Origin of the sequence: Pseudoalteromonas sp. MB47, assembly GCF_011319765.1 — a bacterium.
GTDB lineage: Bacteria > Pseudomonadota > Gammaproteobacteria > Enterobacterales > Alteromonadaceae > Pseudoalteromonas > Pseudoalteromonas simplex.
In genome coordinates this window covers 461,372-519,042 of sequence record NZ_VFBD01000031.1, presented here as the reverse complement: position 1 = coordinate 519,042, position 57,671 = coordinate 461,372, and the positions used below count along the sequence as shown (strand labels likewise).

Here is a 57,671-nt window from a genome sequence, read left to right as displayed (position 1 = left end):
TTATAGCCCTAACCGGTGTGAGTTTTGGCTTTAGTATGTCAGTTGCAGCATTTGCCGGAAGCTTACTTTCTATGCTGTTGCTTATTGCTATTGCAGGGCGTCGCCATGTTGGCCAAGTTGAAGCCATGTTACTCGCTGGTGTTGCTTTATCTTTCTTATTTAGTGCTCTGACTAGTCTGCTGCTTTATTTTAGCGATCCACAAGCCATCACCGCTATCTTGTTTTGGACGATGGGCAGTTTTTCTCGTGCCCAGTGGGGCACTCTTTGGCTGCCATTTGCCGTTATTATTGCCTGTATGACGCTGATGATTGCATTTCGTCGTCAGCTAAATGCAATGCTGCTCGGTGATGAAAGTGCTGCGACTTTGGGGATTCATGTGCAACGCTTTCGGATCATGATGCTGCTGTTAAGTTCATTGATCACAGCGGTGCTTGTTGCTATGTGTGGAGGCGTTGGTTTTGTCGGCCTGATGATCCCACATATTGTGCGCTACTTTTCGCCGCAAGGCAGCAGCCATAACTTAGTTATGACATCCTTGGTCGGTGGTATTTTTATGGTGTGGGTCGATGTGTTATGCCGAACCCTTTTGAACAACCAAGAACTACCTGTTGGTGTGATCACAGCCGCTATCGGTAGTGTGTTCTTTTTATTCTTACTTTATTTTCGTAAACAGAGCAGGTAGCGAATGTTTAATATCATGCCTATTGATCAGCAATTTTCAGCTGTAATTCAACAAAAAATAGACCTTAAAACAAAGCCGCTAGGCGCTTTAGGTCAGCTTGAAAGTTGTGCCAAACAATTAACGCTAATTTTTTCAAAGCAGCTTGATAGTGAGCAGGCGCTAGTTGCCTTTAAACCGGTTATTTCAAACCCTTCTCTAGTTGTATTTGCAGGCGATCATGGTGTGGCAAACCAAGGCGTGTCAATTGCTCCTAGCAGCGTTACATCACAAATGGTGGCAAACTTTGCAGCAGGAGGCGCAGCTATTAACGTGTTTTGTCGTCAGTTGGGCTGGCAGCTGGAAGTTGTGGATGCAGGAACTCTCAATACTTCACACGATAAAAGTGTGCATAACCAGCGTTTAGGTGACATCACTGCACCACTGAATACTGAAATGGCTATGTCTCTTAATCAGGTTAAAAAAGGGTTTGCATTAGCCAAGCAGCGAGTTCATTCACTCTATGAGCAAGGCTGCAATACCATCGCCTTTGGTGAGATGGGCATTGGCAATACCACAAGTGCTGCGGCATTAATGGCTGCCATTTTGTCTTTACCTGCCAGCCAATGTGTTGGTAAAGGCACAGGTGTGAGCGACGAGGTTATAGCTAAAAAAATTAAAGTTGTTGAGCAAGCCCTTCAATTACATCAAGCTCACTTTGATGACCCACTAATGACACTTGCGGCATTAGGTGGTTTTGAAATTGTTCAGATCACCGGTGCCATTTTAGCTGCTGCGGAACTTGGTATGGCGGTGATCGTGGATGGCTTTATTTGCACTGCAGCAGCGCTTGTTGCAACTCGCATTAATGCAAACGCTCGCGATTATATGTTATTTGCTCATGCCTCAGATGAGCAAGGGCATAAAGCAATGCTCAATGCCTTGCACGCATCGCCTTTATTGCAGCTTGATTTACGTTTAGGAGAGGGCACCGGGGCTGCGCTTGCCTTACCTTTACTGCAAGCATCTTTGGCATTTTACAATGACATGGCAAGTTTTGCCGATGCCAATGTTGAGCAAGTTGTCTGATATGAGCGCTGAACAATACACTTCTGACTCTACCCCAAGTCAGCTTCAACTATTTTTACTGGCGCTTAGTTTTTTAACGCGGATACCCGTTAAATTAAACTTTGCAGTATCGAGTCAGGCACTCAATCAGGCCAGCCGCTATTTTGCATTGGTCGGTGTAATATTAGGTGTACTTTTAGCGCTGATCTTTTTACTGCTAAGTTGGTTATTCCCTGCAGCCATTGCAGTCGCGTTAGTTATGGCGTTTAGCTTGATAATCACAGGGGCATTCCATGAAGATGGCCTTGCAGATGTCTGGGATGGCTTTGGTGGTGGTTGGCAAGTAGCAGATAAGCTGAGCATTATGAAAGATAGTCGCTTAGGTACCTATGGTGCTGCGGCGCTTGTGATGGCCTTATTAATTAAGTACCAAACACTCGTCGCACTTAGTGAAGTAACCAGTACTGTGATTATTGCACTTGTTTTAGGGCAAAGCTTAAGTCGGGTTGTAGCAACAAGTTTAATTGCAGACATGGACTATGTAAGTCAGGACGCCACATCTAAAGTAAAACCCATTGCGATGCATTTAAGCACGCAGAGTTATCAAATACTGCTAGCAACTGGCGGTGCGGTGTTAGCAATTGCATGGTTGTTTTTTGGCTTCACTCTAGGGCAATTATTAATACTCATCAGTGTGCTTTGTGTTACTCGCTTACTATTAAAGCGCTGGTTTGAAAAACAGTTATCTGGCTACACCGGCGATTGCTTAGGGGCAGCCCAGCAAGTATCTGAGCTTGTTACTTACCTTTGCTTGGTGAGTTTATTATGAGCCAACAACATACTTTAATTTTAGGCGGTGCTCGCAGCGGTAAAAGCCGTTTTGCTGAGCAGCTGGCAACAGATTCAAACAAGCCGCTTATCTATATTGCCACAGCAAATGCGGGTGATGAAGAAATGACAGCCCGAATTAATAGGCATCAAGCAGAGCGCGCTAAGCATTGGCAGCTTGTCGAAGAGCCTTTGTATTTGGCTAAAGCACTACAACAATATAGCCATGCTGAAAACTGTATTTTAGTGGACTGTTTAACCCTATGGTTGAGTAATTGCTTATGCCAGCAGGGTGAAGCATTTTGGCTTGAGCAAAAAGCGGCCTTACTCGATGTGCTATCGCAATTGCCGGGTGAGGTGATTTTTGTCAGCAATGAAGTGGGTCATGGTATTGTGCCGCTCGGTGAATTAAGCCGTCAGTTTGTTGATCATTCAGGTTGGTTACATCAAGCCTTAGCACAGCAAGTTGCACGTGTTGAGTTTGTGATTGCAGGTCTTGCACAAACCTTAAAAAGAGAACAATGATGAAAACATTAATGGTGCAAGGCACGACCTCAGATGCAGGTAAAAGTACTCTTGTAGCAGCACTTTGCCGGATCTTTGCTAATCGAGGCATTAAGGTTGCGCCTTTTAAGCCACAAAATATGGCGTTAAATAGCGCCGTAACCGAAGATGGTGGCGAAATAGGTCGCGCACAAGCTTTGCAAGCAGTAGCGGCAAAAGTCCCCGCAGAAGTCGATTTTAACCCTATCTTATTAAAACCTAATAGCGATACCGGAGCGCAGGTAATCGTCCATGGCAAAGCGCTTTCGAATATGGAAGCGGGCAGTTATCACGACTACAAAAAAGTGGCGATGGATGCAGTTCTTACTTCGCAGCAGCGTTTAAGTGAACGTTTTGAATTACTGGTTGTTGAAGGTGCAGGGAGCCCAGCAGAAATTAACCTGCGCGAAAACGACATTGCTAATATGGGTTACGCTGAGGCGGTTGATTGCCCGGTGATCATCATTGCCGATATCGATAAAGGGGGCGTGTTTGCTCATTTAGTCGGAACGTTAGCCTTGTTGTCTGAGTCGGAGCAAGCGCGCGTTAAAGGCTTTGTGATTAACCGTTTTCGTGGTGATATTGCGTTATTGCAAGGAGGCCTTGATTGGTTAGAGCAATACACCAATAAGCCAGTGCTTGGGGTGTTACCTTATTTACATGACTTAGCACTCGATGCAGAAGATGCCGTTGCTATAACTAATCAGGTAGATAAACCGCAATTACGCATAGCCGTGTTGCTACTTCCTCATATTAGTAATCACACAGACTTCGATGCACTGCGATTACAACCAGAAATTGATTTACAGTATGTACGTCATACCCAGGCTATTCCAAGTGTTGACCTGATTATTATTCCGGGCAGTAAAAATGTACTCGGTGATTTAGCGTTTTTAAAAAATGAAGGCTGGCATAAACAAATAACACGTCATCTACGCTATGGCGGTAAAGTGCTGGGAGTATGTGGTGGGCTGCAGATGCTAGGCAACTACCTTACTGATCCACATGCTGTGGAATCTAATTTAGGCAGCGCAGCAGGGCTTGGGCTTGCTGACTTTGAAACGCAATTAGGGCAACAAAAAGTACTAAGCCAAGTCTCTGGTACTCTTCATTTAAACAATAGCGATAAAGCAATATCTGGTTATGAAATTCACGCCGGGATTAGTCAAGGGCCGGCACTTGAAAAGCCATTTTTGAGTTTTAATGAACACCCAAGTGGATTCAAAGTAGATGGTTTTATTAGTGATGATAACCAAGTAGCAGGTACTTACTTACATGGCTTGTTCGATACCCCTGAAGGCGTATCTGAGCTAATAACTTGGCTTGCACCAAATAGCCAAATTAAGCCGATTGATATTAACTTAAACCGTGAACAGCAGTTAAACCGTTTAGCTAGTGTAGTAGCAGAGAATCTCGATATTGAACAAATCATCAATATTTATGAGAACTTCAATTTAGAGACATAAGGAACAACAATGAGCGAACAGAATCAAGATAAGCACCAACAACGCCAGCAAAAAGTAAAAGAAAAAGTCGACGAACGGATTGCTGCTGCACAAAAAGAGCAGGGTATTTTTCAGGTTATAACTGGCAACGGTAAAGGGAAATCGACTTCTGGGTTTGGTACTGTTGCACGTGCGGTAGGTCACGGAATGAAAGCAGCTGTATGTCAGTTTATTAAAGGCACATGGGAGTGCGGTGAACGTAACCTACTCGAAAAAGCGGGGGTTGAATTTGTTATTATGAACACCGGTTTTACTTGGGAAACACAAAACAAAGAGTCAGATACCGTTGCTGCGCAAGTGACATGGCAAGAAGCAAAAAGAATGCTGAAGGATGAGTCAATTAACCTCGTTATGCTAGATGAAATAACCTATATGATCACCTACGGCTATATTGATTTAGACGACGTGCTGGAGGCAGTTAGCTCTCGCCCTGCTATGCAATCGGTGATTATTACAGGTCGTGGTGCGCACCGAAAACTAACCGACTTAGCTGATACAGTCAGTGAAGTCAGAAACGTAAAACACGCTTTTGATGCAGGAATAAAAGCACAAAAAGGGTTCGATTATTAACATGAGAACCATTAAGTTTGCACTCGTAAGTGTTTTATTTTATTTACCAACATTGGCTCAGGCTAATGAAATAAAAGAGCCTCAACGTATTGTTGCCTTAGCCCCACATATCGTTGAAAACCTGTTTGCGATTGGTGCTGGAGAGCGCATTGTGGGTACTGTTGACTATGCAGACTTTCCTCAGCAAGCGAATGAGATCGAACGGGTAGGTGGCTATTACGGGATTAACATGGAAAAACTGTTGTCGTTAAAACCAGACCTAGTTCTGGCTTGGAAAACGGGTAACAAAGCCGAAGATCTCGCTTACATTGAAAAGTTAGGTATTCCGGTAGCGTACAGCAATCCAAATCAGGTTGATAATGTGGCAGATGAACTACGTAAACTAGGCACGCTTACGCATTTGCAAACCAAGGCAAATAAAGTAGCCAAACAGTTTGAAACTAAACTCAATGCTATTCGCAGAGCGCAAGAAGGAAAACCGAAAGTGTCGGTGTTTTATCAATTATGGCCTGAGCCAATGATGACAGTTGGCGGAAATACTTGGATCAATCAGCTATTAACTATTTGTCATGCGGATAATGTGTTTGCTAATAGTGATACAGACTACCCGCGCATTAGTATTGAAAATGTATTGGTTGCCAATCCAGAGGTCGTGATTATTCCAGATGAAAAATCAAAAAAGCCTCAGCCTAAAATTGATTGGCGACAATGGCCTGAATTGCCAGCAGTGCAACATAACCAGTTTATTAGTGTAAACGCAGACTTATTGCACCGTTTTACAATCCGTATGCTTGATGGTTTGACCGACATGTGTGGTAAAATAGACGTTTCTCGTCAGCAAATACAGGCTTCAAAATGAACGATTGGCAAACATTTCTAGATACTGAGCTTGCTAAGCCCTACATGCAAGAAACCTTACAATATGTGGCCGATAGACGCGCAGCAGGCGTTACCGTTTATCCCAAAGACGAACAGGTATTCTCAGCTTTTGATGCTACCCCTTTGAATGAAGTTAAGGTGGTTATTTTAGGGCAAGATCCTTACCACGGAGAAGGGCAAGCCCATGGTTTGTGCTTTTCGGTATTACCAGAAGTTAAAAAGCTGCCCCCGTCTTTGAAAAATATGTATAAAGAGTTGGCTACTGATATAGAAGGTTTTGAGATACCTCATCATGGCTATTTGCAAAGCTGGGCCGAACAAGGCGTGTTCTTACTCAACACAGTATTAACGGTTGAGCAAGGGCAAGCTCATTCTCATAAGCATCTTGGCTGGGAAAAGTTTACTGATGCAGTAATTGCGCTTATCAATCAGCACTGTGACGGTGTGGTGTTTGTGTTATGGGGCGCACATGCTCAGAAAAAAGGTAAACACATTGATACCTCGCGTCATCATGTGATCCAAGGCCCGCATCCATCACCGCTTTCTGCACATCGTGGCTTTTTTGGTTGTCAGCATTTTTCAAAGACAAACCAGCTGCTTACTGATCAAAATAAAGCACCAGTAAATTGGTCGTTGCCGCAAATGCAAAAGGCCCTTACGGGCCTTTAATTAAAAGTCTAATTCATCAAGCTCAACGCTGTCTGTGAAATAGTCTAACTCCTGTAGTTCTTTGCGAAGTCTATGCTTGTCTTTCAACGCTTCGATTTCGCGCCATTTTCTCTTTTTATTTTTTGTAGAGGTCTTTTTTGTTGTACTAGGACCTTCTAATATTTCTAAAATATCGTCTAGGCTATCCATGAACTTCTCCTATTGATTTTTTGAACCTCGGAAATACCTATACCACAGGCTGCTCAAAAATAGAATAAAAAAGTGACAATACTGTTACAGAACTGTGATTGATAGATGAATAGATCAAAGAAGGTGGTTTTTTAGAAACAAAAACGCCACCTAGCGGTGGCGTTTTAAAAAATACTGTAATTTAAATTACATTGCTTTAAAGCGTGCTTCTAATTCAAGCTGTGCTTGAGCAAAAGAACGAATACCCTCAGCAAGTTTTTCTGTTGCCATAGCATCTTGGTTATGTAACCAGCGGAATTGGCCTTCAGTTAGTGGTGCTGGTTTTTCTTCAACAGTAAAGTCGTTCTCTAGTAGGTACTCTTGTGCATCCGTTAATTGGCCTAACTCTTCTAAAAGAGCAGGGCTAATCGTTAACTTATCACATCCAGTCAGTGCGATGATCTCGCCTGTGTTACGGAAGCTTGCGCCCATAACAACCGTTTTGTAATCGTGGCGTTTGTAGAATTCGTAAATGCTACGTACAGATTGCACACCTGGATCGTTTAGCGGATCAGTTGGCTTTTCCATACCGTTAGCAACGTGCCAGTCTAAGATACGGCCAACGAATGGTGAAATTAAGAATACATTTGCATCGGCACATGCGCGTGCTTGTGCTTCAGAGAATAACAGCGTTAAGTTACACTTAGTACCTTCTTTTTCAAGCTGCTCAGCGGCTTTGATACCTTCCCAAGTTGATGCAACTTTGATTAGGATTTTATCTTTGCTAACACCTTCTTTTTCGTAAAGGCTCAGTAAAGTGTGGGCTTTGTCGATAGTCGCTTGAGTATCAAATGATAAACGTGCGTCTACTTCTGTAGAGATATAACCAGGTACGATTTCGCTAATTTCTTTACCAATTAATACAGCAAAGTAATCACATGCTAACTCAAGCTGTTTAGCTGCATCTTGCTCGGTTTCTTTGGCATATTGCCACGCTTTATCTAAATAAGGCTTATACGCTTCAATTTCACTGGCTTTTAAAAGTAGAGATGGGTTTGTTGTTGCATCTTCTGGTTGGTGTTTTTTGATAGCTTCAATATCACCTGTATCTGCAACAATAGATGAATGCTGTTTAAGCCTTTGTAGTGCTGAAGTCATTTGCTTTCCTCATTCCAAGCAAGTTAAAAGAAAATCCATTATAGCGGCCTTTATGCTGCAACACTATGACAGTGTTTAATAGGTCAAATGTCCTTAATACAGAAAACTAGAACATTATGTATGAAAAGAACAGCGGATAAAGGCAGGACGAAACAAAACGTGCATTTTGATTCAATTAATGTTGAAATTGACATCAAACAAATTACAAGTCAATAGCTAAGTATGATCACTGTTATTTCACCTGCAAAAAATTTAGATTACGAAACACCAGCCACGACCGATAAATTCACTCAACCTGAATTACTCGAGCACAGCGAAGAGTTAATGTCAGTTTGCCGTGATTTAACACCAGCGCAAATTGGTAGCCTAATGAAAATCAGCGATAAACTAGCTGGTTTGAATGCGGCACGTTTCGCCGAGTGGTCACAGCCATTTACGCAAGACAATGCAAAACAAGCCGTGCTAGCCTTTAATGGTGATGTATACGGTGGCTTAGATGCGCAAACTCTAAGCGATGCTGATTTTGATTACGCACAGTCGCACTTACGTATTTTGTCTGGTCTTTATGGTGTGCTTAAACCATTAGATTTAATGCAAGCTTACCGCCTTGAAATGGGTACTAAGTTAGAAAACCCACGCGGTAAAAACTTATATGAGTTTTGGGGCAGTGTTATCGCCGAAAAGCTAAATACAGTGCTTGTTGAGCAAGATAGCAAATACTTGGTAAACCTTGCTTCGAATGAGTATTTTAAAGCGGTTGATAAAAAAGCATTAAATGCACAAATCATCACTCCACATTTTAAAGACTGTAAAAACGGCCAATATAAAGTGATCAGCTTTTATGCGAAAAAAGCCCGCGGCATGATGGCACGTTACATCATTGAAAATAAAATCACCCAATTAAGTGATTTAAAAGATTTCACCGTTGCAGGTTATTACTTTAGCAGCGATGCTACGGCAAAAGAATTAGAGCCTGTTTTCTTACGGGAAGAGCAGAACTAAACTTTTAGTAAAATGAATTAAAACAGCCGTGCTAAGCACGGCTTTTTTGTGCTTGTATGAAACTGGCGCTTATTTTGCAAAACAGCAGTTATGTTTCTTAATGTATCAGGTAGTCGCATGTTAAAAATACCAACTGTCGGTGAAGCCGAAAAGCTTATAGAAGAAAAGCTCGGTGGCTGGGTTGATATCATCATAAGCCATATCCCTAACTTTATTGTTGCAGTAATCATTACTATCGTGTTTTCACTGCTGGCACGTATCGTTGGTTCAATGCTTAGAAAGCTATTACGCCGTTCGTTAGAGTCTTCACAAATAGCAGATTTAATGTCATCGATAGTAAAAGTCATCGTATTATGTGTAGGCTTATTTGTAGCCCTTGATTTCTTGGGCCTCAGAGGCACGGTCACCTCATTACTAGCTGGTGCGGGTATCGTAGGCCTCGCTATTGGTTTTGCCTTTCAGGACATGACAGAGAACCTTATAGCGGGTATTGCCATGGGTATTCGCAAACCATTCAAAACGGGTGATGTGATTCGCACCGAAAGCGTGTTTGGTACCGTTAAGGCGATTAACCTTAGAAACACCCTCATTGAGAACTTTTATGGGCAACTTATCTTAGTGCCTAACAAGATTCTATTTAGAAATATACTCAGTAACTACAGCACCTTAGGTGTGCGTCGTATCGAGGTACCAGTAGGTATTTCGTATGCCGATGACCCCGAGCAAGCCGCTGAGGTGATTGTTAAAAAAATCAATGAGTTTGATTTTGTGATTAAACAAGAAGAAACCGCCGTTTATGCCGAAAGCTTTGGCGATAGCAGCGTTAACTTACTAGTTTGGTTTTGGATTAAATACCCCGGCGAAGCAGATTTCATGACCGTTCGTCACAAGGCTGTTGTGGCAGTTAGAAACGCCCTAAGCGAAGCTGATATGACCATCCCATTCCCAATCCGCACGTTAGATTTTGGCATCAAAGGCGGCGAGAAATTAAATGCCATGATAAGCGAAAAACAGCAAGATAAAGACGCTGAGGCACCGCAAACCGATAAGTAAAATTTACTGACTCATCGGCGTGATTTACACAGGGAAGTGTGTTTGAGGTGGAGTTCATTCGCAAAGAAAGTGATTAGTAATTAAAGTAAAGTTATTTGTTATTTCTCATATAATACTCAAACTCCTCTCTACTTATATTAGCTATTGAAAAGTTTGGTATAACTTGCTTTGTTGCAGGTATAGCTCTCGTTTCCGGAGGGAAATGCCAAATATTAAAGTCATTGTTCGGCATTGTATCGTATGCAAGAGAATCCCAACCTAGAATACTTGCCATTTTACTTATAGCTATTTTCTTAGCTAGCTGCATTTGTGCCGAAGGATTAAAAAACAATTGATAACTACTGTTAACTGCGCCAGTTAATATGTCTACTGTTTGTAAGCCCCAGTGATATTTAGAATCTTCCATTGCAACATGATGTACTTTTGAAGATGTTGGCAGCTTCGCTAACATATGATTTGTTACTATCTGCATTACTTCATTTTGTTTTGAATAAGAGCTAGATTTTTGATCTGCAAAAACAGTTATTTTTGCATTTTTCGAACGGCTACTCTCACGGATGAGGAAATCATAAGTCGTGTAAAAAGCTGTCTCCTCATTGCTATGCCACTTTCTATATGGTTGCTTATATACTGCTATAGCATGAAATGAAACAGGACTGGTTAATATGAATCTCAGTATATCTATACATAAATTTATCTGACCAGCACTTTTCCTAACTTTTTCCCATTTTATTTCACCTTGTAGACCACTTTTATCGTAAATGTCAGAAATTTTTTGATTGAACTCAGCGAAGTAGTGCTTGGGAATGGCAATTATACCTATCGTGTAGCAGGGACATCCTTTTGAGGTTCCACTTTCATCGGCAAATGCAAATATTTCATCCATGACTCAAATTCCTTTTGACTCTCAATAATTTGGTTGTTTATAAATTGTACAAATGAATAATAAAAACATTTTTAACAAATTAACTAAGGAATTACTACCGGAAAGTTATCTTCGTAGCTGATGTTCGCGCGAAATGAATTTTACGCCTACGGTGAGCCGTATCTGACTTAGCGCTTAAAATTTACGGCTTAAAGCTTTTAATTAATGCGGTGGTTTTTGCTCCGCTTCAAGTTTTAGTCCACGATTATTCCCCTAAGCGAGGGGATTATAATTAAAGTAGACACCTGTTGCGCAGCACGCTACACTTTAGCAATGATCAAGACATTCAAACATAAAGGCTTGAAAAAGTTCTTCGAGACTGGAAGCAAAGCAGGGATTCAAGCCAAACACGAGCGCCGTTTGAGAATGCAACTAGCCGCGATAGATACCGCTTCGATTATTGAAGATATCGATTTACCTGGGTTTAAGTTGCATCCATTAAAAGGCAATCGTGATGGTGTTTGGTCAATAACTGTAAATGGTAATTGGCGAGTAACATTTGAATTTAAAGATGGTAACGCCTACATATTAAACTACGAGGATTATCACTAATGACTATGCATAATCCACCGCATCCGGGTGAATTTATTTCCGATGTATATATGGAGCCTTTCGGTTACAGCTGTAGATTTGTCGCGAAACAATTGGATGTCTCACCTTCAACTCTTAACAGAGTCCTTAAGGGGCAGAGCTCAATTACTCCTGAAATGGCATTAAGATTATCTAAGGCTTTGGGTAGAAGCCCTGAAAGTTGGCTATCGATGCAGGATAATTATGATCTTTGGCAAGCTAAGCAAAATGTTAACCTAACCAAGGTACACCCTATTAGTTTTGCAGTAGCGTAATGAGAATAATCACAAGCTTGCTGCTACTTTGGCTGTTCTCCTGAAATTTCTTGTGTGTTATTTATAAGAAATAAGCCATCGCGCAAAATAAATTTCACGCCTACGGTAAGCTATTTATGGCTTAGAGCTTGAAATTTACGGTTTAAAGCTGGGTTCCCGTGTTGGGTTTCGCTGCGCTCAAACCAACCTACCTTAAAGTTTTGTCCTACAAAAAAAAGCGCAAGCAGTTTAACTGGTTGCGCTTTTTTATTTATTCGGTATACCAACGATTAGTGAAGAATACGTGCTCTGATAGTCCCTTCAACTGCACTTAGCTCTTTAAGAGCGACTTCAGATTGGTCTGTATCTACATCAATTACTACGTAACCAATTGATTCATCAGTTTGTAAGTATTGAGCTGCGATATTAATGCCGTGCTGTGCAAACGCTTGGTTAATTTGCGTTAGAACACCTGGGCGGTTGTGGTGTACGTGTAATAAGCGGCTGCGGTTTGCAAGTTCAGGCAGTGATACTTCAGGGAAGTTAACCGCCGTAATGGTTGAACCATTATCTGAGTACTTAGCAAGTTTGCCCGCTACTTCAATACCGATATTTTCTTGTGCTTCTTGAGTTGAACCACCAATATGCGGAGTCAAAATCACGTTATCGAACTCGCGTAGCGGTGATACGAACTCTTCATCATTTGATTTTGGTTCTACAGGGAACACGTCGATTGCTGCGCCGCTCAGCTTTTTATCACGAAGTGATTCTGCTAGAGCATCAATATCAACAACAGTGCCGCGAGAAGCATTGATCAAGATGGCGCCTTGCTTCATTACTTCAAGCTCTGCCATACCAATTAGGTTCTTCGTTTGTGGTGTTTCTGGTACGTGTAAGCTAATAACGTCAGCACGTTGTAGTAACTGAGTTAGGTTATGAACTTGCGTTGCATTACCCAGTGTTAGCTTGTCTTCGATATCGTAAAACTCAACGTTCATGCCGATATTTTCAGCCATGATACCTAGCTGTGTACCAATGTGGCCGTAACCAATAATACCTAAGGTTTTACCACGAGCTTCAAATGAGCCGTTGGCTGATTTTAACCAACCTCCGCGGTGCGCTAGGGCATTACGTTCTGGAATACCACGAAGTAATAATAAGATTTCACCAAGCACTAATTCTGCAACAGAGCGGGTGTTTGAGAATGGTGCGTTAAATACCGCAATACCACGCTCACGAGCACCTTGCAGGTCTACTTGGTTAGTACCGATACAGAAGCAGCCGATTGCGACTAGCTTTTCAGCTGCTTCTAATACCGCTTCATTAATATGAGTGCGAGAACGAAGGCCTACAAAGTGCACATCTTTAATGCGCTCAATGAGCTCGTCTTCAGGTAAGGATGTTTTTACGTAATCAATATTACTGTAGCCATTACGCTTAAGCGTTTCTACAGCACTTTGGTGCACGCCTTCCAGCAAGAGAATTTTAATTTTGTCTTTTGCTAACGATACCTTACTCATATCCTCATTCCTATTTACTTTATTTGCGGCCCGTTTTTGGTGCCGATAATGACTTTATCTGCGCCGCGATGGGCAAATAAGCCGTTTGTTACTACACCAACAATCTGGTTGATTGTTAGTTCTAATTCTTTGGCGTTGCTGATATCTAAATTGTGCACGTCTAATATGACGTTACCGTTATCTGTTACAACACCCTCACGGTAAACAGGGTCACCGCCTAGTTTTACTAGTTCACGAGCTACATAGCTGCGTGCCATTGGGATCACTTCAACCGGCAGTGGAAATGCGCCTAATGTTGTAACTTCTTTAGATTCATCAACAATACAAACAAATTGTTTTGCTACCGCTGAAACGATTTTCTCGCGTGTCAGCGCTGCACCACCGCCTTTGATCATCTCATTGTGTGGGTTGATTTCGTCTGCGCCATCAACATACACATCAAGGCTTGATACATCGTTTAGTTCGAATACTTCAATACCCAGTGCTTTTAACTTTTCAGTTGAAGCCTCAGAGCTTGAAACCGCACCAGTAATGGTGTTTTTTACTGTATCAAGTGCATCAATAAAGTGATTCACTGTAGAGCCTGTACCTACACCAACAATGGTATTTTCATTTACAAACTCTAGAGCTGCCCAGGCAGCGGCTTTTTTTAATTCATCTTGCGTCATAATTATGTGCTCAGTTAGCTGTCAGAGAGGGCCTATAGTATACAAACAGTTTGCTTACCATTGGTAGATTTTCTCTGGGGTTATAATGTGTTTTAACGGTACATCCCACGACTCAATTGGCAATGCTGAAACATGCTGACATTGATGGGCAAGGCCTATCAAAATCGGTTTTTGCCAGTTTTCTTGGTAATACCGAGCCAACGTTTTGTCATAAAACCCACCGCCCATTCCTAAACGGTTACCTTGATCATCAAATGCCACTAATGGCATAAGTAAAATATCAAGCTTGTCTAAAGGACATATTTGACTGCAATTTAACTTGGGCTCCAAGATACCATAGCGGTTTGCAGTCATGGGTGAATTTTCTTCATACCTCTGAAAGTATAAAGTTGTGCCATTGAAGGGGTGGATGATAGGCAGATATAAATGCTGCTCTTGCATCCATAATTCTTTAATTAACAATGAAGTATCTAATTCGCCATCATTGCTAAAATAAATGCCAATATGGGCATTTTTAGGTGTTTTTAGTGATTTTAAGTGTTGAGTAAAATTCACTTTTAGCGCAATGGCTGCATTTTTTTGTTGTTCAACAGTCAGTGAATTGCGCTTTTTTCGAATAGATTGTCTGATTTCTGCTCGTGTGTTGCTCATGTCAATATTAGTGTTAACTTTAGTGTTAACTTTCTAAAAAGGAGAAAAGTTCAGGAAAAAGCTCCACTACACCCAAAATGATCAATAACACTATGACCATGGCAATAAGCGAATAGAGTAGGGTGTTTGAGCGTTTTTTAACGGGCTCTGTTAATTCGTCTTCAAGTAGCAAGTCATCTTCTTGCCAGCTATCGTCGCTATCAGCAACGCTGTTATTTTCAAGCTCAGGTAAGCGTTGCTCTAAGTCATCAAGTTTTTCTTCTAGGCGAATAAGGCTACTGGTGATGTAATCGAGGGCATCAAAAATACGTTCTTCACGCTCTTTGGTCTGTGCATCTGTATTGCTTGATTGGTTGCTGGTGGCTGCTTGGTTTATCGGTTGGAGCTTGGCTTTAATGCCAACACTTGCGAGTAATTTTGCTTGTTTTAGTGCTTTATCTTGCTCGCTTGGTGCAAATAATGGCTTATGCTCAAACAGGGTTGCAACTTTGTCTGTTGTTGTTTTTAGTTTTGCAGCTAATTGTTCTGTTGCTTGTGCTTGGTCGACACCGGCTTCAAGCCCTGCAAACATTACGCGAAATTTTTCTGCCATTTGCTGATTATCCAAATCCTTAAATCAATGACTTGAGTATATACCCAAAAAGATTAGTGGAAAAACAAAAGCCCGTATAAAACGGGCTTTTTCTATTATGGATTTGCAAATACGCTGTTTAGTATTTTGCTGCTTTGCCTTCGGCTGGTAGTGATTTAAGGATGAAATCACGTAAGTCGTTATTTGATGACTCTAAATCAGCATGACGTAAATACATCATGTGACCACTACGGTAGCCTTTAAAGCTTAAGCGCTCTTTCATTTTGCCGCTTGGATCTAACTGCCACATTGTGTATTTAGCATCAAAGTAGTTTGTTGCACCGTCGTAGTAGCCAGATTGAATCATCACGTTTAAGTATGGGTTTTGTGCCATTGCTAAACGTAAGTTTTCACCTGTGTTGTTACCTGAGCGGTCCCAAGGGTGCACATTACCAAATAGGTTATATTTGATATCGGTTTTGTAGTTAAGCTCTTCACGTAGGTAATAGTTAATTGCAGGCGTGAATGAGTGTAACCATGAAGTAAGCTCAGCCCAGTAATCAGGTGACTCACCTGCATCACGTTTGTCGATACCTAAATAGCGAGAATCTAAACGGCCTACAGTTTGGCCGCGCTCGCGCAATAGCTCTTTCCAGAAGAAGTTATTTGGGATATCAAGGTTATTTTGCTCAACAAACTTTTCAGATAAACCTGCGTATTTTGCCGCTTGCTTGATAATGGCACGCTTTTCATCAGCAGGTAAGAAACCACCTTTAGCAATTGCAGGTAAGAACTTATTCACGGTGAATTGTTCAACTTCAGGGAGTAACTCGTCTAAGTCTTTTGCTTGTAAGTCTGCGCTAAGTGCTTTGTGGTACCAAGCGGTTGCAGCAAAGTAAGGTAGGCGGTTAGCAGCTTCTACAGGGCCTTCGCGCTTAATACCAATCTCAGTTGGTGATACTAAAATAACACCGTTGATGTACATCCATTGGCGATTTTGTAATTCGTGAGCAAGGCCAGATACACGAGTCGTACCATAGCTCTCACCAATTAAAAATTTAGGAGAGCGCCAGCGCTCGTTGCGAGAAACAAAGGTATTTAGCCACTCTGCTAAGTATTTGATGTCAGCGTTAACACCAAAGAACATTTTTTGTTGATCTGATTTACTTGGTAGCTCACCTTTTTCGTTTTCAAGAACACGTGAATAACCGGTGTTAACAGGGTTGATATAAACAATATCAGCCACGTCTAAAATTGAGTAAGGATTATCTTTTACGCCATAAGGTTGAACAGGGTAGCCTTCGTCATCAATTTTTAATACACGCGGTCCAGTATAGGCAAGGTGCATCCATACTGACGCAGAACCTGGGCCACCATTGAACGAAAAGACTAATGGGCGTTTTGTTCTATCGTCTACTTTGTCGCGGGTATAATAAGTATATTGTAGCGTTGCAACCGCATCGCCTTGCTCATTCCAAACTGGTTGTGTGCCTGTGGTTGCGGTATATGAAAAGCGCTCACCATTAATGCGGGCTTTGTGTTCTGTCACCACTTTACTGTCAACGTCAATACGACGTCCATTATCAGCAAAGCTTGGAGTACTGAAGGCCAGTGTTAATGCTGTCACTGACAAGCCAATAAAACTAACAAGTTTCATGTTGATTCCTTATTATTCGAATTGCAGCTATTAAAAAGTAAAGCCAACTCGATGACAAACTAATGAGACTAGTCACCAATATTAGCTGTTAAATAAAAGAAGAAATGCAGGGTGAGTTACAAAAAAGTGCACTTTTTAGTAAAGATAGCTTGGTTAAATATTTAGCTAGATTAAAAAATGGCGTATATTGAGCAAGTTTATAAATGGTATACCCAAACCACCTCAAGATGCAGAATTCAGCGTTTCACAGGTGCTTAATATCAAGGCGTTACTTTGCAACAATGGCAGTCCCTTTTAAAAAGTAACAACGATGAGAGTAAGTGCCTGTGAAACGCCCAACGGGTTGGTTTAAAAGCGATTTATACTGCGTTATTGATTTTAACAATAGAACCACTATTACTTGCAATCAATGCCTTGCCTAAATCGCTTTTAATTCCAACTGAAACTCGCACCTTGAGGTGGTTTGGGTATATACACGAGCTTAAGAAAGAGAAGTTGCAATGCAAAGAGTGTTAGTTGTAGAAGACAGTAAAGTAGTACAGCAAGTGTTACGGCATTTAGCAGCTCACTACCTTGATGTAGCTGTTGACTTTGCGTGGTCCTTAAAAGAGGGCGTAAACTATATCGCTAAGCATGACTACACATTAGCTTTGGTTGATTTAACATTACCTGATGCGATGAACGGCGAAGTGGCCAGATATACCCTCTCAAAAGATATTCCTACCGTGGTGCTAACATCTAAAATTGATGAATACATTCGTCAGCAAATGTTAGAACTAGGTGTGGTTGATTACGTAGTTAAAGACAACCGTGATTCATATCACTACGCGATTAAACTTGTTGCGCAATTGCTTAGAAATCATGGTTGTAAAGCGTTAGTGGCTGATGATTCGGTGTTAAGTCGTACTTTGATGAAGCAAATGCTTGAAAAGCAGCTTTTCAAAGTAAGTGATGCGCAAGATGGTGAGCAAGCACTACAAATGCTTAAAGACGACCCAGAAATTAAGTTATTGCTAACGGATTATGCGATGCCAACAATGGACGGCTTTGAGCTTGTTAAAGCGGTACGTAACTTTCGTGGCCGCGATGACCTAGCAATAATTGGCCTATCAGGTGCGGGTAAGCATGGTTTATCTGCGCGGTTCATAAAATATGGAGCTAATGACTTTTTAACTAAGCCATTTATGAACGAAGAGTTTCATTGCCGTGTGATGCAAACTATGGAGCAGTTGTCATTAATAGCCGATATAAAAGAAAGTGCATACCGCGATCATCTAACTGGTTTGTATAATCGACGTTATTTTTATCAATATGCTGAAAGAGTATTAAAAAATGTAGAGCAAGATAACGTGCTTGCCCTGCTTGATATCGACTTTTTTAAGAATATCAATGATCAGTTTGGTCACGAGGCGGGTGATCAGGCATTAAAGCAAGTAGCTTCATTTTTGAAAAGAAAGTTTGATGATTTTACAGTTGCTCGTATTGGTGGTGAAGAGTTCGCTGTAGTATTAAACAATATGGATCTCGAGAAGGCTCAGCCTAAGCTAAATACGTTTCGTGAACAGTTAGCTGAGCACGCCTTTTCAATTAATGGTGAACCTTACTCACTAACGATGAGTATTGGTATAACAAAATTCCATAAAGTATCCCTCACAGCTGCAATGCGCACCGCAGATAAAGCCCTTTATCAAGCCAAGCAGCAATCGCGAAATTGCTTAGTTCAACTATAGTTGTGTTAATTGCACCAGCGCAGGTTAATTGTTAAAAAAATGCACCATTAGGGTGCATTTTTTTTGTTCAAAAACGCAGTTTTGTTTTTAACTTATTGAAAGGATTAAATAAAAAATAGTGGCATAAAGGTTGGATTGTATAAGTCAACAGGATAACAATAAGCGTCCGAAGGGGGCCACTATGAAAATGATTAGTGCAATAATAAAGCCATTCAAACTTGATGATGTGCGTGAAGCATTGGCTGATTTAGGCATTGAGGGGATGACAGTTGTCGACGTTAAAGGCTTTGGCCGTCAACGTGGTCATACTGAGCTATATCGTGGAGCTGAATACCAAGTCGATTTTATTCCAAAGATCAAACTTGAAATTGCAACTCGTAGCGAAAATTGTCAACGCGTTGTTGAAACCATCACAAAAATTGCTTCAACAGGCAAAATTGGTGACGGCAAAATTTTTGTTTACGACTTAGACCAAATCGTTCGTATCCGTACGGGCGAACTTGATGAAGAAGCAATTTAAGGGGGAATTATGGAAAACACTATCGTAGAGTTGAAGTTCTCACTCGACACTTTTTACTTTTTGATGTCGGGTGTTTTAGTAATGTGGATGGCGGCTGGTTTCGCTATGCTTGAAGCAGGTTTAGTTCGTGCAAAAAATACAACAGAAATTCTAACTAAAAATGTTGCACTATTTTCTATTGCTTGCACTATGTTTTTATTAGTGGGTTACAACATCATGTATGTTGATAACGCAGAAGGTGGTTTCATCCCTTCATTTGGCGCATTAATCGGCACGCAAGCTGCTGATGCTGATCACTCTTTAGAGTCTGATTTCTTCTTCCAAGTTGTGTTTGTAGCAACAGCTATGTCAATCGTATCTGGTGCGGTTGCAGAGCGTATGAAGTTATGGGCATTCTTAATTTTTACTGTTATTTTAACCGGTTTCATCTACCCAATCGAAGGTTACTGGACTTGGGGCGCGGGCTTTTTATCAGAAATGGGCTTTGTTGACTTCGCTGGTTCTGCAATCGTTCACGGTGCAGGTGCTGCGGCAGCGCTAGCAGGTGTGCTTTTCTTAGGTGCTCGTAAAGGTAAGTACGGTAAAAATGGTGAAATCTACCCAATTCCTGGTTCTAATTTACCGTTAGCAACATTGGGTACATTAATTCTTTGGATGGGTTGGTTCGGTTTCAACGGTGGTTCGCAACTACTTGTTTCTGATGCTGAAAACGCAACAGCAGTTGGCAAAATCTTTTTAAACACTAACGCAGCAGCAGCGTGTGGCGCAATCGCAGCACTATTTGTATGTAAAGTGTTATGGGGTAAAGCTGACTTAACAATGGTTCTAAATGGTGCATTAGCAGGTCTGGTAACGATTACTGCTGAGCCAGCATCACCAACACCATTACTTGCTTGTTTACTTGGTCTATTAGGTGGCTCACTGGTTGTATTTAGCATCGTTGCACTTGATAAAGCGAAAATCGATGACCCTGTAGGTGCTATCTCTGTACACGGTGTGTGTGGTGCATTAGGTATTATGCTAGTGCCACTTTCAAACTCTGATGCAACCTTTGTTAATCAATTAATTGGCTTAGTATGTATCTTAGGATTTGTATTCATCGCGTCATCAATCGTATGGGCAATCCTGAAAAATACCATGGGTATCCGTGTTACCGAAGAAGAAGAACTAAACGGTATGGATCAACATGACTGTGGTATTGATGCTTACCCTGAGTTTGTTTCAGTTCGCAGTAACTAATCTTAGTGCGTGCAATAGCACGCACATAAAAATATCATTGTGTGTTCAAATCGAAGCTCTACTTAGGTAGGGCTTTTTTGCGTTTAAATAAGTCTTTTCTGATAGGCGAAATAGTCGTTTTTTGACTATGCTTTTAATTCTGAATCAATAAGGAAAAACGATGGATAACAAACTCTTGCTTATAATTATTTCGCTGTTTTTACCGCCTGTAGCGGTATTTTTGAAAGCGGGTGCTGGTAAAGACTTAGTAATTAACATTATTTTATGCTTTATCTTTTTTATACCTGCAGTGATCCACTCTCTTTGGTTGTGTACACGCTAGTCGAGTTTAAGTGACTGTTAATTTTACAGGTGTTAATATTGCGCTGTTTAGGGCTTAATCCTGTAAAATTAACTGACCAATAGCGAACTCAATGGCTGATAAAAAAACTCCTGCAAAAAAGTCGTCTAGCAAACCTAAAGCGGCATCAAAAAAAACTACTGCTAAGCGCTCACGCACACCTCAAGTGCCTGCTAAAACAAGTTTATTGAGAAAACTTTGGTCAATTTTTTGGAAGCTTTCACTCGCAGTAATAGTTGCCATGGTGCTGTATCTAATTTATTTAGATGCAAAAATCACTCGCCAATTTGAAGGCAATAAATGGCAGTTACCTGCACAAGTATATGCCCGCGCAATGAGCTTTTATCCCGGGCAGTATTTGTCTCAGCAAGAGGTTATTTGGGAGTTAAACCGTTTAAATTACTCATCTGTGAATAAACTAAGCCGTACAGGTCAGTATGTTAAATCAGCAAACAGTATTAAAGTGTACCGTCGCGAGTTTGAGTTTTATGATGGCCTTGAAGATGCACACGTTATTGAGCTGCGTTTTTCAGGGCAGAAATTAGCAACTATCAAAGATAAGTTTGGCCGCCGTTTAAACAATGCTCGATTAGAGCCGGTTCAAATAGCTCGCATTGGTAATGATTCAAAACAAGACCGCGAGTTTGTACCGCTTGATAAATTTCCGCCGATGCTAAAAGATACCTTGCTGGTGGTTGAAGATCGCAATTTCTATCAACACCATGGTGTATCTGTGTGGTCAATTATGCGCGCTTTATACAGCAATATTAAAGCCGGACGTACAGTGCAAGGGGGCAGTACTTTAACCCAGCAATTAGCAAAGAATATATACCTTACCCGTGAGCGTTCACTGGTGCGTAAGTTTAATGAAGCGCTTATTGCCTTGATATTAGATTACCGCTACAGCAAAGATGAAATTTTAGAAGCCTATCTGAATGAAGTGTATTTGGGTCAGTCTTACAATCAAGGCGTGCATGGTATGGGCCTTGCCGCTGAGTTTTATTTTTCAAAGCCTGTGGATGAGCTTGAATACGACCAAATCGCGCTATTAGTCGCTATGGTAAAAGGGCCATCGTACTATAATCCGCGCCGTTATAGTGAGCGCGCAATGGAGCGCCGTGATTTAGTGCTGCGCTTAATGGTTGAAAACAAGCTAATTGATACCCGTGAGTACCGCGCAGCATTAAAGCGCCCTATTGATATTGCACCAATGAAAGACAGCTTGCAAAAGTCGTATCCGGGTTACTTAGAATTAGTTAACCGAGAATTAAAGCGCCTGCTACCTGATCAGCAGGTGTTAGATGCTGGGGTGCGTGTATTCACTTATTTTGACTTACAAAAGCAAACGGCCATGGAAGAGTCTGTTGAGGCAAGTCTACCTTATCTAGAAAGACGCCCTAAAACAGAAGAGCTTGAGGCAGCGATGATTTCTGTTAATGTCGAAAAAGGTGGAGTGTCGGCGCTAGTTGCAGGCCGTGACGTACGTTATTTTGGTTTTAACCGTGTGCTTGATACCAAACGTAATATTGGCTCATTAGTTAAGCCAGCAGTTTATTTATCGGCATTTGAAAGTGGTCAGTTTAATGTTGCCACGTTGGTGGATGACTCACCGCTGCAAGTGACTAATGAGCAGGGTAAAGTGTGGCAACCTGAGAACTTCGACAAGCAGTTCCGCGGCCCTATGCCTCTTTATAAAGCATTTAGTAACAGTATAAACATTCCCGCCGTTAACACGGGTCTTGATGTCGGTGTAGATAAAGTCGCTGATACCTTGAAGCGTTTAGGTGTAGAAGGGCGTATTGATCAATATCCGTCGTTACTTTTAGGTGCACTTGAGCTTTCTAGTTTTGAAGTGGCGCAGCTTTATACAACGCTTGCTGCTGATGGTCAGTACCGTGAATTAACGTCTATCTCAGCCCTTACAGACTCAGTAGGTAAAGTGCTTTACAAGCATGATGTCAGCTCACAAAAACGCTTTGATGACGCATCAATCTACATGACGAAATATGCAATGAAGCGCGTGACTAAAGATGGCACGGCTAAACGCCTAAATGCACATTTCCCATCAATTCAGCTTGCTGGTAAAACAGGCACTAGTAATGATTTACGCGATAGCTGGTTTGCTGGTTTTGATCAAAACACCGTGACCGTTGCATGGATTGGTCGCGACGATAACAAGAGCACGGGTCTGACAGGCAGTGTTGGCGCACTAGAGACCTACATTCGCTACCTTAAACCACTCAACCCTGAAGCCATAGCGGATACTCGTCCTGCATCAATCCGTTGGGCCTTTATTAATGAAGAAACTGGTCTGCAAGCGCCTCCGGGTTGCGGCAAAGTGGTGCAGCTACCCATACGTGCAAGCGAGTTTGAGCCTAGACCTAATTGTCAGCGCTAAACTTGGCCATTGAATCATTTAGCTCAACACAGAGTTGAGCTAAATTTTGTACGCTATTCATTGCCATAAGTGCGCTTTTCTCTGTGTCTCTGGCAAGTTCACTGACATCTTCAGCGTGGTGTAAAGCGTTTTGAATTGCAGTGCCTTGCTGATTGACTTGAACTGCTATTTGCTTTCCTTGCATGCCAATATCAGACATTGATGCTGCGACAGCTAATAAATTATTTTTAGTGTGCTCTGCACTTTGTGAACCTTGTTCCATCTTCTCTACGCTTGCTTGCATTTTATCTTGTGTTAGCTTTGTTGCGGATTGAAGTGAATTAATAATTTGGTGGATCTCATGAGTTTGTTGTTGAGTGCGTTTTGCAAGGGTTCTTACTTCATCTGCAACAACCGCAAAGCCTCGGCCTTGTTCACCAGCTCTAGCTGCTTCTATCGCAGCATTCAAAGCTAGTAGGTTGGTTTGCTCGGCAATTTCATTTATACCATTACTCACGCTACTAATCGCTTGGCTGTCTTTAGCAAGTAACTCTAAGGCAGCAAGACCCTCGTTGAACTCTTGTTGTAAATGACTCATGTGCGTGGCTAAATGTGCGCTTTCATCAGCACCTTTTTGTACTTTTTTGGCTGCAGATGAAGCTAAATCAACGGCTTGAGAGGCAGACACCTCGACATGTTCGGCAGCTTGGCTCATTTCTGATAAAGCTTGGCTAATAGTTGACACACTTTGTTGCTGAACTTGTACATCTTGACTGGTTTTTTCAGAGTGACTCGTCACTGTATCTGTGGTTGTTATGACACTGTTCGTAGTGTGCTTGACTTCATTTACCATCAAAGAAAATGATGCCAATACATGATTAAACTCTTTTCCTATTGAGGTTAACTCATCTTTACCTGTTAACTTTAAACGCGCAGAGATATTACCTTGCGCGGCACTGTTAGCGGTTTCTGAAAAAAGCTTTAGGGTATCAACTACTAAGCGATAAAATCCAAGCATCAAGTAACTGGCTATTATTAAAGATAATAGAGCAGCAGCGATAACAAGGTACAAAATGAATTGTTCATTGTTTAGCTTATAACTAATGATACTCGTAAGGGCAGGCTCAGTGTCAGCAATGTACTCATCTATACTTTGGTTTAAATTCGCTTTAAGGCTCAAAAATTGTGCTTTGCTTAATTCTATCGTATCAGGCTCCAACAGCCTTTGGTTAACTTGTTGCGAAAACTGAGATATGTTTTCTAGTAATGTTTCAGCACTAGGAGATAGTTGCTCTTTTATTTTATTGTCTTGTTGGAAGGCAATGGATAACGCATCTTTAAATTGCCCAGATAACTGGGGCATCGCTTTAATTTGGTTTGATAAAGCAATAAAGCTTTCTGGCGTAAACTTACCTTGATTTAATACTTTTTCAGCACTTTGGTAGGTGCTATTAAGATGGTAAATCAAGTTAGGCAAATGGGTGACTAAAGTACGATTTAAGTAATTAATAGTGAGGTTTTGACTAACAGCTAATTGCGACTCAATTGATACTGTTTCAAGTATGTTTTCTTCACTCGATGCATTGTGAGCATAACCTAAAGTTTGGGCGGAATTCAGCATGGCTTGTTGCTTGTTATCGACAAGATACGATAACAGCAAGCGGTAACTACTGATGCCTTTGTATTGTTGTTTTGAAACTTGGATATTTTCATTTAACAGACTTATTAGAAAAAATAAGCTCAGACACAGAGGAAAAACTAATAAACTAAACAATAAAGTAATTTTATGTTTGTACTTAAGTTGTGCCATTAAATTAACAGCAGGTGTTATGAGTCTATTCACAGTTTTCTCGCTAAACAATACTAGTATAAAAAGAATAGACCGAAAAATAAGATATTTTCATTCAAATAAAAAAAGCCCTCACACTTTCATGTGAGGGCTTTTTCAAAATAATAGCTTTTTACAGCTTCGCGAATGCGCGCTCTGCGGCTGCAATGGTGTCGTTGATCTCTTTTTCAGAGTGTTCAGCGCACACAAAGCCTGCTTCAAACGCCGAAGGAGCGAGATAAACACCTTCTTCTAGCATTAAGTGGAAGAACTTTTTGAAGCGTTCTAAATCACACTCAGTCGCTTGTTGGTAGCTAGTTACTTTTTCTTTATCAGTAAAGAAGAAACCGTACATACCACCTGCGTAGTTTGTTGTAAGTGCAATACCTGCTTTTTTCGCAGCGGCTTCAAAGCCTTCACAAATTGCTTTGCTCTTTGCTTCAAGCTCGTCGTGCAGGCCGTCAGCACTTAAAAGTTCTAAAGATTTTAAACCGGCAGCCATGGCAATTGGGTTACCTGATAATGTGCCCGCTTGATAAACTGGACCAACAGGTGCGATGTAATCCATGATTTCTTTCTTACCGCCAAATGCACCCACAGGCATACCGCCACCGATCACTTTACCTAAACAGGTTAGGTCTGGTTTGATGTTGTAGTAAGCTTGTGCGCCACCTAAAGCAACACGGAAACCTGTCATTACTTCATCAAAAATAAGCACAGATTTGTATTCATCACACACCTCACGCAGACCTTCTAAGAAGCCTGGTACAGGTGGAATACAGTTCATGTTGCCAGCAACTGGCTCAACGATGATACAAGCAATTTCGTCAGCATATTTTGCGAAAATTGCTTTTACTTCATCAAGGTTATTAAACGACACAGTTAATGTGTGCTTAGCAAAGTCTTCAGGAATACCTGGTGAGTTTGGTACACCCATAGTCAGTGCGCCTGAGCCTGCTTTTACTAGTAGTGAGTCTGCATGACCGTGGTAACAGCCTTCAAACTTTAAGATTTTGTCACGGCCAGTGAAACCACGTGCTAAGCGAATTGCACTCATTGTTGCCTCAGTACCTGAGCTTACCATACGTACTTTTTCGATTGATGGTACTAGCTCTTTTACTTTTTCGGCCATTAAGATTTCAGTTTCGGTTGGCGCACCATAGCTTAAGCCATTTTCTACGGCTTCTAATACCGCTTGCTTAATAGCTGGGTGGTTATGGCCCATGATCATGGGTCCCCATGAACCAACGTAATCGATATAACGGTTACCATCAGCATCAAAGGTAAAAGGGCCTTCAGCTTTAGTGATGAATAAAGGAGTACCGCCAACGCCATTGAAGGCACGAACTGGTGAGTTAACACCGCCTGGGATTGATTCTTGCGCGCGATTAAAAAGATCTTGGCTAATTGTCATGAATAGTCCTATTGGGTTGTCACGTTAAATGAGTTGGTTTGCGAGGGCTCAAAGAGCCCAAAACGAAGCAAGTTAGCTATTACGTTTACGGCTAAACCAAGGCACGTCGACTTCATATTGCTCAACTTTGTCGGCAACATCTAAGGTTAGAGCAAACAACGCCATGCGAATTAACACGCCATTTTGCACTTGGCGGAAAATTGCTAGGTTGTCGTTGCTATTTAAATCGTTATCTAGCTCGTTTGCCTCTAAACGGCTGTCACGAGGGAGTGGGTGCATCAATACTGAGTTTGGCTTACAGTGTGCGTTGTAAATTGCTTGGCTGATACGGAAACCACCACGGTATTTGTTAGCTTCTTCTTGTGAAGGGAAGCGTTCTTCTTGGATACGGGTTTGATACACAATATCGGCCGCCAAGTTGCCTTCCATCTTATCGACTACTTGAATTTTATGACCTGCGTTATCTACAGCATCTAAAATGTAGTCTGGCATTTGTAAGCCATCAGGTGCCACCATAGAGAACTTAACGTCTTTATAATGACAAAGTAATTTAGATAAAGAGTGCACAGTACGGCCATATTTTAAATCACCTACTAGGGCAATGTGCATACCGTCGATGCTTTGGTTGAAGCGACCTAGTTCACGCTCAATTGTTAGTAAGTCCAGTAGGGCTTGTGTTGGGTGCTCATTTGGGCCGTCACCGCCATTAATCACTGGCACGTCACACCCAGTGGCAAACTCAGCAACAGATCCTGCGTCAGGGTGGCGCATTGCGACTGCATCTGCATACGCTGAGATAACGCGAGCGGTATCATACAAAGATTCACCTTTTGCAAGCGCCGAGCTTTGCATACCTGTTGTTTCACGAACCAAACCACCTAGTAAGTTAAATGCTGTACCAAAACTTACGCGAGTACGCGTGCTTGGTTCAAAGAACAAGTTCGCTAAAATTGCGCCCTCTAAAACATTGGTGCGCTTTTGCTTTTTAGCATAAGGCTCCATTTTCTTAGCAACTGCAAAAATACGTTCAATACAATCTCGATCAAGCTGATTGACCGACAGGATATTTTCACCTTGGAAACTTAGCATGGGGTTTGTTCCTAATCATATTTATAGAGCGCTGGCACTCGGTATGGGAGGCCGCATAAATTTGCGCAGTACTATAGCAAATTTTTAACGTTCACAGCAGCAAATTATAAGTTAGGTTTAATAATTGCCAGTGCCACTATAGCTAAAAGGATGAGTACCGGAACTTCATTAAAAATACGGTAAAAGCGATCGCTACGAGTATTGCGATCATGCTTAAAGTCAGCCAGTAATTTAAAGCAATAGCCATGATAAATATAAAGGATAATTACTAACACCAGTTTGTAGTGCAGCCACATGCTGTATCTAAACCAATCACGACCATATTCAAAAATGGTCAGTAAGCCAAATACCAATGTTAAAACGGCAAACGGCGTCACAAAAAACAGTAAGCGGCGTTCCATTACTTTCAGCATTGAGTTACAGGCTTTTTCTTCACTCATTGCGTGGTAAACAAAAAGACGTGGCAGGTAAAAAATACCGGCAAACCAAGCAATCATAAAAAATACGTGGAAGGTTTTATAAACTAATAGCGCAGTCATTTAAGCATCCATTTTAATTGTTATAACAAACTATTGCGTATGGTAAGAATATGTCTGATTTGGTCCCAACGCAAAAGGCCCATAATCTGTTGGTTATCAAGTAGGTTGTAAATATACACCGCACCGCTGCGTTTATCTTTTAGTAAGTCAAAAGCATCGGCTAATGTTGCTTGGCTACTAAGGCCGGCAAGGCTGACATATTTGATGTTACTTTCTTGGTCAGACATCAAACTTAAATCATATTCAGCAAGACGATAGCCATTCTCTTCATCATGAACAATCAGCGGGGTTTGGCTATCAAGGGCATCGAGCGATTCTTTAATTTGTTGTTTGTCGTCACTGTAAAGCAGTTTGAACTGCTCATCCATTTCATCCATCACGCCTACTTTTTGTAATGCTTCTGTGGCAGGCGATATTTGATACTCAAGCCCTTGGAAGTCAAGTTGCTGCATAAAAATAGAGCGGTTACCAAAAAACTGTAATGCTGTGACATAAGCCGTTGAGATCACCAACATGGCTGGCACAATAATCTCGGGGCTTGAGGTTAACTCCATAACCGTAGTGAGTGCAGCAAGTGGTGCGTGTAATGTAGCGGCCAATAACCCAGCCATGCCAAGCATGCTGTAGGTACCCGTGATATCTACTCCTGGGCTAATAAACTGCGCAAAGAAGGCCATTAAGGTGCCCATTAATACCCCAAGCCCAATAACAGGGCCGATGATCCCACCCGGAATACCCAAACCAATGGCAAATAAGGTGGCGAGTAATTTGGCAATCAAGATGGTTGTTAAAAACTGCACATCATCTGGTGATTCAATAGCAATAGTGATGGCGCTCATACCTGAACCCATTGCATGAGGAACCATATAAGCAATTAACCCTGCAATTAACCCTGCCAGTAATAGGCGAGGAAACATGCTAAGCGGTTTAAAAGTGCGGATTATAAGCATCAAGTTTTGGTTAAATGCATAGGCAACAGCCCCTAGTGCCATACCAAATATGATTAAAAATGGGTAATGCCAGCCACTCAATGGGTTCATGGTGATAAGCGCAAGCTCTGAAGCATCACCAAATACAAACTGAGTGGCTAAAGCACCAGTAACCGCAGCGAGCATAATGGGCACAAAAATATGCACTTTATATTCCCTAAGCACCACCTCCATAACAAAGATAACGGCTGCAAGTGGGGTGTTAAATGAGGCTGCAATTCCGGCTGCAACGCCACAACCGGTGAGGGTACGCATTGCATTGTGTGGAAGGTGTAGTTTATCGGCCAGTAAACTGGCACCTGTTGCACCCATATGTACCGACGGGCCTTCTCGGCCCACCGAAAAACCACTGATCAAGGCTAAAGCACCACCAACAAATTGGTTAACCGTGTTATAGAGTGGCATATGACCGTAGTATTTTTTTATTCGATGAATGACAAATGGAATACCAAGTCGATAATGTTTAAATCCAGTTGAAGCTGCAAAAAGGGCAATTAATAAGGCTGCGCCGACTGGTAATAAAACACGTTCAAGAGTAGGAAGCGTAGAAAAGTCATCAGGCTTTTCTAAGAATAAGCTCTGGAAAAACATGATCGTAAGGCGAAAGAATATGATCAGCACTGCCGCAATTAACCCTGCACTCACACCAAGTAAGCACAATTGCACAGATGTTTTAGGCTTTGCTAGTCGACGTCTTAGTCTCTCAAGCCACACGCATATTTCCTCACAGCACTTTTGAGCCGCAGTTTACCAAATCAAACTCACTAAGTCGTTGGCATTTTATATTTTTATCTTCTTTTTGGGAAAATCGAGCTGATTATAATATTTAATGACTGAGCCAAGGTTATGGTTGCATACTTATCACTGTCATAGGAGAGTTATGCTTTTGCTTGTACATGCGCTCATCAGCTTTATTTAATAAGTCGTCAAGTGATTTTGCATCATCAGGATATAAAGCATAACCAACACTTGCGCCTACATTTAAATAACCCACCTCAGATGCAATTGGCGTTGATATTGAGTTAATAAAACGTGTTAGAGCTCGCTCAATCTGATTTTGATTTTCTATATCAGTAATGACGATGACAAATTCATCACCCCCAATGCGTGCAACACAATCTGTTTTTCGGGCTGTTTCAAGTAACCGTTTAGCAATTTCAACAAGCACGAAATCACCAACTAAATGACCATGGGTGTCATTGATGGGCTTAAATTTGTCAAGGTCAAAGTATAAACAACCAACCTTACCACCTGTGCGTTCAACACGGTCAAACTCATGATTAATAAACTTACTTAAAGCGCTTCTGTTTGCAAGACCGGTAAGATGATCTGTTTGTGCCAACATTCGTATCTGTTGTTCAGCCAAAACCCGCTTGGTAATATCAAAATTGACGCCGATCATCCGTTTTCCGTAGATTCTTCCGTCGGCATTGATATAGCGAGTTCTGCCAGAAGATAAAACGATACGAAACTCAGCATGAAATTCTTCATTGTTTAGTATCGAAAGCTTGAGCTTATTTGTAACGTCCTCATAATCATCTGGGTGTAAGGTGCTCGCCCATGTTGAGTAATTGCCTTTAAAAGATGTTTTTGGAATTTCGAACAAGGTATGCATCCAGTCATCCCAGATTAATTCATTGGTTTCAAAGTTCCACTCCCAAATTCCAATGTGTGCTGCATCTGCAGCCATTGACATCCGTTGATGTAAGTTCTCAAGATCTGTTTTTGCTTGTTTTAATTCAGTAACATCTTCAGATACATCCAGTAAGTAGCGAGCTTTTCCTTGAGCGTCTCTAATTGCGAGCTTTCTGGTTCGAAGATAATGCGTTCGACCATTTATGGTCATAGGCTTCTCAGTTACAAAAAGTGTTTCGTTACTTTTTAGTACATCCCTATCTGTTTGAATAAAATTCACGGCGTCCTCATCGCTAAAAATATCAAAGTCATTTAAGCCAATGAGTTGCTCTTTAGTTTTACCTAAAAGTTGCTCACCTGCTTTATTGACATGGCTAAATGTTAGATGCTCGGCCTCTTTTACGAACAGCATAATAGGTAAGTTATCGAAAATTGTTTGTGTAAACGCTTCTTGGTTTTGAATGTCGCTTAGGTCTTTAATAGTTGCAACGTAAGAGCCTGCTTCTTTTTTGCCAATGGAGCTAATTGTGAGAGTGATAGGAAAGTAGCATTTATCTTTACGTAACCCCTTTAATAGGCGGCTCTTATTTGTACTCACGTTTTCTTTTTTTTGCTGTGGGTCGCAGAATATCTCATCTAACTGCGATGATTGTTTTGGGATTAAAGTGTGGATATGTTTACCGATTAGGTGGGTTGGTTCATAGCCAAAAACAGGAAGAACTGCTGGGTTAGCGAATTCAATTACTCCTACATTATTAAAGCTAATAACGACATCTTGAACTGTATTCAGCACGGCTTCAAGTTTGGCTGATAGTAAACTTCGTGCTCTAAGTTCGACAATTCCTAATACGAACAGACTTAGGGCTAATAAGACGGATATAATTAATTTTGCAAGCGCAGCGTTATCATGGCCAGATGTATAAATGGTATAATCAGTCTCAAATACAGTCATTGAAATCATACCAATGTAGTGCATGCTTGAAATAGCACTCCCCATAATGACTGCAACGAGAATGTTTATACGTGTTTGGTTTACCTCACGCTCATTTCTAAAATCATTAATCCATAGTGCAATGCCAGAAAGAACAATTGCGACTAAAATCGATAATGAAAATAACCAAGGTTCATAGGCCATGTGGGCTGGCATCATCATTGCCATCATGCCAATAAAGTGCATACAACCAATACCAGCCCCCATAAGTACACTTCGAAAAACTAGCCCTTTGCCACGCCCAATAGTGGGGGAAAGAACAATATAACTTGCAAAAACGCTTGGCAAAATAGAGATCAAAGTGACCGTGATGTTGTATTCAACAGCGATAGGAAGTTTATAGGCGAGCATACCTACAAAATGCATACCCCAGATACCAATACCTAAAAAGCACGATGCTAACAAAGTCCATACAAGGCTTTCATTTCTTAATTGAGAGCTTTTAATTTTTGCTGATAGTAAAAATGAAATGTAAGAAGCAAAGACCGCAGTAAGTACCGATAAGCAAACGAGTAAACTATCGTACTGCGCAGGGATTGTTTGCGAGCTAGTTAAGCTTGGACTAATGAAATGCAGCTTTAAATGATCTATCACTGTGATGGTCCCTCATCGCATAACTTTTACATGGGTAAAAAGTACTACAATTAAATGTTAGTTCAATGCGAATATGTTAGCCAATCCTATACTAAAATATTTTCAATGGGAGGCGATACTTGATTAAAATACTCGGGTATTAGATAATTGCGACCATTATAGGTTTTGAGGGTTTTGGTATGTCAGATGAGTTGCCAATCAAGTTCAGCGATGCAGCAGCTGTTCGCGTTAAACAGTTAATCGAGGAAGAAGAAAATCCTGATCTAAAGCTACGTGTATACGTTACAGGTGGTGGTTGCTCAGGTTTCCAATATGGTTTTACTTTTGATGAAAAAGCTAACCCTGGCGATTTAGAAATTGTTAAAAATGGTGTAACGCTAGTTGTTGACCCTATGAGTATTCAATACCTAGTTGATGGTACCGTTGATTACACAGAAGGCCTTGAAGGGGCTCGCTTTTTTGTGAATAACCCGAACGCAACTACAACCTGTGGTTGCGGAGCCAGCTTCAGCGTTTAATTATTTATGAAAGCCACTTGATGTGGCTTTTTTATTGCTTTAACTTCTCATAATATCCTGCCTCTGCTAAATTTTACGCATTATTAGAAGGAATTTTGCGTTGCCAAATATAACTACAACAATAGAAAAGAAACCCTATATTTTAGCTATCGCCATTGTTTTGGTGATTATATTGTGGATGCTATCCGGCGATAGCAAAGCAGATCAAAACGCGCAGCAAAGTAAAGAACAAGCCCAAGAGCGCTTGCCTAAAGTGCAGGTGATGTCATTAGTTGCTAAGAAAATAAATAAAAACCTGACCTTTTACGGTAAATCAGAGCCTGACAAAATCGCAAATATTAGCGCTAGGCAAGCAGGACAAGTACTCGAAATCTTGGTTGAAGAAGGTCAGTTTGTAAAACAAGAACAGGTTATTTTACGCCTCGATAAGTCTGATTTAGCCGCCCAAATTACATCAGCAGAAGCCTTAGTGGCACAGTATCAAACTGAATACGAAGGCGCCCTTAAGCTAAATCAGCAAGGTTTACAGAACAAAGTATTAACCATGCAAGCGCAAGCTATGTTGCAACAGGCTAAAGCAACCTTAGTTAGCCTTGAATTAAAACTAGAGCGCACTGAAGTACGCGCTGCTTTTGATGGCGTTATTAACAAACGTTTAGTCGAAATTGGTGATTATGTTGGCATAGGCGACCCTATTTTACAGCTCGCTGATTTAGACCCGTTAATTGTTAGAGCCGATGCGACTCAAAAAGAAGTGCAAGGCTTAGAAGTCGGGCAAGCTACTTTTGCTCATGTTTTAAATGACAAAACCTATCCTGGTCGTATTCGTTATATTGCATCTGTTGCTGATGACAGCACGAATACATTTCGTATTGAAGCAGCGTTTGAAAACCCAGGAATGAAATATAAAGCAGGTTTTTCGACTCAGCTTAATATTGAGTTGCCAACTGAGCCTGCAATGTTATTAAGCCCAGCTTTTATGGCCCTTGATGAGCAAGGTAATATCGGCGTAAAAGTCGTGAATGACGATAATATTGTTGAGTTTAAATCGGTGAATCTGGCTAAAAGTACCGAGCAGGGGGTTTGGCTTTGGGGTTTAGGCGAACAAGCAAATGTCATTACCCTTGGTCAAGGTTTTGTGCGTGCCGGTGATAAAGTTGAGCCCGTGTTTACTGAAGCTACGAGCAACTAAGTATGAAAAACTTAATCGAAGCGTCGTTGACTCACACGCGTACAGTTTTATCTATTTTCATCTTGTTGCTGATCTCGGGGTGGGTGACATATCAAACCATCCCTAAAGAAGCGAATCCTGATGTCACCATTCCTTTTATTTATGTGTCGATTATTCATGACGGTATTTCCCCTGAAGATGCTGAGCGGCTATTAGTTAGGCCAATGGAGATTGAGCTCCGCTCGATTGAAGGCGTAAAAGAAATGTCAGCGGTGGCAAGTGAAGGGCATGCCTCTGTGACCCTTGAATTTATCGCGGGTATGGATCCCAAAGAAGCCTTAGCTGATGTGCGAGATAAAGTCAGCTTAGCTAAGGCGAAACTGCCTTCTGAATCAGAAGAACCAGAAGTTCATGAAATCTTGATGGAAGACGAGCAACCGACTATTACATTAACCTTATCCGGTGATGCGCCAGAGCGAGGTTTGTTAACCCTTGCTCGTAATCTTAAAGATGAACTAGAAAGCATTTCTAGCGTATTAGAAGTTGATGTAGGTGGTGATCGCGAGGACATGGTCGAAATTGAGGTCGATCCACTGGCGATGATTTCTTATGGCTTAGAACCGAGTGACATCATTCAACTGCTATCAAATAACAACCGCTTAGTTGCTGCCGGTACACTTGATACTGGTAAAGGACGCTTTGCTGTAAAAATCCCATCCGTGTTTGAGACGATTCAGGATGTCATGGAGCAACCCGTGAAAGTCGTTGGCGATAGGGTGGTACGTTTTATGGACGTAGCAAAAATTCGTCGAGCGTATAAAGACCCAACCTCAATCGCACGTATTAATGGCCGCCATGCGGTTTCGCTGGAAGTAAAAAAACGTGCTGGTGAAAATATTATTGATACGGTCGAACAAGTGAAGCAAGTGGTCAATGAGGCCAAGAAAATATGGCCTGATCATATACGCGTTGATTACACCGGCGACATGTCAAAAGACGTAAAGATGATGCTTTCTGATCTGCAAAATAATGTGCTGTCTGCCGTATTATTGGTGGTTATCGTTATTGTGGCGGTACTTGGTGCGCGCACGGCATTTTTAGTGGGTATTGCCATTCCCGGTTCATTCTTAACGGGGATTTTAGTGATCTCTGTGTTTGGTTTAACGGTGAATATCGTGGTGCTCTTTGCGCTCATCATGGCTGTCGGTATGCTGGTGGATGGCGCAATTGTTGTTAGTGAGTTTGCAGACAGAGCAATGAGTGAAGGCAAACAGCGCAAGGTTGCATATAAACTGGCTGCAGAACGAATGGCATGGCCAATTATCGCCTCTACGGCAACAACATTAGCGGCCTTTGCCCCGCTGATATTTTGGCCGGGAATGATGGGCGAGTTTATGAAATACTTGCCGATTACACTTATTGCTACCTTGTCTGCGTCATTACTTATGGCACTGGTGTTTGTACCAACTATTGGTGGACTAATAGGTAAATCAAGGCCGCTTTCTGAGCAGCAAAAACATGATTTAGAGTTAGCAGAGTCTGGCGATTTAACGCAAATTAAAGGGATGCTAGGGCGTTATATTCGAGTGCTTGATTATGCAACAGAGCGTCCTTGGTGGAGCCTTGCTGCTGCAATCGTGTTTTCTATTATGGTGTTTTTTGCCTTTGCTATTTCTAAGCTTGGCGTTGAGTTCTTTCCTGATGTTGAGCCAAATGGCGTCAATATCAAAGTACGTTCTTACAGTGACTTATCCATCTTTGAAAAAGACGTGATCATGAAAGATATTGAGTCACGCATCCTAAAAGTGGAAGGTATAAAAACTCTGTATGCCCGTACTGGTGGTAAAGATCAAGTAGGCACGTTTAGAATGAATCTAAAAGATTGGGATGAGCGTCCGCCCGCAGAAGATATTATCAGCCAAGTTAACGAAATCACGGCAAGTTATGCCGGTGTAGAAATTGAACTTCGTAAAGATGAAAACGGCCCAGGTGGTGGTAAAGCGCTAAGCATTGAGCTGAGCTCTCGGTTTGTTGATGTGCTTAACAGTGAAGCTAAACGAGTAAGGCAAGCTATCGAGAATGATGGCGCGTTTCGAAATGTTGATGACAGTGCTTCAAAACCAGGTATTGAATGGCAACTTAAATTGAACCGTTCGGATGCGGCTCGTTTTGGTGCTGATGCCAGTATGTTAGGGGCAAATGTTCAGCTTATTACCAATGGCTTGAAATTAGGGGAATACCGTCCAGATGATGTGGATGACGAGATTGATATTCGCGTACGTTTCCCCCATGACAAACGTGATTTAGGACGTCTTGAAACGTTACGTGTAAAAACCATACACGGGCAAGTGCCAATTAGTCACTTTGTTGAGCGTCAAGCAGCGCCTAAAGTCGATACTATCCGTCGTGTAGATTCTCAGCGCGTTGTTACCGTTAATGCAGACATGAAGCCGGGTGAACAACTTGCCAAGGCATTGCCGCGCTTACAAGCGCAATTAGAAGAGCAAGGATTAGACCCTCGCGTGAAAATTAAAGTGCGTGGTGAAACTGAAGATCAAGATGAATCAGAAGCCTTTCTTGAGCAGGCTTTTGTGGTTGCTCTATTTGTGATGGGTATCATTTTGGTGACGCAATTTAATAGCTTTTATCAAGCATTTTTGATTTTAAGTGCTGTGCTATTTTCAACTGTGGGTGTGTTCTTAGGTTTAATCGTATTACAGCAACCGTTTGGTATTGTGATGTCAGGTATTGGGGTTATTTCGCTTGCAGGTATTGTGGTTAATAACAATATAGTATTGATTGATACCTATAATGTTTTACGAAGCCAAGGTCTGGCTGCCAAAGATGCGATTTTGCGAACCGGTGCACAGCGTTTGCGTCCGGTATTGCTAACGACTGTTACCACCATTTTGGGATTGATGCCAATGGTACTCCAAGTGAATATTGATTTATTTAACCGTCACATTGATTTTGGTGCGCCATCTACTCAGTGGTGGGTGCAATTGGCAACAGCCGTTGCGGGTGGTTTAACATTTGCCACGGTGTTGACACTTGTGCTTACACCGTGTTTGTTAATGCTGCGAGATCGTCGTAGATAGTAATAGGTAAATTCGTTACCGATTAATTAAAAATGAGTGACCCTAGTGTTGGGTCACTTTAATCATCAGTAAAAAGAAGCCTAAAACTAACGCTGATGCGACCAAAATGTATACAAACCCATTTTTACCTTGCTTAATTGGTACTCGATTGTGTTTTAAAAATAGGTACCATGCTACACACAGTACAATTGGCAACAAAAATAATATACGAAACATTTCTTAGCCTTTTTCAGTATTTACGTACACTTTAAGCATAAATATGCAGAATTTAAAGCGATACTTTCATCTTGTTTGACTTCCAATTGATCAATTTTTTGGTACAGTTAACCAGTTAACTATAGAGCACATGCTTTAATTTTAGCTACACTAAGACATGTATACTAATAAGGTCCATACCTAAAAGGTGGACATTTGTATAATTAATAATTCAAAGTGAAAATTATTAGTATATAATGTATCCAAGAGTGAGACGGGCAAATTTCACTCTTAAGTTTATTAATTTAAATCATCTAGTAGGAGATGTATTTTATGATGGGTAAAACAGTTTCTTCTGAAGAAAACTCGAAATTAACGAAATGGCTTAAAACTAAACGCCACGAGAAAGGTCACACAATGCGTAGCCTTGCGCAGGTTTTAGGTACGCCGCATTCTTTTATCGGTAAAATTGAAAACCAAGAACGTCGACTAGATGTTATTGAGTTCATACGTTATTGCGATGCTTTAGAAGTTGACCCGTACGAAGGCCTTAATTTACTAAAAGACGCATAATTTTTTAGTGCTTTGTGGTGAAATAACACTGCTAAAGTAATACAAATAGTGCAGGGAGGCGCTATTAAAATTTCACCATTTATCTCTCCTCTAAAATTACTTTCGTATCTAACTTGTTAAATCCCTTTGATGATAGTTGTTTTCTAGTGCATAAAGCTTATGCCTAATTAAAAATAAGAAAATTAATGAAGGTAAAACCATAAGTGCTGTCAGTACAAAGAACATCGCCCAATTTCCTCCTAACCAGTCATCAATGACCACGCCGCTATAACTTGAAAGTAAAGTTCTACCTAAATTACCTAATGAAGCAAGTAGCGCATAGTGAGTGGCACTAAATGCTCGGTCGCAAAGCATAGATATAAACGCCACCATGGCAACGAGAGACCAGGCCTGTGTAAAACCATCAATAATGATTGCAAACGCGTAAAGGCTCAATTTAGGGCCTGCTATAGCAATCCAAGCGAAGGCGAGATTTGAGGCTGCCATCGCAATACCACTAATAAATAAGCCTTTAACAATGCCATATCGTTGGTTAAACAAACTACCTAGAAAGGTGAAAGCGATAGTAAGTACTGCCGTACCTACTTTTGAGAAGGTAGCAATATCGCTATTCGAGAAGCCCACTTCTTTATAAAACACGATAGACATTCGCCCTAAGAAGGCCTCGCCGACTTTAAATAAGAAAATAAAAGCTAATAAAGCCAATGCTGTTTTTACCCCGTTACGGGCGAAGAAGGTTCTAAAAGGATCAAAAACGGTTACAGCAAGCCATGCAATAACTTTAGCAAAGCGAGTTTGCGTACTACCAGCCAGCTTTTGTTGATAGGTTTGCTCAAGCTCTGCTTGAACTGCATCGCGATTTGATTCTGGTTCTTTCGCCCAAAATACGCTGCTCATTAATAGCAGCATCACGACAGATAGGAAAAAGTAAACTTGTGGCCAATCAAGTGAAGGGATGTCGGCCATATAAAACGGTAGGGCGCCTAATAGAGCATAGCCGCTCCACCAACCTGAGGTTGCCATTGCTGCCGCTGCGGTGGCTTTATGGCTCTCATTTTCTGCCAAAGTGTCGATACGAAATGCATCAATAGCAATGTCTTGAGTTGCAGATGCTATTGCAATCACTAAACACAGTGCGGCAGCAAACCAAAGGTTGGCTTTGATATCGAGCCCTGCAAGCGAAAAGGTACCAATAAAAATGACTGACTGACAGAGTAAAATCCAGCTACGGCGCTGGCCTAGCCAGTTAAATAAAAAAGGTAACTTTACACGGTCAACGAGCGGTGACCATAAAAAGTTAATGCTATATGCACCAAACACGATGCCAAACAACCCAATCATGCTGCGGCTTAGGCCTTCATCTTTTAGCCAGGCCGACATTACAGAGCCAATCAATACCCACGGAAAGCCGCTGCTAATACCAAAAATAAAAATATTAATTAAACGTTTATCTTTGAAGTATGAGAAATACTCTGAAAAAGAAAGGGTTTTTGTCATAGTGTTGCCAGTTTAAGGGGCGTGCGCCCCTATTTATTATTGATTAGCGTCAAGCACTTTTACGTTTAAGATAACTACAGGATCTTTGGGTACAAAGCTGTAACCAATTTTTTCATTGAAAGCAGTTTCGACACGCATGATTTTGTCTAGAGTTTCGTAGCCATCCATGACCATACCAAATACAGCAAAGCCCCAATCACGACCTGGATTAAGATGGTCGTTGTCGTCCATATTAAAGAAGAATTGACGCGTACCTGAGTGTGGTTTTCGGTCTTGATATGCCATTGCGATACTATACATATCGTTTTTTAACCCGTTGCCACTTTCATTGAAAATAGGGTCACCTTCGTACAGACCATCGTAGTCTTTATCGTAACCACCGCCTTGAATTACAAAATCACGTTCGTTGTCTTCATCACGTTCAACACGGTGAAATACACTACCTTGATAGCTACCATCGGCAACGTAAGTTAGAAAGTTATTTACTGTAATTGGTGCCCGTGAACGATCCATTTCGACCACAATACTGCCAAGCGTAGTAACAATTTCTACGCGCGGAAACATATTGTCTTTTTGAATAAACTTACCTTCAGTCGCTGCGAATGAACTGTGAGCAAAAAACAATAAAAAACTAAGTAATAAAATGCGTTTCATGGTTAACCTTCTAAATAGGCGATTAATTCTGGGTCAGATACAATGCGTGTTATAACCTGTTCAGTCAACTTATTAAGTTGACCTTCTATTTTTGCACGGTCATGACTGAGTGGTCCTTCAAGATTTGCGTTGCCGCGGTATATCTTACTAAAGTTACTTGTACTTTTAATCACTCTTAAACCAAACTCCACATTTGCAGCACTACTGTGCGTCATCATCTTTTCGGTGACAGTTGCTTGCAACTTATGAATATCTAATTCAAAACGTGTAGTTGCTAAGTTTGAAATGTTTGCACCATTTCGGCTCAGAGCACTGTCTAAGGCACTTTTCACAGAATCAGCTATTCCAGGGCTTGCAAGCGTTTTTACTTTGTCTGAACCAATGATTTTAAGAGTCACATTGTCACCACGTAAGTCAATTACGCTGGTGCTAACATTACTGTTAATAGTTGAAATTTTCCCGCCTTGATAAACGGGGTTCAAAATTAACTGATTTGGCTGATTGCTACACGCAGATAGGGCGGCTAGCAAGCATAAAGGAAGTATTTTTTTCATTTAGTTAGCTCCATTAATTATTCTTTGTAGCACTTAGTACGACAAACTTTTTATTAGATCCTAATAGCTTACAATTGCCGAACATGCGTTTTAACTTTTCATGATAGTCTAGATGACGATTACCAATAATTCTTAATTCACCACCGTGCTTTAATGTTTGTTTTGCCTGTTTGAACATTTGCCAAGCGATATGATCGGTGACCGCTTGCGCTTGGTGGAATGGTGGGTTACATAAAACAAGGTCAACACTGTTAGGTTGAAAATCGGTTAAACAGTCGTTTTGAACAAACTCACACTGGTCTAATTGCTCAGGTAAATTGTGAGTTATATTCAATTTGGCTGATTCAACGGCCATAAAGGACTCATCAACGAAGGTTACATGGGCTTTAGGGCAACGTTTGAGAGTCATCAACCCAACAACGCCATTACCACAGCCTAAATCAATGATGCTGCGGGCTTTACTTGTTTGTGGCAAATAGTTAAAGAAAAAGCGCGCGCCGATATCTAATGAGTCCCGAGAAAATACATTGGCATGATTTTGAATTTCAAATTCACTGCCTTCAAGTGGCCAGTTAACAGGAAAGGGGGCTACTTTATTAAGACCACTGGTTTTACTGATAATTAAGCGGGACTTTTTAACCGCTAAGCTGGTTGATGTTTCACCGATATACTGACTAAAAGCCTTTATAGTTGAGTTATGAATGTCTTTCGTTTTTCCAGCTGCAATAACATCAATGTCAGCAGGTAAAGCTGCACTGATTGCGGCAAGTTGATGCTGAAGATAGCCTAAATTGCGTGGCACTTTTAATATCACTAAATCAACCTGATTAGGTAATGCTGCTAACGAGTCCAGTTGCGTTAAAGAATCTGTTGATAACTCATTGGTTTGTAAATTATAGCGGGTAGCTTGATGACCAATATACGAGTCGTTAACTGAATAAACTGTTAACGTATTAAAGGCACAGGATAAGGCGCCAAAACTGTCATTGAGTATCAGGATTGAATTTGCATCTGGGTAGTGCTCTTGTACATAATTGACAAGGTACTCATCGCCTGAGTCCCATGCTTGAAGACTGCGATTTTTTTGATCTAACGGAAAGCGTTCTAGGGTATAGGTGTTATCACCGAGCTGTGCTTGGGTGGTCATCATGATTTTACGAAAGTATTAATGTATAGGTAAATTCTAACATGCAACAGCCAAACGCCAACCCTAATCATCTACCTGATGGGTTTTCTTACCAAGCCAATACATTGAGTGCGCAAAAAAGCCTCGAATTATTTTACTTTCTTCAGCAGCAGCTCAATTGGCAGCAACCGGCTATAAAAGTGTACGGAAAAAGCCATGTGATCCCGCGTTTGCAATGCTTTATTGCTGATCAGAACGTAAATTATGGTTACTCGGGTTCAAAATTAATCGTTGAGCCTTGGCCAGAGATACTTGATGCTATGCGTGTACGCTTATCAAGAACTTTGCAGATACCATTTAATGCGCTTTTAGTTAATTTGTATCGAGATGGTCATGATTGTATGGGCTGGCATAGTGACGATGAGAAAGAACTTGGTGAGCAACCAACAATCGCGTCTGTATCACTAGGGGCCGAACGTGTATTTAAAATAAAGCACAAATATAAAAATGAACAATATAGCATTGTGCTGCAAAGTGGTAGCTGTTTAATCATGAATGGTTTTAGCCAGCGCGATTACCAGCATAGTTTGCCGAAGCAGCAAAGACTCAAACACCCTCGAATTAATCTTACCTTTCGTTCAATTATATAAAATCATTGGTAAATTGAGCCATGCCCTTGATATAGTAGCTGGCAATTATTTTCTTATGAAAGGTCTATGACACATGTCAATGCAACAACAAATTGAGCAAAAGCTTGCTGCGGGTATCGAATGTAAACACCTGAATGTTGTAAATGAAAGCCATATGCATAGTCGTGGAACTGAGTCGCATTTTAAAGTGGTGGTTGTGAGTGAAGAATTTGCAGGTAAACGTTTACTTGCCCGTCACCGTCAAATTAATGAGCTATTAAAAGATGAATTAGCAAATCACATTCATGCATTAGCGATTCATACATTTACTCCCGAAGAGTTCAGTGAACAACATGGACAGGCACCTGAATCACCAAAGTGCTTAGGCGGCTCAAAGTTCGACTAAATTAGCAGGACAGTCACTCAAAGTTAGAAAGACAGTCACTCAAAGTTAGAAGGACAGTCACTCAAAGTTAGAAGGACAGTCACTCTAGACTGCTGGTTACTTGGGTGTTTTAAGCTCGAAAAATTTACGTGGGTCTGAAAAGTTTTACTGATCAGACCTGTATTTTAACTATTAGCCTTTAAACTAGCGCTAATTTTTATTGTGATAGATATAGGATGATCAATGGTCATTAAGCCGAAAATTCGTGGATTTATCTGCACTAACGCGCATCCAGTAGGGTGTGCTGAGCACGTACAAGAACAAATTAATTATGTGAAAGCGCAAGGACCACTGAGCAATGCACCTAAGAATGTATTAGTGATAGGTGCGTCTACAGGTTACGGCCTAGCATCACGTATCACGGCTGCATTTGGTGGCGGTGCTAAAACGTTAGGTATTTTCTTTGAAAAAGAAGGTAGCGAACGCAAAACGGGTTCTGCAGGTTGGTACAACACAGCAGCATTCCAAGCAGCCGCTGAAGAAGCTGGTTTATGGTCTAAAAATATCAATGGCGACGCGTTTTCTAACGAAATTAAGCAAAAAGCAATTGATACTATCAAAGCTGATCTAGGTAAAATTGATTTAGTTGTTTACAGCCTTGCTTCACCTCGTCGTACTGATCCAAATACAGGTGAGACTTACTCATCTACGCTTAAGCCTATTGGCTCAGATATCACTACGAAGAACCTAAACACTTCAAAGCGTGTGATTGATGAAGTAACGGTTGAAGCAGCAAGCCAAGAAGACATCGACAATACAATTAAAGTAATGGGCGGTGAAGATTGGGAAATGTGGATTGACGCATTAAAAGAAGCAGATGTACTTGCTGATAACTTCAAAACGACTGCTTACACTTATATAGGTAAAGAGTTAACGTGGCCAATTTACGGTCATGCGACAATTGGTAAAGCGAAAGAAGATCTTGACCGTGCAACTCAAGCAATCAAAGAGTCTACAAAAGACTTAAATGGTGAAGCGTATGTTTCTTCATTAAATGCGGTTGTGACACAAGCAAGCTCGGCAATTCCAATTATGCCTTTATATATCTCTGCTTTATTCAAAGTAATGAAAGCAGACGGTACTTACGAAGGTACCATTGAGCAAATTCACTCACTATTTACTGAAAACCTTTACGGTGAAACACCACGTTTTGACGAAGGTGGTCATTTATTCCAAAACTACAAAGAGTTAGAAGATGATGTTCAAGCTCGTGTACAACATGTTTGGGATACAGTAGATACAGATACAATTGACGAATTAACGGATTACGTGGGTTACCATAATGAGTTTTTACGTTTATTCGGTTTTGGTATCGAGAGTGTAGATTACGAGCAAGATGTGAATCCTGATGTTGCGATTTCACAGTTGATCGATTAATCGCTGAACAAACTTGATTTTGTAAAGTCGCTTTTTTAAGCGACTTTTTTGTTTCTGGATGAAAATAAAACTTCATCAATAGCACTTTGGTCTATATTGAATTTTATTCAAAAGGTTTTTGTAGTCTAAATAACCGTATCTGTCGTATAAATTTCATATTTGCTCTCGCATAGTCACCCTGATTGATGTTAAAATTCGGGCAATATATGTGAGGAGTTTACTGCGTTGCTTGTTTGGGGTGTTAAACAGGCTATTCTTTGATACTTAGAGTTTAACTTGAGCATATCAAATGGCGACGTGGTTGGTACGATTTTTCAGTTTCTTTCCGTTAATGTAATGCAAGTGCGTATGATCAACATAAAAAAAGGTCTGGATTTACCGATAGAGGGCGCACCTCAGCAAGTTATTCACGATGGTTCTGCCGTCAAACGTGTAGCTGTGCTAGGTGAAGAATATATTGGTATGCGTCCAACCATGCATGTTCGCGTGGATGACCAAGTCAAAAAAGGCCAGGTACTTTTTGAAGACAAAAAGAACCCTGGCGTCTTATTTACTGCACCAGCTTCTGGGGTAGTTAAAGAAATCAATCGTGGTGCTAAACGTGTGCTGCAATCTGTTGTTATTGAAGTTAATGGCAGTGAGCAAATCACCTTTGACTCTTTCAAGGCCGACGAGCTTTCGGGCTTAGACCGTGAAAAAGTGAAAGAAGTACTAGTTCAGTCAGGTCAATGGACAGCACTACGTGCTCGCCCATTCAGCAGAGTAGCTGCTTTGGATGCAAATCCTAGCTCTATCTTTGTAACGGCTATCGACACTAACCCGCTAGCTGCAGATCCTGCAGTAATCATTGCTGAAAACACTCAAGCATTTGAAGCAGGTTTAGCTGTGGTATCTCGTTTAACTGACGGCAAAGTATTTGTTTGTAAACAAGCTGGTAGTCAAGTGCCTAGTTCATCAATCCCTCAAGTAGAAGTACATGAGTTTGGTGGCAAGCATCCGGCAGGTCTTGTTGGTACACACATTCATAACTTAGACCCAGTTTCTGCAAGCAAGCAGGTTTGGCACTTAGGTTACCAAGACGTAATCGCGTTTGGTAAATTATTCCTAACAGGTGAAATCTTCACAGACCGTGTTGTTTCGCTTGCTGGTCCTCGTGTTAAAAACCCACGCTTAGTGAAAACTCAGCTAGGTGCATCTTTAGATGATTTAGTTGCTGGTGAATTAGAAGACGGTGATAACCGTGTAATTTCTGGTTCTGTATTATCAGGCGCTATCTCTCAAGGTCCACACGCGTTCTTAGGTCGTTACCATGTTCAAGTATCTGTATTACTTGAAGGTCGCGAAAAAGAGCTATTCGGTTGGATCGCACCAGGTGCTAACAAGTTCTCAGTAACACGTACCTTCTTATCTCACCTTGCTCCTAGCCGTCTATTTAACATGACGACTTCAACAGGTGGTTCGAAGCGTGCCATGGTTCCAATTGGTAGCTATGAGCGTGTTATGCCTTTAGACATCCTACCTACACTATTATTACGTGATTTAATCGCACGTGATCTTGATGGTGCTATTTCGTTAGGTGCGCTAGAGCTTGATGAAGAAGATTTAGCATTATGTACCTTCGTTTGTCCGGGTAAATACGAGTACGGTTCAATCCTACGCGATTGCTTGACTACGATCGAGAAGGAAGGCTAGAGAGATGGGTTTAAAGAAATTTCTAGAAGATATTGAGCCGCATTTTGAACCGGGTGGTAAACACGAAAAATGGTATGCGCTTTACGAAGCTGCAGCGACTATTTTCTACACGCCTGGTTATGTAAATAAAGGCAAAACACACGTTCGCGATAACATCGACCTAAAACGTATGATGATTTTAGTGTGGATGGCGACGTTCCCTGCAATGTTCTTTGGTATGTTCAACATCGGTCATCAGGCCGCAGGTGCTTTAGCGCAAGGTTTTGAACTAGCAAACACATGGCAAGTTGGTCTGTTCCAATTATTCGGTGGTGAATTAACTGCTGATTCTGGTTGGGGCGCGAAAATGTTTTACGGTGCCTGCTTCTTCCTACCAATATACGCAGTAACATTTGCTGTGGGTGGTTTCTGGGAAGTACTATTTGCTTCAGTGCGTAAGCACGAAGTAAATGAAGGTTTCTTCGTAACATCTGTATTATTCGCACTAATCCTGCCTGCGACGATTCCTTTATGGCAAGTTGCACTAGGTATTACGTTTGGTGTTGTAATCGCTAAAGAAATCTTTGGTGGTACGGGTCGTAACTTCCTTAACCCTGCTCTTGCCGGTCGTGCATTCTTATTCTTCGCATACCCAGCGCAAATTTCAGGTGACACAGTATGGACAGCAGTAGATTCATTCTCTGGTGCAACTATGCTTGGCCAAGCTGTTGTTGGTTCACTTGATTACAGCAACATGGAGCTATGGTGGAATGCGTTCTACGGTTTCATTCAAGGTTCTGTAGGTGAAACGTCAACACTAGCACTATTAATTGGTGGTTTATTCCTAATTTACGTACGTATCGCTTCATGGCGTATCGTACTAGGTGTATTCCTAGGTATGGTTGCAACGGCATTCTTACTAAATACAATTGGTTCAGAAACCAATGCTGTATTTGCAATGCCTTGGCACTGGCACTTAGTGCTTGGTGGTTTTGCATTTGGTATGTTCTTCATGGCAACAGACCCAGTATCTGCATCATTCACAGACAAAGGTAAGTTCGCTTACGGTGCGTTAATCGGCTTTATGGTTGTAATGATCCGTGTTGTTAACCCGGCATTCCCAGAAGGTATGATGCTAGCAATCTTATTTGCTAACTTATTTGCACCATTATTCGATCACTTTGTAGTGCAAGCTAATATCAAGCGGAGGTTGGCACGTAATGTCTAGTAATAACGAATCAATCGGCAAAACGCTAACCGTTGTTGTTGCACTATGTTTAGTGTGTGCAATTATCGTATCGTTTGCTTCAGTTCAGCTTCGTCCTTTACAGCAAGCTAACAAAACACAAGATATCCAACGTAATATCTTAGCGGCTGCAGGCATTGAAGTATCAGGTACTGTGTCAGATACCTTTAACTCAAAAATTGAAGCACGTGTTGTAGACATGAACACAGGTGAGTTTGTTGAAGGTGCTGATCCTAACTCATTTGACTTCGAGAAAACAAAATTCGACCAAGCTCGTAGCTTTGCGTTGAAAGCAGAAGGAATTAAAGACATCGCTGGTATTCAGCGTATGACAAAAAATTCACCTGTATATATTTCGAAGAAATCTGATGGTTCTACAGACGCAATCATTCTACCAATCCAAGGTTATGGCCTTTGGGGTGTAATGTACGGCTTCTTAGCGCTTGAAAGCGATGGTGAAACAGTTAAAAACATCAACTTCTTCAAGCACAACGAAACGCCAGGTCTAGGTGGTGAAATCCAAAATCCACAATGGACTGCTAAATGGCAAGGTAAAGAGTTACCAATCAATATCATGAAGAGCGGTGCGAAGAACGAACATCAAATCGATGGTCTTTCTGGTGCAACATTAACTTCAAACGGTGTTGATCACACAGTTGACTTCTGGACTGGCGAGCATGGCTTTGGTCCATTCCTTGCGAAAGTACGTGAAGGAGCGTTGAAATAATGGCTGATACTAAAGAAATGAAGTCGGTCCTATTTGGCCCGGTATTCGCAAATAACCCGATCGCATTACAAGTACTTGGTATTTGTTCTGCGCTAGCGGTAACATCAAGCTTAAAAAATGCACTAATCATGTCAATCGCATTGACACTAGTAACTGCGTTTTCTAGCTTGTTTATTTCGTCAATTCGTAACCACATCCCATCATCTGTACGTATCATCGTGCAAATGACGATCATCGCATCACTTGTAATCGTTGTTGACCAAGTACTGCAAGCATTCTCTTATGCAACTGCTAAAGAGCTTTCAGTATTCGTTGGTCTAATCATTACAAACTGTATCGTAATGGGTCGTGCTGAAGCATACGCAATGAAGTCACCACCGTTAATGTCTTTCTTAGATGGTATCGGTAACGGTTTAGGCTACTCAGTAGTACTACTAACTGTTGGTTTCATCCGTGAGTTATTCGGTAAAGGTTCACTATTCGGTGTTGATATTATCCCATTAGTACAAAATGGTGGCTGGTATCAACCAATGGGTCTATTGATTTTACCACCGAGTGCATTCTTCATTATTGGTTTATTCATCTGGGTACTTCGTACCTTCAAGAAAGACCAAGTAGAAGCAAAAGCGTAAGGGGCGAGCAGTGGAACATTATATTAGTTTATTTGTAAAAGCGGTTTTCATTGAAAACTTAGCTTTAGCCTTCTTCCTAGGTATGTGTACTTTCCTTGCTGTATCAAAGAAAGTAACAACGTCAATCGGCCTAGGTGTGGCAGTTATCGTGGTACTAGGTATCTCAGTACCTGTAAATAACTTGGTTTATCACGCTGTTCTTGCACCAGGTGCATTAGAGTGGCTTGGCTACCCAGAAGCAGACCTTAGCTTCTTACGTTTCTTGACTTTCATCGGTGTTATTGCAGCACTTGTACAAATTCTTGAAATGGCATTAGATAAGTTCTTCCCTGCACTTTACAACGCGTTAGGTATCTTCTTACCACTGATCACAGTTAACTGTGCGATCTTCGGTGCGGTATCTTTCATGGTTGAGCGTAACTATAACTTCGGCGAGTCTGTTGTTTATGGTATCGGTTCAGGTGTGGGCTGGGCACTAGCAATTACTTTACTTGCTGGTATCCGTGAAAAAATGAAGTACTCAGACGTTCCTGATGGCTTACGTGGTTTAGGTATTACTTTCATCACTGTTGGTCTTATGGGTCTTGGCTTTATGTCATTCTCTGGTATTTCACTTTAATAGGTAGCGAGGATAAATCATGAATGAGATTTTCTTAGGCGTTGGTGTTTTCATCGCTATCGTTGTTATTTTAGTTTTAGTTATCATTGGTGCTAAATCTAAATTAGTAGCAAGCGGCGATATCATCATCGGAATTAATGGCGACCCAGAAAAAGCTATTAAAACATCTGCAGGTAGCAAGCTATTAGGCGCGCTAGCTGATTCAGGTATCTTCGTTTCATCTGCATGTGGTGGCGGTGGCTCTTGTGGTCAGTGTCGTGTACACATCAAAGAAGGTGGCGGCGATATCTTACCAACAGAACTTGATCACATCTCTAAAGGTGAAGCTCGTGAAGGCTGCCGTTTAGCGTGTCAGGTAAATGTTAAGAACGACATGGAAATTGAACTTGAAGAGTCAATTTTCGGTGTTAAGAAGTGGGAATGTACTGTTATCTCTAACGATAACAAGGCAACGTTCATCAAGGAACTTAAGTTACAAATTCCTGATGGCGAGTCAGTACCTTTCCGTGCCGGTGGTTATATTCAAATTGAAGCACCAGCTCACCACGTTAAATACGCTGATTTCGATATTCCAGAAGAGTATCGTGGCGACTGGAACCACTTCGGTTTCTTCGATCTGGAGTCTAAAGTAGACGACGAAACAATTCGTGCATACTCTATGGCTAACTACCCAGAAGAAGAAGGCATCATCATGCTTAACGTGCGTATCGCTACGCCGCCGCCAAGAGACCTAAGCCTTCCATGTGGTAAAATGTCTTCGTACATTTGGTCATTAAAAGAAGGTGATAAAGTGACTATCTCTGGTCCATTCGGTGAGTTCTTCGCGAAAGACACTGATGCAGAAATGGTATTCGTAGGTGGTGGTGCAGGTATGGCACCAATGCGTTCACATATCTTTGACCAACTTAAGCGTTTACAATCTAAGCGTAAGATGAGCTTCTGGTATGGTGCGCGTTCTAAGCGTGAAATGTTCTACGTAGAAGATTTCGACGGCTTAGCAGCAGAAAACGATAACTTCGTATGGCACACAGCACTGTCTGATCCACAACCAGAAGATAACTGGGAAGGTTACACAGGCTTCATCCATAATGTACTTTATGAAAACTACTTGAAAGATCATGAAGCGCCTGAAGATTGTGAGTTCTACATGTGTGGTCCTCCAATGATGAACGCGGCTGTTATCAACATGCTTAAAGATCTTGGTGTAGAAGACGAAAACATCTTATTAGATGACTTCGGTGGCTAACACCATACACAAAACAATTAGTTTTGGTTAGAATACAGGCCTCGTAGCACTTAGTGTTACGAGGCTTTTTTATTTCTATACCGAACTCCGTGGTATCTACAAGGTGAATGCTATGAATAGAGTGTTTTATCGCCAAGGCTTGATGGCCTTTTTCCTATTAACTATGACTTTACTCATGGCTGGCTGCGGTCAATCAGATAAGGCTGAAGAGCTTTATTTTGAAGGTAAGACAATGGGCACCACTTATCACATTAAGGTGTTTGCAGAGTCTTCAAAGGTTGCAGGTGTTGATTTACACCCGGAAATTAAGCAAGTGCTTAAAGATGTAAATCAATCTATGTCGACTTACATTCCTGATTCAGAAATTAACCAGTTCAACCAGTTACCAGCAGGGCAGGTAATGCCAATAAGCGCTGATTTTAGAAACGTGGTAGCTGAATCAATTCGCCTTGGCGAATCAACAAAAACGTTAGATGTGACCATGGGGCCACTTATTGACTTGTGGGGCTTTGGTCCAGATAAAAAGCCGACTAAACGCCCAAGCGATGAAGCCTTGGCCGCAATGGTTGCCAAAATTGGTGTTGATAAGCTTGAACTTACAGATGCTGGTCTTATGAAGACGATTGATGGTTTAGAGCTGTCGTTTTCTGCTACAGCAAAAGGCTATGGTATTGATAAAGTAGCACAAGTGATTGAAAGCCATGGTTTCACTAATTATATGGTTGAGATTGGTGGTGAGCTTCGTGTGTCGGGTATTAAGCCAAACAACATCACTTGGAAAATAGCTATTGAGCAGCCTGATGCTGAGCCTGGCGTGCGTAAAGTACATAAAGTAATTGAGCCGGGTACTAATGGTATTGCGACATCCGGTGATTACCGAATTTTTTACGAAATGGATGGTGTTACCTATAGCCACTTAATTGACCCTGTAACAGGTATGCCGAGCCGTCATGATTTGGTATCAGTTACTGTTTTACACCCATCAGCGATGACTGCAGATGGCTTAGCGACGGCAATTACAGTGATGGGCATGGAAAAGGCGCAGAAATACGCCGAAGAGCACGATTTGCCAGTGTATTTAATTGGTAAGTCAGACAATGGTTTAGTAACTTATTCAAGCCCTGCATTTAAACCATATTTGTAGCAGGGCAAGAAGCAGTGTATAACCAAGCTGCCTCAAGATGCAGAACTCAGCGTTCCACAGGTGCTTAATATCAAGGCGTTACTTTGCAACAATGGCAGTCCCAGAACTAACAACGATGAGAGTAAGCGCCTGTGAAGCGCCCAAAGGATTGGTTTAAAAGCGATTTATACCGCGTTATTGATTTTAACAATAGAACCACTATTGCTTGCAATCAATGCCTTGCCTAAATCGCTTTTAATTCTAACTGAAACTCGCACCTTGAGGTCGTTTAGGTATATAATATATGCAGCCTAATTAGTTGGGCTCGATTTAATTGCTGACGATAGGGGCAAAGCAATGTCACTTTTTCTTCTTACATTTGGTCTACTTATTTTAATTGTGGCGGCGATGGCTGTCGGAATGATTGTGCAAAAGAAATCTATGGCCAGTAGTTGTGGTGGCCTAGGCGCTGTTGGTATCGACAAAGCCTGCGACTGCGACGACCCATGTGACAAGCGTAAAAAGCGCATGGCAAAAGAACAAGTCTGGAAAGAGAATCAAATTCTTTAACCACAAAAAAAGCGCCCAAAGGCGCTTTTTTAATACCTAAATTTTACAAGGACAGTCACTTTAAAACTATTTTGAATATTTACAAAGACAGTCACTTTTATCCATGAACTCATTCTTGCAGTAAAAAAGATATTGTCTAAACTTTAATTACATTTAATGCATTTCAAATTATCAGTTCAAGGAGTGGACGATGGCTTTAGCAAGGAAGCGGCAAATCTGTTTGTCAAACACCAAATATTATCATTGTGTATCTCGCTGTGTTAGACGTGCCTACCTTTGTGGAGAAGACACACTCACAGGTAAATCCTATGAACACCGCAGAGGGTGGGTTGAACAGCGTCTGCTTGCTCTTGCAAAGGTATTTTGCATTGATGTATGTGCTTATGCAGTGATGAGCAATCATACGCATCTTGTGCTTTATGTTGATGATAAAAAAGCAAATAGGTTATCGGATAAGGCCATCCTTTTACGCTGGTTTAAGCTCAGTAAAATGACGCCTTTAGGTCAAAAAGCCCTTCATGGTGAGCCGTTAAGTGATGGTCAACAAGTCTTCTTAAATAAAGAGGTTGCAGAATACAGAACGCGCCTTTCGAGCATTAGTTGGTTCATGCGAATGCTAAATGAATATATTGCCAGACGGGCAAATAAAGAAGATGAATGTACTGGGCATTTTTGGGAAGGGCGCTTTAAAAGCCAAGCTCTCCTTGATGAATCAGCGCTTTTAGCCTGCATGGCCTATGTTGATTTAAACCCTGTTCGTGCTAAAGCTGCGAGCACGCCGGAACAATCGGACTATACCAGTTTTAAAAAGCGATGCGAAAGCGCGAAGGAGTCAAAGCAACCTAAGTTACTAGCTCGTTTTATTGGTGGCATGAGCAAGTATAAATCAAAGGGAATACCTTTTGAGTTAAAGTCATACCTGCTACTTGTGGAGCAAACTGGGCGTTGTATCAGCGCGGATAAGCTGGGATATATAGAGCATCATTTACCTCCTATTCTTGAAAGGCTGAATTTGGAAGCTAAAAACTGGTTAACATTAACAACTCAATTTGAAAACTTATTTCATGGAGCTGCAGGTCGAGTAGGTACTATCGAAAGTTATTGCAGTAAAACTGCGCGTAAGCGACGAAGTAACATTACAAGCTGTAAGTTATTACTTGCCAGTTAATCTTAAATTTCTCTCAATTTTTATTTTTTGCAAACACTTGCAGCTAACTTGTGCTTTCAATTCTCATAAAGCTAAATCTTTTATCTTGGTTGTTATTGTTAGATTAAGCTAATAGGCTAGCTTGCCTACGCAACTATTATTTTAGGTTAACAAATTTAAGGAATTTGGAGATATAACAGGCACTTTTAACAGTGCCTGTCTTTTTAAATCGTGTTTATTCTAAATTAATTAACTTAGCTCCTAAAACAGCGTACTTATTTTTACCGTTTGCTTGTAAGAAAAAGGCGGCAGGTGCATGAAGTGAAGGTATTGATGTAAATACACTTTTGCATGCGTAAACTGGCCAATTTGTGGAGTTTTCTAGCATATTAATATCGCCAGAAAAGCAACTATAGCCTTGTATTAAAAGCTCTTTATATTTATTTTCGGTAAGCGTTAACGACTCATTTAAAACAAAACTGTTACCGGTTCTAAAGTTCAGGCTGCTTGCATCTAAACTGGTGTAACCTTTGCGGATACTGCTTATATCACCCAATTCTTTGATTATGGGTGACTGTCTTTTGTTGTTTATTGCAATATCTATCTGGTAATCACCTAGCTCACTCTTTACAGTTACATCATCTATTAGTAAGTCTACCCAATTGTCTTTAGTGTTAAATGGAATGGCGTGGTACTGGGCTATTTTAGCGCTTTGCCACTCTCCCGAAGTTATTGAATCAATGGTCTTTTTATATAAAACACGGTTAACTTTACGGGCTATTTGTCGGTTTGGGTCGTTTGGGTAAGCACCTGATTCAATTAATATAGTTCGGATACCTTTTTCCGAAAAAGTATCTCCAAAACTGCGATAAGAGTAACTGTCGTTGTACTTCCCCAAGTGCCCTGGGATCATGGTTTCAACCGTTTTGGCTAAATGAGCAATAAATTGCATAGCCTCACCACGAATTTTATTCACTTCTCTTGCTTCATTATAGGCGGGTGCTAGCACTGAAATAGTGGCTTGTTCTCCCATTTTTCCGGCACCGTAATAGGCATTCTGATCATGTAAATTAAAGCCGAAATCAGGTTTGAATTCATCAGCCGCAGTCATGAGTATTTGTCCTTCTTTTGTGCGAAGGGCTTTTGCATCACGATTTAAATCAATACCTTGTGCATTATGGCGAGTTTGAGCTGCCGCGCCGTCTGGGTTCACCATAGGGATAATGAGAAGAGTTACTTTTTGTTGCCAGCTTTCTAGCCATTGTGCGTTTTCATCTGCGGTTATAAAGCTTAAAAAATCCATTAGTGCGGCAGTAGCTGTGTTTTCGTCGCCGTGCATTTGGCTCCACATCATCACTTTGATTGGGCCGGTGCCGATTTTTAGAGAATTAAGTGCCTGTCCTTGGAAAGAGGTGCCGATTTGTTTTAGTGTGACGCTTGGATGTTTTGCTGCGCGTTTTAAGTGGGGTTCTATATCGGCGTAGTAAATCGCAGGTTTATCTAAGCCAGCTACAGCGGTGTCTTCAATCGTATTTGCAAGTGTACTGGTACTTAGTGCTAAAAAGGTTGCAGCGAGTGCATATTGACGCATAATTATCTCTTTTATTCTTTGTTTTGTTTTTTTTGCAGAATATTATATTTTAACGTCTTTGGCTAATCCTTGTTCAGTATTAAAGCTTCGATTGCTACTGACTAAGTATGCTTTAAATCGCTGTTTTTATGCTATTTTATTTTTCTTCATTGCTTTTCGCTATATAAAATACAGTATTACTTTTAACTACTTAGCTTCAATAGGTTTGTTTTTTTTACAATTTGTTATCAAGTGGCTAAACAATACTTAACCGTGTGCTGTAAAATTCTACTTGTACCGTCTGTTGACTTTGTTATACTCCACATCGAAATTTCAGTAATTACTGAAACTTTATTGATGAAGATCATGTTACCGCATTAAAAAATAGGGTAAGCCACTTACCTGAAATGTAGTAAAAGCGATAAAAGGCGTGAGTTTTGCGAGCAATTAATCAGTCACAAGGTGTCAAACAGTCTAGCTTAGCTAGGTTGCAATTGGCTGCGCGTGCGTTTTTTGCTGGTAAAGAGCTAATGTCAGTTTTAGCCTTGTTGCTGATTAATTCAGCGATGCTAATCAACGGTACATTAGAAGATGCTCACGGGCTAAGAAGTTTATTAAGTGAAGGTGCTTTATACGAAACCCCATTACTTAATGTTTTGAGTTTTTTAACTTACCCAGTGGTGTCTTGCCAATTACTTATTGGTTTATGCTGGTTGGTCTTCCATTTCTTCCCTGCGCGTCGTGCAGGTGTCATTTTACGTAAAGCGGCCTTCGCTGCGCGTGAAACGATAAAGTCTTTAGTAGTACACAGCGCTCATGGCTGTCGTGCTCCTCCTCGTGTAAGTGGTTGTCTGTAAATAAGCTTTGTTGCTTAAGTTCAGCCATTTAGTCGTTTTTCTAAGTTGTCTTTACTAAGCACCTAGTGGGTTTTTTTACGCCCAAATTTCAGCCAGCCAACCTAAAATCCCTCACTTATTAGCGTGCCGATTTGTCGTGCTCGTTAGTCAGCCGAGGGATATCTGTAGCATCTGTTGCAGAAAAGCGTCGTGTTCTTATTTCGACAAGTGTTAACTTTTAGGTTGTAGGATATTCCTTTGTCAATTCGAAACCTTTGTAATATTGCTCTAGCGTCTTTAGTGCTGGCCTTGTCTGGCTGTAAAGGCGGGGTACTCGATCCAAAAGGTCAAATTGGTGTCGACGAGAAGTATTTAATTATCGTAGCTACGGTGTTAATGCTGATTGTTGTGATTCCAGTTATTGCCATGACAATTTATTTTGCATGGAAATACCGTGATGGACGAGATCAAGAAATTTACGCTCCAAAGTGGGCGCACTCTAATAAGATTGAAGCTGTAGTTTGGACCATTCCTATCATCATCGTTGCGATTTTAGGTGTGATCACGTGGCAGTCAACGCAACAACTTGACCCATATAAACCACTTGAGGGTAAAGGTAAGCACCTTACTGTTGAGGTTGTTTCTTTGAACTGGAAATGGCTATTCATTTATCCAGAGCAAGGCATCGCCACAGTGAATGAGCTTGTTTTTCCTGCCAATGTGCCAGTGCAGTACAAGATCACCTCAGAAAGCACCATGAACTCGTTTTTCATTCCACAGCTTGGTAGCCAAATTTATTCAATGGCAGGCATGGAAACAAAGCTTCATTTAATTGCTGATGAGCCGGGTACTTTTAAAGGCTTCTCTGCTAACTACAGTGGTGCAGGTTTCACAGGTATGAAGTTCGATGCCATTGCAACAGCCACAGAAGCTGATTTCGATGCTTGGGTAAACAAAGTAAAAAATACTGGTTCTGCATTGACTAAGCAAAGCTATGTTGAACTTGCAAAACCAAGTGAATACGACCCAGTTAAATACTATGCCAGCGTAGATAAAGATATGTTCCATTCAATCGTAATGAAATATATGCAAGCGCATGGCTCTCACGGTGCAATGCAACACGCTATGCCAGAGCACTCAGCTCATAAGAAGCACAGCGAGGACGAGGAATAATCATGTCGTTGTTAGGTAAATTAACATTAGACGCAATCCCGTTTCATGAACCAATTATCATGGTTACCATGACGGTTGTTGCTGTCTTAGGTCTGTTAGTGGCAGGCTTAGTAACAAAATATAAAAAGTGGGGCGTGATTTGGCACGACTGGATCACCTCAATTGACCATAAGCGTTTAGGCGTTATGTACATCATTCTTGCGCTTATCATGCTTTTCCGTGGTTTCGCGGATGCCATTATGATGCGACTGCAATTAGCAATGGCTACTGGCGGTGCAAGTGGTTACTTACCACCAGAGCACTATGACCAAATATTTACGGCACACGGGGTGATCATGATCATCTTTATGGCGATGCCGTTTATGATTGGTTTAATGAACATCATTTTACCGCTGCAAATTGGTGCCCGTGATGTTGCATTCCCATTCTTAAATAACCTTAGCTTTTGGTTAACTGCTGGCGGTGCAATCCTAATCAATATCTCATTATTCTTTGGTGAGTTTGCGAAAACGGGTTGGGTGGCATATCCACCGTTGTCTGAATTGTCATTCAGTCCAGGTGTCGGGGTTGACTATTATATATGGGCCTTACAGATATCCGGCTTGGGTACCTTATTAACATCGGTAAACTTCTTAGCGACTGTATTTAAAATGCGTGCACCAGGCATGACATTAATGAAAATGCCTATTTTTACTTGGGCATGTACGTGGGCGAATATCTTAATTGCAGCATCGTTCCCAATTTTAACTGCTGTACTGGCTATGTTAACGCTTGATCGTTATCTCGATTTCCACTTCTTCACGAATGAATTAGGTGGTAACGCGATGATGTACATCAACTTATTCTGGGCATGGGGTCACCCTGAAGTTTACATTCTGATCTTACCTGCGTTCGGTATTTTCTCAGAAGTTATCTCAACGTTTGCTGGTAAACGCCTGTTTGGTTATAAGTCGATGGTTTATGCAAGCGGTGCAATTTCGATTTTAGGTTTTATCGTTTGGCTTCATCACTTCTTTACTATGGGCTCAAGCGCTAACGTTAATGCCTTCTTTGGTGTTATGACCATGGTTA

The 57,671-nt window shown here is 41.2% G+C and carries 55 protein-coding genes (2 of these 55 running past the window's edge); 36 read left to right on the top strand and 19 right to left on the bottom strand.

Annotation, left to right across the window (positions count from 1 at the left end; genetic code table 11):
- The 8 genes in view from IMPJCBKJ_RS20620 to ung are tightly spaced (at most 9 nt apart) and all read left to right on the top strand, a layout consistent with a single transcriptional unit that may run on beyond the window.
- On the top strand, positions 1–683 hold the 3' portion of the coding sequence (locus tag IMPJCBKJ_RS20620; protein ID WP_166341869.1) for an iron ABC transporter permease. 307 nt of this gene lie to the left of the window's left edge; 683 of the gene's 990 nt are visible here — the last part of the coding sequence; the start codon falls outside the window, past its left edge; its stop codon occupies positions 681–683.
- Between the two features lie 3 nt (positions 684–686).
- A complete protein-coding gene (gene cobT, locus IMPJCBKJ_RS20615; protein WP_166341867.1) occupies positions 687–1,748 on the top strand; it encodes a nicotinate-nucleotide--dimethylbenzimidazole phosphoribosyltransferase in 1,062 nt (353 codons plus the stop codon).
- Positions 1,702–2,556, top strand: coding sequence for an adenosylcobinamide-GDP ribazoletransferase (locus tag IMPJCBKJ_RS20610; RefSeq protein WP_240921067.1), 855 nt, complete (start codon positions 1,702–1,704; stop codon positions 2,554–2,556). The genes cobT and IMPJCBKJ_RS20610 overlap by 47 nt, the downstream gene beginning before the upstream one ends.
- Positions 2,553–3,080, top strand: coding sequence for a bifunctional adenosylcobinamide kinase/adenosylcobinamide-phosphate guanylyltransferase (cobU, locus tag IMPJCBKJ_RS20605; protein WP_054554242.1), 528 nt, complete (start codon positions 2,553–2,555; stop codon positions 3,078–3,080). Before IMPJCBKJ_RS20610 ends, cobU begins: the two co-directional genes overlap by 4 nt.
- Positions 3,080–4,564: a cobyric acid synthase gene (locus tag IMPJCBKJ_RS20600; protein ID WP_166341891.1), complete on the top strand. Its 1,485-nt coding sequence runs from the start codon at positions 3,080–3,082 to the stop codon at positions 4,562–4,564. Before cobU ends, IMPJCBKJ_RS20600 begins: the two co-directional genes overlap by 1 nt.
- A gap of 9 nt (positions 4,565–4,573) precedes the next feature.
- Positions 4,574–5,173: a cob(I)yrinic acid a,c-diamide adenosyltransferase gene (gene cobO / locus IMPJCBKJ_RS20595; RefSeq protein ID WP_138618095.1), complete on the top strand. Its 600-nt coding sequence runs from the start codon at positions 4,574–4,576 to the stop codon at positions 5,171–5,173.
- A gap of 1 nt (position 5,174) precedes the next feature.
- Complete coding sequence (locus tag IMPJCBKJ_RS20590; RefSeq protein ID WP_166341865.1) at positions 5,175–6,032, top strand: cobalamin-binding protein; 858 nt, start codon at positions 5,175–5,177, stop codon at positions 6,030–6,032.
- A complete protein-coding gene (ung, locus tag IMPJCBKJ_RS20585; protein ID WP_138618093.1) occupies positions 6,029–6,721 on the top strand; it encodes a uracil-DNA glycosylase in 693 nt (230 codons plus the stop codon). Before IMPJCBKJ_RS20590 ends, ung begins: the two co-directional genes overlap by 4 nt.
- On the opposite strand, the gene IMPJCBKJ_RS20580 is transcribed toward ung, so the two are convergent.
- Both IMPJCBKJ_RS20580 and tal read right to left on the bottom strand, forming a co-directional pair.
- Positions 6,722–6,910 (bottom strand): DUF3545 family protein, encoded by a 189-nt coding sequence (locus tag IMPJCBKJ_RS20580; RefSeq protein WP_054554247.1) that lies wholly within the window; start codon positions 6,908–6,910, stop codon positions 6,722–6,724.
- A 186-nt stretch (positions 6,911–7,096) separates the two neighbouring features.
- The gene (gene tal / locus IMPJCBKJ_RS20575; protein ID WP_166341863.1) at positions 7,097–8,047 is read right to left on the bottom strand and encodes a transaldolase; all 951 of its coding nucleotides are present in this window, start codon (positions 8,045–8,047) and stop codon (positions 7,097–7,099) included.
- A gap of 222 nt (positions 8,048–8,269) precedes the next feature.
- Between tal and yaaA the strand changes: the two genes are divergently transcribed.
- Both yaaA and IMPJCBKJ_RS20565 read left to right on the top strand, forming a co-directional pair.
- Entirely contained in the window at positions 8,270–9,049 is a 780-nt protein-coding gene (gene yaaA / locus IMPJCBKJ_RS20570) for a peroxide stress protein YaaA (RefSeq protein ID WP_054554249.1), read from the top strand.
- Positions 9,050–9,166: 117 nt separating this feature from the next.
- Positions 9,167–10,102 (top strand): mechanosensitive ion channel family protein, encoded by a 936-nt coding sequence (locus IMPJCBKJ_RS20565; protein ID WP_054554250.1) that lies wholly within the window; start codon positions 9,167–9,169, stop codon positions 10,100–10,102.
- A gap of 91 nt (positions 10,103–10,193) precedes the next feature.
- Here IMPJCBKJ_RS20565 and IMPJCBKJ_RS20560 read toward each other — a convergent pair whose 3' ends face one another.
- A complete protein-coding gene (locus IMPJCBKJ_RS20560; RefSeq protein ID WP_054554251.1) occupies positions 10,194–10,988 on the bottom strand; it encodes a DUF3800 domain-containing protein in 795 nt (264 codons plus the stop codon).
- Between the two features lie 312 nt (positions 10,989–11,300).
- Here IMPJCBKJ_RS20560 and IMPJCBKJ_RS20555 point away from each other — a divergent pair, with 312 nt between their 5' ends.
- Together IMPJCBKJ_RS20555 and IMPJCBKJ_RS20550 are read left to right on the top strand one after the other, a co-directional pair.
- Positions 11,301–11,579, top strand: a complete 279-nt coding sequence (locus IMPJCBKJ_RS20555; RefSeq protein WP_054554252.1) for a type II toxin-antitoxin system RelE/ParE family toxin — start codon at positions 11,301–11,303, stop codon at positions 11,577–11,579.
- Positions 11,579–11,872 carry a HigA family addiction module antitoxin gene (locus IMPJCBKJ_RS20550; protein WP_138618087.1) on the top strand — a complete coding sequence of 98 codons (294 nt, stop codon included), beginning with the start codon at positions 11,579–11,581 and terminating at the stop codon, positions 11,870–11,872. The genes IMPJCBKJ_RS20555 and IMPJCBKJ_RS20550 overlap by 1 nt, the downstream gene beginning before the upstream one ends.
- 269 nt (positions 11,873–12,141) lie before the next feature.
- On the opposite strand, the gene serA is transcribed toward IMPJCBKJ_RS20550, so the two are convergent.
- The 5 genes from serA to IMPJCBKJ_RS20525 all read right to left on the bottom strand — a co-directional run bounded on the left by serA (position 12,142) and on the right by IMPJCBKJ_RS20525 (position 16,918).
- The gene (serA, locus tag IMPJCBKJ_RS20545; RefSeq protein WP_054554254.1) at positions 12,142–13,371 is read right to left on the bottom strand and encodes a phosphoglycerate dehydrogenase; all 1,230 of its coding nucleotides are present in this window, start codon (positions 13,369–13,371) and stop codon (positions 12,142–12,144) included.
- Between the two features lie 14 nt (positions 13,372–13,385).
- Positions 13,386–14,039, bottom strand: a complete 654-nt coding sequence (gene rpiA / locus IMPJCBKJ_RS20540) for a ribose-5-phosphate isomerase RpiA (RefSeq protein WP_166341861.1) — start codon at positions 14,037–14,039, stop codon at positions 13,386–13,388.
- A 54-nt stretch (positions 14,040–14,093) separates the two neighbouring features.
- Complete coding sequence (locus IMPJCBKJ_RS20535) at positions 14,094–14,690, bottom strand: 5-formyltetrahydrofolate cyclo-ligase (protein ID WP_054562325.1); 597 nt, start codon at positions 14,688–14,690, stop codon at positions 14,094–14,096.
- 25 nt (positions 14,691–14,715) lie between these two features.
- Positions 14,716–15,282, bottom strand: a complete 567-nt coding sequence (locus tag IMPJCBKJ_RS20530; RefSeq protein WP_054554257.1) for a hypothetical protein — start codon at positions 15,280–15,282, stop codon at positions 14,716–14,718.
- A gap of 118 nt (positions 15,283–15,400) precedes the next feature.
- On the bottom strand, positions 15,401–16,918 hold the full coding sequence (locus tag IMPJCBKJ_RS20525; RefSeq protein WP_054554258.1) for a carboxypeptidase: 1,518 nt from the start codon (positions 16,916–16,918) through the stop codon (positions 15,401–15,403).
- Between the two features lie 500 nt (positions 16,919–17,418).
- Here IMPJCBKJ_RS20525 and IMPJCBKJ_RS20520 point away from each other — a divergent pair, with 500 nt between their 5' ends.
- The 5 genes from IMPJCBKJ_RS20520 to mrcB all read left to right on the top strand — a co-directional run bounded on the left by IMPJCBKJ_RS20520 (position 17,419) and on the right by mrcB (position 23,145).
- Entirely contained in the window at positions 17,419–18,648 is a 1,230-nt protein-coding gene (locus tag IMPJCBKJ_RS20520; RefSeq protein WP_166341859.1) for a diguanylate cyclase, read from the top strand.
- Between the two features lie 181 nt (positions 18,649–18,829).
- A complete protein-coding gene (locus IMPJCBKJ_RS20515) occupies positions 18,830–19,168 on the top strand; it encodes a P-II family nitrogen regulator (protein WP_054554260.1) in 339 nt (112 codons plus the stop codon).
- Between the two features lie 9 nt (positions 19,169–19,177).
- Entirely contained in the window at positions 19,178–20,407 is a 1,230-nt protein-coding gene (locus tag IMPJCBKJ_RS20510) for an ammonium transporter (protein ID WP_054554261.1), read from the top strand.
- 160 nt (positions 20,408–20,567) lie between these two features.
- Positions 20,568–20,729: a YqaE/Pmp3 family membrane protein gene (locus IMPJCBKJ_RS20505; RefSeq protein WP_082401591.1), complete on the top strand. Its 162-nt coding sequence runs from the start codon at positions 20,568–20,570 to the stop codon at positions 20,727–20,729.
- 91 nt (positions 20,730–20,820) lie between these two features.
- Positions 20,821–23,145: a penicillin-binding protein 1B gene (mrcB, locus tag IMPJCBKJ_RS20500; protein WP_166341849.1), complete on the top strand. Its 2,325-nt coding sequence runs from the start codon at positions 20,821–20,823 to the stop codon at positions 23,143–23,145.
- Here the strand turns inward: mrcB and IMPJCBKJ_RS20900 are convergent.
- From IMPJCBKJ_RS20900 to IMPJCBKJ_RS20470, 6 genes are all read right to left on the bottom strand, one after another.
- On the bottom strand, positions 23,129–24,967 hold the full coding sequence (locus tag IMPJCBKJ_RS20900; RefSeq protein WP_166341847.1) for a methyl-accepting chemotaxis protein: 1,839 nt from the start codon (positions 24,965–24,967) through the stop codon (positions 23,129–23,131). The genes mrcB and IMPJCBKJ_RS20900 overlap by 17 nt on opposite strands.
- 118 nt (positions 24,968–25,085) lie before the next feature.
- Positions 25,086–26,366, bottom strand: coding sequence for a glutamate-1-semialdehyde 2,1-aminomutase (hemL, locus tag IMPJCBKJ_RS20490; RefSeq protein WP_166341845.1), 1,281 nt, complete (start codon positions 26,364–26,366; stop codon positions 25,086–25,088).
- 72 nt (positions 26,367–26,438) lie between these two features.
- Positions 26,439–27,455, bottom strand: a complete 1,017-nt coding sequence (locus tag IMPJCBKJ_RS20485; protein ID WP_054554265.1) for an aspartate carbamoyltransferase — start codon at positions 27,453–27,455, stop codon at positions 26,439–26,441.
- A 104-nt stretch (positions 27,456–27,559) separates the two neighbouring features.
- On the bottom strand, positions 27,560–27,994 hold the full coding sequence (locus tag IMPJCBKJ_RS20480; RefSeq protein ID WP_054554266.1) for a CopD family protein: 435 nt from the start codon (positions 27,992–27,994) through the stop codon (positions 27,560–27,562).
- 20 nt (positions 27,995–28,014) lie between these two features.
- The gene (locus IMPJCBKJ_RS20475; protein ID WP_138601775.1) at positions 28,015–29,697 is read right to left on the bottom strand and encodes a chloride channel protein; all 1,683 of its coding nucleotides are present in this window, start codon (positions 29,695–29,697) and stop codon (positions 28,015–28,017) included.
- A gap of 130 nt (positions 29,698–29,827) precedes the next feature.
- Positions 29,828–32,203 (bottom strand): diguanylate cyclase, encoded by a 2,376-nt coding sequence (locus IMPJCBKJ_RS20470; RefSeq protein WP_138618079.1) that lies wholly within the window; start codon positions 32,201–32,203, stop codon positions 29,828–29,830.
- A gap of 179 nt (positions 32,204–32,382) precedes the next feature.
- Between IMPJCBKJ_RS20470 and erpA the strand changes: the two genes are divergently transcribed.
- The 4 genes from erpA to IMPJCBKJ_RS20450 all read left to right on the top strand — a co-directional run bounded on the left by erpA (position 32,383) and on the right by IMPJCBKJ_RS20450 (position 37,758).
- Positions 32,383–32,721 carry an iron-sulfur cluster insertion protein ErpA gene (gene erpA, locus IMPJCBKJ_RS20465; protein ID WP_036966451.1) on the top strand — a complete coding sequence of 113 codons (339 nt, stop codon included), beginning with the start codon at positions 32,383–32,385 and terminating at the stop codon, positions 32,719–32,721.
- Positions 32,722–32,821: 100 nt separating this feature from the next.
- Positions 32,822–33,913 (top strand): efflux RND transporter periplasmic adaptor subunit, encoded by a 1,092-nt coding sequence (locus tag IMPJCBKJ_RS20460; protein ID WP_054554269.1) that lies wholly within the window; start codon positions 32,822–32,824, stop codon positions 33,911–33,913.
- Between the two features lie 2 nt (positions 33,914–33,915).
- Positions 33,916–36,990 (top strand): efflux RND transporter permease subunit, encoded by a 3,075-nt coding sequence (locus IMPJCBKJ_RS20455; RefSeq protein ID WP_166341843.1) that lies wholly within the window; start codon positions 33,916–33,918, stop codon positions 36,988–36,990.
- A gap of 528 nt (positions 36,991–37,518) precedes the next feature.
- Complete coding sequence (locus IMPJCBKJ_RS20450; RefSeq protein WP_054554271.1) at positions 37,519–37,758, top strand: helix-turn-helix transcriptional regulator; 240 nt, start codon at positions 37,519–37,521, stop codon at positions 37,756–37,758.
- A gap of 108 nt (positions 37,759–37,866) precedes the next feature.
- Here IMPJCBKJ_RS20450 and IMPJCBKJ_RS20445 read toward each other — a convergent pair whose 3' ends face one another.
- Genes IMPJCBKJ_RS20445 through IMPJCBKJ_RS20430 form a run of 4 tightly spaced genes read right to left on the bottom strand, consistent with a single transcriptional unit; the run spans position 37,867 to position 41,610 of the window.
- Entirely contained in the window at positions 37,867–39,255 is a 1,389-nt protein-coding gene (locus tag IMPJCBKJ_RS20445) for an MFS transporter (protein WP_166341841.1), read from the bottom strand.
- Between the two features lie 36 nt (positions 39,256–39,291).
- The gene (locus IMPJCBKJ_RS20440; protein ID WP_054554273.1) at positions 39,292–39,909 is read right to left on the bottom strand and encodes a peptidylprolyl isomerase; all 618 of its coding nucleotides are present in this window, start codon (positions 39,907–39,909) and stop codon (positions 39,292–39,294) included.
- 2 nt (positions 39,910–39,911) lie between these two features.
- Entirely contained in the window at positions 39,912–40,463 is a 552-nt protein-coding gene (locus IMPJCBKJ_RS20435; protein ID WP_054554274.1) for a YajG family lipoprotein, read from the bottom strand.
- Between the two features lie 13 nt (positions 40,464–40,476).
- Positions 40,477–41,610 carry a methyltransferase gene (locus IMPJCBKJ_RS20430; protein WP_138601817.1) on the bottom strand — a complete coding sequence of 378 codons (1,134 nt, stop codon included), beginning with the start codon at positions 41,608–41,610 and terminating at the stop codon, positions 40,477–40,479.
- A 41-nt stretch (positions 41,611–41,651) separates the two neighbouring features.
- Here IMPJCBKJ_RS20430 and IMPJCBKJ_RS20425 point away from each other — a divergent pair, with 41 nt between their 5' ends.
- From IMPJCBKJ_RS20425 to IMPJCBKJ_RS20370, 12 genes are all read left to right on the top strand, one after another.
- Positions 41,652–42,239 carry an alpha-ketoglutarate-dependent dioxygenase AlkB gene (locus IMPJCBKJ_RS20425; RefSeq protein ID WP_054554276.1) on the top strand — a complete coding sequence of 196 codons (588 nt, stop codon included), beginning with the start codon at positions 41,652–41,654 and terminating at the stop codon, positions 42,237–42,239.
- Positions 42,240–42,312: 73 nt separating this feature from the next.
- On the top strand, positions 42,313–42,624 hold the full coding sequence (locus tag IMPJCBKJ_RS20420) for a BolA/IbaG family iron-sulfur metabolism protein (protein WP_054554277.1): 312 nt from the start codon (positions 42,313–42,315) through the stop codon (positions 42,622–42,624).
- A 222-nt stretch (positions 42,625–42,846) separates the two neighbouring features.
- Positions 42,847–44,040, top strand: a complete 1,194-nt coding sequence (gene fabV, locus IMPJCBKJ_RS20415) for an enoyl-ACP reductase FabV (protein WP_166341839.1) — start codon at positions 42,847–42,849, stop codon at positions 44,038–44,040.
- A 348-nt stretch (positions 44,041–44,388) separates the two neighbouring features.
- Positions 44,389–45,732, top strand: coding sequence for a Na(+)-translocating NADH-quinone reductase subunit A (locus IMPJCBKJ_RS20410; RefSeq protein WP_054554379.1), 1,344 nt, complete (start codon positions 44,389–44,391; stop codon positions 45,730–45,732).
- A gap of 4 nt (positions 45,733–45,736) precedes the next feature.
- Positions 45,737–46,939, top strand: a complete 1,203-nt coding sequence (locus IMPJCBKJ_RS20405; RefSeq protein ID WP_062566711.1) for an NADH:ubiquinone reductase (Na(+)-transporting) subunit B — start codon at positions 45,737–45,739, stop codon at positions 46,937–46,939.
- Positions 46,932–47,684, top strand: a complete 753-nt coding sequence (locus IMPJCBKJ_RS20400) for a Na(+)-translocating NADH-quinone reductase subunit C (protein WP_054554280.1) — start codon at positions 46,932–46,934, stop codon at positions 47,682–47,684. Before IMPJCBKJ_RS20405 ends, IMPJCBKJ_RS20400 begins: the two co-directional genes overlap by 8 nt.
- Entirely contained in the window at positions 47,684–48,316 is a 633-nt protein-coding gene (locus IMPJCBKJ_RS20395) for an NADH:ubiquinone reductase (Na(+)-transporting) subunit D (RefSeq protein WP_054554281.1), read from the top strand. The genes IMPJCBKJ_RS20400 and IMPJCBKJ_RS20395 overlap by 1 nt, the downstream gene beginning before the upstream one ends.
- A gap of 10 nt (positions 48,317–48,326) precedes the next feature.
- Positions 48,327–48,935 (top strand): NADH:ubiquinone reductase (Na(+)-transporting) subunit E, encoded by a 609-nt coding sequence (gene nqrE, locus IMPJCBKJ_RS20390; RefSeq protein WP_016708692.1) that lies wholly within the window; start codon positions 48,327–48,329, stop codon positions 48,933–48,935.
- Positions 48,936–48,954: 19 nt separating this feature from the next.
- Positions 48,955–50,181: an NADH:ubiquinone reductase (Na(+)-transporting) subunit F gene (gene nqrF / locus IMPJCBKJ_RS20385; protein ID WP_054554282.1), complete on the top strand. Its 1,227-nt coding sequence runs from the start codon at positions 48,955–48,957 to the stop codon at positions 50,179–50,181.
- A gap of 112 nt (positions 50,182–50,293) precedes the next feature.
- Entirely contained in the window at positions 50,294–51,325 is a 1,032-nt protein-coding gene (locus tag IMPJCBKJ_RS20380) for an FAD:protein FMN transferase (RefSeq protein WP_138618069.1), read from the top strand.
- Between the two features lie 336 nt (positions 51,326–51,661).
- Positions 51,662–51,874, top strand: coding sequence for a (Na+)-NQR maturation NqrM (gene nqrM / locus IMPJCBKJ_RS20375; RefSeq protein WP_055020649.1), 213 nt, complete (start codon positions 51,662–51,664; stop codon positions 51,872–51,874).
- Positions 51,875–52,064: 190 nt separating this feature from the next.
- On the top strand, positions 52,065–53,042 hold the full coding sequence (locus IMPJCBKJ_RS20370; RefSeq protein WP_166341836.1) for a transposase: 978 nt from the start codon (positions 52,065–52,067) through the stop codon (positions 53,040–53,042).
- 214 nt (positions 53,043–53,256) lie between these two features.
- Here IMPJCBKJ_RS20370 and IMPJCBKJ_RS20365 read toward each other — a convergent pair whose 3' ends face one another.
- The gene (locus IMPJCBKJ_RS20365; protein WP_166341834.1) at positions 53,257–54,612 is read right to left on the bottom strand and encodes a M14 family zinc carboxypeptidase; all 1,356 of its coding nucleotides are present in this window, start codon (positions 54,610–54,612) and stop codon (positions 53,257–53,259) included.
- A 416-nt stretch (positions 54,613–55,028) separates the two neighbouring features.
- Between IMPJCBKJ_RS20365 and IMPJCBKJ_RS20360 the strand changes: the two genes are divergently transcribed.
- The 3 genes from IMPJCBKJ_RS20360 to cyoB form a co-directional block, all read left to right on the top strand.
- Entirely contained in the window at positions 55,029–55,448 is a 420-nt protein-coding gene (locus IMPJCBKJ_RS20360) for a hypothetical protein (RefSeq protein WP_166341832.1), read from the top strand.
- Between the two features lie 237 nt (positions 55,449–55,685).
- Positions 55,686–56,600, top strand: coding sequence for a ubiquinol oxidase subunit II (cyoA, locus tag IMPJCBKJ_RS20355; RefSeq protein WP_054562298.1), 915 nt, complete (start codon positions 55,686–55,688; stop codon positions 56,598–56,600).
- Between the two features lie 2 nt (positions 56,601–56,602).
- A protein-coding gene (cyoB, locus tag IMPJCBKJ_RS20350) for a cytochrome o ubiquinol oxidase subunit I (RefSeq protein ID WP_054554289.1) crosses the window boundary here: on the top strand, positions 56,603–57,671 show its 5' portion. The gene runs 920 nt beyond the window's last position; 1,069 of the gene's 1,989 nt are visible here — the first part of the coding sequence; its start codon is at positions 56,603–56,605; the stop codon falls past the right edge of the window.

Excerpts from the sequence above, each read along its gene's own strand:
- cobT (WP_166341867.1), top strand. The coding sequence starts at position 687 with ATGTTTAATATCATGCCTATTGATCAGCAATTTTCAGCTGTAATTCAA.
- IMPJCBKJ_RS20610 (WP_240921067.1), top strand. The coding sequence starts at position 1,702 with ATGACATGGCAAGTTTTGCCGATGCCAATGTTGAGCAAGTTGTCTGAT.
- cobU (WP_054554242.1), top strand. The coding sequence starts at position 2,553 with ATGAGCCAACAACATACTTTAATTTTAGGCGGTGCTCGCAGCGGTAAA.
- IMPJCBKJ_RS20600 (WP_166341891.1), top strand. The coding sequence starts at position 3,080 with ATGAAAACATTAATGGTGCAAGGCACGACCTCAGATGCAGGTAAAAGT.
- cobO (WP_138618095.1), top strand. The coding sequence starts at position 4,574 with ATGAGCGAACAGAATCAAGATAAGCACCAACAACGCCAGCAAAAAGTA.
- IMPJCBKJ_RS20590 (WP_166341865.1), top strand. The coding sequence starts at position 5,175 with ATGAGAACCATTAAGTTTGCACTCGTAAGTGTTTTATTTTATTTACCA.
- ung (WP_138618093.1), top strand. The coding sequence starts at position 6,029 with ATGAACGATTGGCAAACATTTCTAGATACTGAGCTTGCTAAGCCCTAC.
- IMPJCBKJ_RS20580 (WP_054554247.1), bottom strand. The coding sequence starts at position 6,910 with ATGGATAGCCTAGACGATATTTTAGAAATATTAGAAGGTCCTAGTACA.
- tal (WP_166341863.1), bottom strand. The coding sequence starts at position 8,047 with ATGACTTCAGCACTACAAAGGCTTAAACAGCATTCATCTATTGTTGCA.
- yaaA (WP_054554249.1), top strand. The coding sequence starts at position 8,270 with ATGATCACTGTTATTTCACCTGCAAAAAATTTAGATTACGAAACACCA.
- IMPJCBKJ_RS20565 (WP_054554250.1), top strand. The coding sequence starts at position 9,167 with ATGTTAAAAATACCAACTGTCGGTGAAGCCGAAAAGCTTATAGAAGAA.
- IMPJCBKJ_RS20560 (WP_054554251.1), bottom strand. The coding sequence starts at position 10,988 with ATGGATGAAATATTTGCATTTGCCGATGAAAGTGGAACCTCAAAAGGA.
- IMPJCBKJ_RS20555 (WP_054554252.1), top strand. The coding sequence starts at position 11,301 with ATGATCAAGACATTCAAACATAAAGGCTTGAAAAAGTTCTTCGAGACT.
- IMPJCBKJ_RS20550 (WP_138618087.1), top strand. The coding sequence starts at position 11,579 with ATGACTATGCATAATCCACCGCATCCGGGTGAATTTATTTCCGATGTA.
- serA (WP_054554254.1), bottom strand. The coding sequence starts at position 13,371 with ATGAGTAAGGTATCGTTAGCAAAAGACAAAATTAAAATTCTCTTGCTG.
- rpiA (WP_166341861.1), bottom strand. The coding sequence starts at position 14,039 with ATGACGCAAGATGAATTAAAAAAAGCCGCTGCCTGGGCAGCTCTAGAG.
- IMPJCBKJ_RS20535 (WP_054562325.1), bottom strand. The coding sequence starts at position 14,690 with ATGAGCAACACACGAGCAGAAATCAGACAATCTATTCGAAAAAAGCGC.
- IMPJCBKJ_RS20530 (WP_054554257.1), bottom strand. The coding sequence starts at position 15,282 with ATGGCAGAAAAATTTCGCGTAATGTTTGCAGGGCTTGAAGCCGGTGTC.
- IMPJCBKJ_RS20525 (WP_054554258.1), bottom strand. The coding sequence starts at position 16,918 with ATGAAACTTGTTAGTTTTATTGGCTTGTCAGTGACAGCATTAACACTG.
- IMPJCBKJ_RS20520 (WP_166341859.1), top strand. The coding sequence starts at position 17,419 with ATGCAAAGAGTGTTAGTTGTAGAAGACAGTAAAGTAGTACAGCAAGTG.
- IMPJCBKJ_RS20515 (WP_054554260.1), top strand. The coding sequence starts at position 18,830 with ATGAAAATGATTAGTGCAATAATAAAGCCATTCAAACTTGATGATGTG.
- IMPJCBKJ_RS20510 (WP_054554261.1), top strand. The coding sequence starts at position 19,178 with ATGGAAAACACTATCGTAGAGTTGAAGTTCTCACTCGACACTTTTTAC.
- IMPJCBKJ_RS20505 (WP_082401591.1), top strand. The coding sequence starts at position 20,568 with ATGGATAACAAACTCTTGCTTATAATTATTTCGCTGTTTTTACCGCCT.
- mrcB (WP_166341849.1), top strand. The coding sequence starts at position 20,821 with ATGGCTGATAAAAAAACTCCTGCAAAAAAGTCGTCTAGCAAACCTAAA.
- hemL (WP_166341845.1), bottom strand. The coding sequence starts at position 26,366 with ATGACAATTAGCCAAGATCTTTTTAATCGCGCGCAAGAATCAATCCCA.
- IMPJCBKJ_RS20485 (WP_054554265.1), bottom strand. The coding sequence starts at position 27,455 with ATGCTAAGTTTCCAAGGTGAAAATATCCTGTCGGTCAATCAGCTTGAT.
- IMPJCBKJ_RS20480 (WP_054554266.1), bottom strand. The coding sequence starts at position 27,994 with ATGACTGCGCTATTAGTTTATAAAACCTTCCACGTATTTTTTATGATT.
- erpA (WP_036966451.1), top strand. The coding sequence starts at position 32,383 with ATGTCAGATGAGTTGCCAATCAAGTTCAGCGATGCAGCAGCTGTTCGC.
- IMPJCBKJ_RS20455 (WP_166341843.1), top strand. The coding sequence starts at position 33,916 with ATGAAAAACTTAATCGAAGCGTCGTTGACTCACACGCGTACAGTTTTA.
- IMPJCBKJ_RS20450 (WP_054554271.1), top strand. The coding sequence starts at position 37,519 with ATGATGGGTAAAACAGTTTCTTCTGAAGAAAACTCGAAATTAACGAAA.
- IMPJCBKJ_RS20445 (WP_166341841.1), bottom strand. The coding sequence starts at position 39,255 with ATGACAAAAACCCTTTCTTTTTCAGAGTATTTCTCATACTTCAAAGAT.
- IMPJCBKJ_RS20440 (WP_054554273.1), bottom strand. The coding sequence starts at position 39,909 with ATGAAACGCATTTTATTACTTAGTTTTTTATTGTTTTTTGCTCACAGT.
- IMPJCBKJ_RS20435 (WP_054554274.1), bottom strand. The coding sequence starts at position 40,463 with ATGAAAAAAATACTTCCTTTATGCTTGCTAGCCGCCCTATCTGCGTGT.
- IMPJCBKJ_RS20430 (WP_138601817.1), bottom strand. The coding sequence starts at position 41,610 with ATGACCACCCAAGCACAGCTCGGTGATAACACCTATACCCTAGAACGC.
- IMPJCBKJ_RS20425 (WP_054554276.1), top strand. The coding sequence starts at position 41,652 with ATGCAACAGCCAAACGCCAACCCTAATCATCTACCTGATGGGTTTTCT.
- IMPJCBKJ_RS20420 (WP_054554277.1), top strand. The coding sequence starts at position 42,313 with ATGTCAATGCAACAACAAATTGAGCAAAAGCTTGCTGCGGGTATCGAA.
- fabV (WP_166341839.1), top strand. The coding sequence starts at position 42,847 with ATGGTCATTAAGCCGAAAATTCGTGGATTTATCTGCACTAACGCGCAT.
- IMPJCBKJ_RS20410 (WP_054554379.1), top strand. The coding sequence starts at position 44,389 with ATGATCAACATAAAAAAAGGTCTGGATTTACCGATAGAGGGCGCACCT.
- IMPJCBKJ_RS20405 (WP_062566711.1), top strand. The coding sequence starts at position 45,737 with ATGGGTTTAAAGAAATTTCTAGAAGATATTGAGCCGCATTTTGAACCG.
- IMPJCBKJ_RS20400 (WP_054554280.1), top strand. The coding sequence starts at position 46,932 with ATGTCTAGTAATAACGAATCAATCGGCAAAACGCTAACCGTTGTTGTT.
- IMPJCBKJ_RS20395 (WP_054554281.1), top strand. The coding sequence starts at position 47,684 with ATGGCTGATACTAAAGAAATGAAGTCGGTCCTATTTGGCCCGGTATTC.
- nqrF (WP_054554282.1), top strand. The coding sequence starts at position 48,955 with ATGAATGAGATTTTCTTAGGCGTTGGTGTTTTCATCGCTATCGTTGTT.
- IMPJCBKJ_RS20380 (WP_138618069.1), top strand. The coding sequence starts at position 50,294 with ATGAATAGAGTGTTTTATCGCCAAGGCTTGATGGCCTTTTTCCTATTA.
- nqrM (WP_055020649.1), top strand. The coding sequence starts at position 51,662 with ATGTCACTTTTTCTTCTTACATTTGGTCTACTTATTTTAATTGTGGCG.
- IMPJCBKJ_RS20370 (WP_166341836.1), top strand. The coding sequence starts at position 52,065 with ATGGCTTTAGCAAGGAAGCGGCAAATCTGTTTGTCAAACACCAAATAT.
- IMPJCBKJ_RS20365 (WP_166341834.1), bottom strand. The coding sequence starts at position 54,612 with ATGCGTCAATATGCACTCGCTGCAACCTTTTTAGCACTAAGTACCAGT.